The organism is Elstera sp., assembly GCF_044372965.1.
In the GTDB taxonomy this organism is placed as follows: domain Bacteria; phylum Pseudomonadota; class Alphaproteobacteria; order Elsterales; family Elsteraceae; genus Elstera.
In genome coordinates, this window is sequence record NZ_JBILQX010000008.1 from 1 (window position 1) to 47276 (window position 47276).

General features: G+C 60.1%; 45 protein-coding genes and 1 riboswitch. Of the genes, 23 read left to right on the forward strand and 22 right to left on the reverse strand.

Annotation, left to right across the window (positions count from 1 at the left end; genetic code table 11):
* The 3 genes from ACIQ36_RS02260 to ACIQ36_RS02270 all read right to left on the reverse strand — a co-directional run.
* A partial coding sequence (locus ACIQ36_RS02260) for a hypothetical protein (RefSeq protein ID WP_395825207.1) occupies window positions 1–428 on the reverse strand: 428 nt, incomplete at its 3' end.
* A 22-nt stretch (window positions 429–450) separates the two neighbouring features.
* Window positions 451–2055: an AAA family ATPase gene (locus tag ACIQ36_RS02265; RefSeq protein ID WP_395825210.1), complete on the reverse strand. Its 1605-nt coding sequence runs from the start codon at window positions 2053–2055 to the stop codon at window positions 451–453.
* Between the two features lie 419 nt (window positions 2056–2474).
* Complete coding sequence (locus ACIQ36_RS02270) at window positions 2475–2927, reverse strand: MarR family winged helix-turn-helix transcriptional regulator (protein WP_395825213.1); 453 nt, start codon at window positions 2925–2927, stop codon at window positions 2475–2477.
* A gap of 96 nt (window positions 2928–3023) precedes the next feature.
* Between ACIQ36_RS02270 and ACIQ36_RS02275 the strand changes: the two genes are divergently transcribed.
* The 3 genes from ACIQ36_RS02275 (at window position 3024) to ACIQ36_RS02285 (ending at window position 7408) form a co-directional block, all read left to right on the forward strand.
* A complete protein-coding gene (locus ACIQ36_RS02275) occupies window positions 3024–3701 on the forward strand; it encodes a glutathione S-transferase family protein (RefSeq protein ID WP_395825217.1) in 678 nt (225 codons plus the stop codon).
* Between the two features lie 78 nt (window positions 3702–3779).
* Window positions 3780–6182, forward strand: coding sequence for a penicillin acylase family protein (locus tag ACIQ36_RS02280; RefSeq protein WP_395825220.1), 2403 nt, complete (start codon window positions 3780–3782; stop codon window positions 6180–6182).
* Between the two features lie 17 nt (window positions 6183–6199).
* Complete coding sequence (locus tag ACIQ36_RS02285) at window positions 6200–7408, forward strand: threonine ammonia-lyase (RefSeq protein WP_395825223.1); 1209 nt, start codon at window positions 6200–6202, stop codon at window positions 7406–7408.
* Here ACIQ36_RS02285 and ACIQ36_RS02290 read toward each other — a convergent pair.
* Both ACIQ36_RS02290 and ACIQ36_RS02295 read right to left on the reverse strand, forming a co-directional pair.
* On the reverse strand, window positions 7405–7665 hold the full coding sequence (locus ACIQ36_RS02290; protein WP_395825227.1) for a hypothetical protein: 261 nt from the start codon (window positions 7663–7665) through the stop codon (window positions 7405–7407). The genes ACIQ36_RS02285 and ACIQ36_RS02290 overlap by 4 nt on opposite strands.
* An 82-nt stretch (window positions 7666–7747) precedes the next feature.
* A complete protein-coding gene (locus ACIQ36_RS02295) occupies window positions 7748–8305 on the reverse strand; it encodes a flavin reductase family protein (RefSeq protein WP_395825230.1) in 558 nt (185 codons plus the stop codon).
* A gap of 171 nt (window positions 8306–8476) precedes the next feature.
* On the opposite strand from ACIQ36_RS02295, the gene motA reads away from it, so the two are divergent.
* The 3 genes from motA (at window position 8477) to ACIQ36_RS02310 (ending at window position 11265) form a co-directional block, all read left to right on the forward strand.
* Window positions 8477–9337 carry a flagellar motor stator protein MotA gene (gene motA / locus ACIQ36_RS02300; RefSeq protein ID WP_395825233.1) on the forward strand — a complete coding sequence of 287 codons (861 nt, stop codon included), beginning with the start codon at window positions 8477–8479 and terminating at the stop codon, window positions 9335–9337.
* Window positions 9338–9387: 50 nt separating this feature from the next.
* A complete protein-coding gene (locus ACIQ36_RS02305) occupies window positions 9388–10386 on the forward strand; it encodes an OmpA family protein (RefSeq protein ID WP_395825237.1) in 999 nt (332 codons plus the stop codon).
* A gap of 129 nt (window positions 10387–10515) precedes the next feature.
* Window positions 10516–11265: an arginyltransferase gene (locus tag ACIQ36_RS02310; protein ID WP_395825240.1), complete on the forward strand. Its 750-nt coding sequence runs from the start codon at window positions 10516–10518 to the stop codon at window positions 11263–11265.
* A gap of 3 nt (window positions 11266–11268) precedes the next feature.
* Here ACIQ36_RS02310 and pssA read toward each other — a convergent pair whose 3' ends face one another.
* Both pssA and ACIQ36_RS02320 read right to left on the reverse strand, forming a co-directional pair.
* Window positions 11269–12084 carry a CDP-diacylglycerol--serine O-phosphatidyltransferase gene (pssA, locus tag ACIQ36_RS02315; RefSeq protein ID WP_395825243.1) on the reverse strand — a complete coding sequence of 272 codons (816 nt, stop codon included), beginning with the start codon at window positions 12082–12084 and terminating at the stop codon, window positions 11269–11271.
* A 2-nt stretch (window positions 12085–12086) separates the two neighbouring features.
* Complete coding sequence (locus tag ACIQ36_RS02320; RefSeq protein WP_395825246.1) at window positions 12087–12773, reverse strand: phosphatidylserine decarboxylase; 687 nt, start codon at window positions 12771–12773, stop codon at window positions 12087–12089.
* Window positions 12774–12920: 147 nt separating this feature from the next.
* Here ACIQ36_RS02320 and ACIQ36_RS02325 point away from each other — a divergent pair, with 147 nt between their 5' ends.
* Window positions 12921–13388: a hypothetical protein gene (locus ACIQ36_RS02325; RefSeq protein WP_395825250.1), complete on the forward strand. Its 468-nt coding sequence runs from the start codon at window positions 12921–12923 to the stop codon at window positions 13386–13388.
* Here the strand turns inward: ACIQ36_RS02325 and ACIQ36_RS02330 are convergent.
* Complete coding sequence (locus tag ACIQ36_RS02330; RefSeq protein WP_395825253.1) at window positions 13385–14596, reverse strand: LysM peptidoglycan-binding domain-containing protein; 1212 nt, start codon at window positions 14594–14596, stop codon at window positions 13385–13387. The genes ACIQ36_RS02325 and ACIQ36_RS02330 overlap by 4 nt on opposite strands.
* Window positions 14597–14864: 268 nt before the next feature.
* Between ACIQ36_RS02330 and ACIQ36_RS02335 the strand changes: the two genes are divergently transcribed.
* From ACIQ36_RS02335 to ACIQ36_RS02360, 6 genes are all read left to right on the forward strand, one after another.
* Window positions 14865–15464, forward strand: coding sequence for a TIGR00730 family Rossman fold protein (locus ACIQ36_RS02335; protein ID WP_395825256.1), 600 nt, complete (start codon window positions 14865–14867; stop codon window positions 15462–15464).
* 173 nt (window positions 15465–15637) lie between these two features.
* A complete protein-coding gene (locus ACIQ36_RS02340; RefSeq protein ID WP_395825259.1) occupies window positions 15638–16858 on the forward strand; it encodes an NADP-dependent isocitrate dehydrogenase in 1221 nt (406 codons plus the stop codon).
* A gap of 40 nt (window positions 16859–16898) precedes the next feature.
* On the forward strand, window positions 16899–17915 hold the full coding sequence (nagZ, locus tag ACIQ36_RS02345; RefSeq protein ID WP_395825262.1) for a beta-N-acetylhexosaminidase: 1017 nt from the start codon (window positions 16899–16901) through the stop codon (window positions 17913–17915).
* A gap of 185 nt (window positions 17916–18100) precedes the next feature.
* Window positions 18101–18856 (forward strand): VacJ family lipoprotein, encoded by a 756-nt coding sequence (locus ACIQ36_RS02350; protein WP_395825265.1) that lies wholly within the window; start codon window positions 18101–18103, stop codon window positions 18854–18856.
* 48 nt (window positions 18857–18904) lie between these two features.
* Window positions 18905–19516, forward strand: a complete 612-nt coding sequence (locus ACIQ36_RS02355) for a phospholipid-binding protein MlaC (protein ID WP_395825268.1) — start codon at window positions 18905–18907, stop codon at window positions 19514–19516.
* 34 nt (window positions 19517–19550) lie between these two features.
* On the forward strand, window positions 19551–21029 hold the full coding sequence (locus tag ACIQ36_RS02360) for a methyl-accepting chemotaxis protein (protein WP_395825272.1): 1479 nt from the start codon (window positions 19551–19553) through the stop codon (window positions 21027–21029).
* A 9-nt stretch (window positions 21030–21038) separates the two neighbouring features.
* Here the strand turns inward: ACIQ36_RS02360 and ACIQ36_RS02365 are convergent, their stop codons facing one another.
* Window positions 21039–21446 (reverse strand): hypothetical protein, encoded by a 408-nt coding sequence (locus ACIQ36_RS02365; RefSeq protein ID WP_395825275.1) that lies wholly within the window; start codon window positions 21444–21446, stop codon window positions 21039–21041.
* Window positions 21447–21703: 257 nt separating this feature from the next.
* A riboswitch (TPP riboswitch) is annotated at window positions 21704–21804 on the forward strand.
* Window positions 21805–21842: 38 nt separating this feature from the next.
* Here ACIQ36_RS02365 and thiB point away from each other — a divergent pair.
* From thiB to ACIQ36_RS02380, 3 genes are read left to right on the forward strand one after another with little or no spacing between them, the layout of a single operon-like run.
* Window positions 21843–22865 carry a thiamine ABC transporter substrate binding subunit gene (gene thiB, locus ACIQ36_RS02370; RefSeq protein WP_395825279.1) on the forward strand — a complete coding sequence of 341 codons (1023 nt, stop codon included), beginning with the start codon at window positions 21843–21845 and terminating at the stop codon, window positions 22863–22865.
* 10 nt (window positions 22866–22875) lie between these two features.
* Window positions 22876–24456 carry a thiamine/thiamine pyrophosphate ABC transporter permease gene (thiP, locus tag ACIQ36_RS02375; RefSeq protein WP_395825282.1) on the forward strand — a complete coding sequence of 527 codons (1581 nt, stop codon included), beginning with the start codon at window positions 22876–22878 and terminating at the stop codon, window positions 24454–24456.
* Window positions 24440–25156, forward strand: coding sequence for an ATP-binding cassette domain-containing protein (locus ACIQ36_RS02380; RefSeq protein ID WP_395825285.1), 717 nt, complete (start codon window positions 24440–24442; stop codon window positions 25154–25156). Before thiP ends, ACIQ36_RS02380 begins: the two co-directional genes overlap by 17 nt.
* Before the next feature lie 4 nt (window positions 25157–25160).
* On the opposite strand, the gene ACIQ36_RS02385 is transcribed toward ACIQ36_RS02380, so the two are convergent.
* The 6 genes from ACIQ36_RS02385 to ACIQ36_RS02410 form a co-directional block, all read right to left on the reverse strand.
* Entirely contained in the window at window positions 25161–26651 is a 1491-nt protein-coding gene (locus ACIQ36_RS02385; protein WP_395825287.1) for a Ppx/GppA family phosphatase, read from the reverse strand.
* Window positions 26652–26766: 115 nt separating this feature from the next.
* Entirely contained in the window at window positions 26767–28935 is a 2169-nt protein-coding gene (locus tag ACIQ36_RS02390; RefSeq protein WP_395825290.1) for an RNA degradosome polyphosphate kinase, read from the reverse strand.
* Between the two features lie 99 nt (window positions 28936–29034).
* Window positions 29035–29733, reverse strand: a complete 699-nt coding sequence (locus ACIQ36_RS02395) for a DNA replication protein (RefSeq protein ID WP_395825292.1) — start codon at window positions 29731–29733, stop codon at window positions 29035–29037.
* Window positions 29730–30812, reverse strand: a complete 1083-nt coding sequence (locus ACIQ36_RS02400) for an AI-2E family transporter (protein WP_395825294.1) — start codon at window positions 30810–30812, stop codon at window positions 29730–29732. The genes ACIQ36_RS02395 and ACIQ36_RS02400 overlap by 4 nt, the downstream gene beginning before the upstream one ends.
* Window positions 30809–31408, reverse strand: a complete 600-nt coding sequence (locus ACIQ36_RS02405) for a CDP-alcohol phosphatidyltransferase family protein (RefSeq protein WP_395825297.1) — start codon at window positions 31406–31408, stop codon at window positions 30809–30811. The genes ACIQ36_RS02400 and ACIQ36_RS02405 overlap by 4 nt, the downstream gene beginning before the upstream one ends.
* An 11-nt stretch (window positions 31409–31419) precedes the next feature.
* On the reverse strand, window positions 31420–32547 hold the full coding sequence (locus ACIQ36_RS02410; protein ID WP_395825300.1) for a DUF2066 domain-containing protein: 1128 nt from the start codon (window positions 32545–32547) through the stop codon (window positions 31420–31422).
* Window positions 32548–32701: 154 nt separating this feature from the next.
* On the opposite strand from ACIQ36_RS02410, the gene purM reads away from it, so the two are divergent.
* From purM to ACIQ36_RS02430, 4 genes are read left to right on the forward strand one after another with little or no spacing between them, the layout of a single operon-like run.
* The gene (purM, locus tag ACIQ36_RS02415) at window positions 32702–33784 is read left to right on the forward strand and encodes a phosphoribosylformylglycinamidine cyclo-ligase (RefSeq protein ID WP_395825343.1); all 1083 of its coding nucleotides are present in this window, start codon (window positions 32702–32704) and stop codon (window positions 33782–33784) included.
* On the forward strand, window positions 33772–34425 hold the full coding sequence (gene purN / locus ACIQ36_RS02420; protein WP_395825303.1) for a phosphoribosylglycinamide formyltransferase: 654 nt from the start codon (window positions 33772–33774) through the stop codon (window positions 34423–34425). The genes purM and purN overlap by 13 nt, the downstream gene beginning before the upstream one ends.
* A 10-nt stretch (window positions 34426–34435) precedes the next feature.
* The gene (locus tag ACIQ36_RS02425) at window positions 34436–35338 is read left to right on the forward strand and encodes an aldo/keto reductase family oxidoreductase (RefSeq protein WP_395825306.1); all 903 of its coding nucleotides are present in this window, start codon (window positions 34436–34438) and stop codon (window positions 35336–35338) included.
* 53 nt (window positions 35339–35391) lie between these two features.
* Window positions 35392–35520: a hypothetical protein gene (locus ACIQ36_RS02430; protein ID WP_395825309.1), complete on the forward strand. Its 129-nt coding sequence runs from the start codon at window positions 35392–35394 to the stop codon at window positions 35518–35520.
* A 76-nt stretch (window positions 35521–35596) separates the two neighbouring features.
* On the opposite strand, the gene ndk is transcribed toward ACIQ36_RS02430, so the two are convergent.
* The 5 genes from ndk to ACIQ36_RS02455 form a co-directional block, all read right to left on the reverse strand.
* Entirely contained in the window at window positions 35597–36019 is a 423-nt protein-coding gene (ndk, locus tag ACIQ36_RS02435; RefSeq protein ID WP_395825312.1) for a nucleoside-diphosphate kinase, read from the reverse strand.
* A gap of 123 nt (window positions 36020–36142) precedes the next feature.
* Entirely contained in the window at window positions 36143–39646 is a 3504-nt protein-coding gene (metH, locus tag ACIQ36_RS02440) for a methionine synthase (protein ID WP_395825315.1), read from the reverse strand.
* Window positions 39647–39670: 24 nt separating this feature from the next.
* A complete protein-coding gene (gene metF, locus ACIQ36_RS02445) occupies window positions 39671–40528 on the reverse strand; it encodes a methylenetetrahydrofolate reductase [NAD(P)H] (RefSeq protein ID WP_395825317.1) in 858 nt (285 codons plus the stop codon).
* Window positions 40525–41511, reverse strand: a complete 987-nt coding sequence (locus ACIQ36_RS02450) for an ArsR/SmtB family transcription factor (RefSeq protein WP_395825320.1) — start codon at window positions 41509–41511, stop codon at window positions 40525–40527. Before ACIQ36_RS02450 ends, metF begins: the two co-directional genes overlap by 4 nt.
* A 48-nt stretch (window positions 41512–41559) precedes the next feature.
* Window positions 41560–42816, reverse strand: coding sequence for an Hsp70 family protein (locus ACIQ36_RS02455; RefSeq protein ID WP_395825323.1), 1257 nt, complete (start codon window positions 42814–42816; stop codon window positions 41560–41562).
* A gap of 139 nt (window positions 42817–42955) precedes the next feature.
* Between ACIQ36_RS02455 and ACIQ36_RS02460 the strand changes: the two genes are divergently transcribed.
* From ACIQ36_RS02460 to ACIQ36_RS02470, 3 genes are read left to right on the forward strand one after another with little or no spacing between them, the layout of a single operon-like run.
* A complete protein-coding gene (locus ACIQ36_RS02460; RefSeq protein ID WP_395825327.1) occupies window positions 42956–43786 on the forward strand; it encodes a carbonic anhydrase in 831 nt (276 codons plus the stop codon).
* A gap of 52 nt (window positions 43787–43838) precedes the next feature.
* Window positions 43839–44093 carry a hypothetical protein gene (locus ACIQ36_RS02465; protein ID WP_395825331.1) on the forward strand — a complete coding sequence of 85 codons (255 nt, stop codon included), beginning with the start codon at window positions 43839–43841 and terminating at the stop codon, window positions 44091–44093.
* Window positions 44094–44096: 3 nt separating this feature from the next.
* Window positions 44097–44396 carry a type II toxin-antitoxin system RelE/ParE family toxin gene (locus tag ACIQ36_RS02470; RefSeq protein WP_395825334.1) on the forward strand — a complete coding sequence of 100 codons (300 nt, stop codon included), beginning with the start codon at window positions 44097–44099 and terminating at the stop codon, window positions 44394–44396.
* A gap of 40 nt (window positions 44397–44436) precedes the next feature.
* On the opposite strand, the gene ACIQ36_RS02475 is transcribed toward ACIQ36_RS02470, so the two are convergent.
* Window positions 44437–46632 carry a RelA/SpoT family protein gene (locus ACIQ36_RS02475; RefSeq protein WP_395825337.1) on the reverse strand — a complete coding sequence of 732 codons (2196 nt, stop codon included), beginning with the start codon at window positions 46630–46632 and terminating at the stop codon, window positions 44437–44439.
* A 140-nt stretch (window positions 46633–46772) separates the two neighbouring features.
* On the reverse strand, window positions 46773–47159 hold the full coding sequence (gene rpoZ, locus ACIQ36_RS02480; RefSeq protein WP_395825340.1) for a DNA-directed RNA polymerase subunit omega: 387 nt from the start codon (window positions 47157–47159) through the stop codon (window positions 46773–46775).
* Window positions 47160–47276 lie beyond the last annotated feature (117 nt).

Below are 47276 nucleotides of genomic sequence, written 5' to 3' on the forward strand. Positions count from 1 at the left end.
TTTAATTTTAGGATTGAATTAATAATTGCATCAAATACTATTCCATCACTCTTTGGACCTTCCAACAATAAAATTGGCTTATCAAGCAACCTAGAACCCAGTAATTCTTTATATCCAATTTGAAAATTTCTATCAGAAAGTTTTTCCAGTTTTCGATCTTGATCCCTGGTAACATTTAGAATGGGAAATCTATCACCTGTAACGTATGATCCGCGCTCAGCGTATTGCTCTTTTATTGTTCTTAAATTAGCTGAAACATACTCACCGAGGCTCAGCCGAGACAAAAAAGCCTCAGCTAGCCCGCGGGAAATAACAACTAGATTGTGCCCATATGCGTCAGATATTACAAGCCTCGTCAGGATTTCAACTAAGTTAATAGCTGGAATTGAATCGATCACATCATGAGGCCAGTCTATTTTAATTATCATTTTTTTTCCTTCTCAATTCATTCTATTGTTCTGAATTAAAAAAGCCATAGGGCCAGTCAAATAAAATACCATCTTTATTATATCCGGCTACTGTAATGGAACTAGCCCGATCAGAAACATTACTTTCAATTTCATTAAAAACAAGAATTTGAATATCACTAGGAGATATATCCCCGTTAGCGACGAGACTTCCTAATCTATTTATGATAGCCTCACTATGAGTCTCAATTAACAACCTAATATCCTGAGAGTTGCTTCTGGCAATATGCGAAAAAACCTCTGACAATTTACTTTGATATGCTGGATGTAAGTGAAGCTCAGGCTGCTCGACGAGAACGGGCCGAGAAGTTAAAAACTTAGGCGAGCTGACTTTTTCCGGATTGGCCGATAGCCACAGTTGGGCCACTACAGGTAGCATTTGCGAAAAACCGAAACCTGTATCAACCAAATTGATCCAGCTTGAATCTTTTTTCAATAATAGGCTGATATTACCTTTATTAACTTCAGCTTTAATATGATAGCCAAACAATGAATTGAAGAAGGATGAAAAATCATCTAAGCGCTTTCTATTAAGTGAATTTAACCAATTAGCTAAATTGCGGCCATCAGCTTCAATCTCCGATACCTGCAGCTCTTGAACACGGTAATAGCGCTCTGCGTTTGCGCGGGTTGGACCAATGTAGGCCGATGAGCTAAAAATATTTGTCAAATGAGCTGACACAGATACCATAACAATAAAACATACGTACAAAGCACAGAAATTCTTAATTTTATTGAGATTTTGGTTATTTTCATCCAAGAAGCTTTCATACAATTTCTTTAATGATTTACTTCTTGCGCTCCTGATTAAATTCGCAACACCAATCTTATTCAAAAAATTATTTTTGTACTGAATAAGTATTTTGCGCATCTCGCCATGAAAGTAGCTAATTCTCTTATCAGCATTTTCCGTCAAAACATCTACCGCCCCTAATATTAATGCATACCCAATATCACCCCACACAAACCCTTCATCTTGATTATTAATAAATTTGCAGAAAACGTCCGGAAACAGCCCATTTGACAAATCAGAAATTTCGGCTTCGTCAATAAAACTCTGAAGAATACTTTCCTGCTCTAGATATATCTCTGATATGCGACCATCAGCGCCGTAAACCATCGAGAATGAAAAATCGGCACCCATTAAGCGGAAGTCTAAATCAACTTTCCTCTTAACTGTCTTGCCGTTTGAAGAACCAACTCCAACCGTCAGCGCCACATCACTTACCTTCAATTCAGCCAAACCTGCCAAATAGTTAATAGATCGCATCGAGGATGTGCTCAAATTATCTATAACAATAGAGCTCAAACCAAATTTAAAACTAATTTTCTGATCAACAGAATTTTTAAATATAGAAGTCTCAAAATCACCGAAATCGATCTGGTCACCGGGACCGCCGTACCATAAGATAGGAGCACCTGCCTTCTGGGTGACAGATCTACGGAGTAACCATAGAGAGCGCAAGAAAGTACTTTTTCCAACGCTATTCTTTCCAATCAGAATATTTATTTTTTTTAACTCTATACTGTCCATTTTCTCAATTGAACGTAGATTCTTGACAGAGTAATATATTTTTTGTTCATCCATAAGCCAAACTCTCTTTCTAAGAAAAGGGCTATATCGTTAACAATTGTAGGGCCAAAATTAGCAGTACCACAAGATCATATAACGCCCCCACTCATCCATGAGTAACTTACGCCGCTCAAGATGATCCGTCCGAAGGTACGCCGCAACCGTCTTATCTTTCAGCGCGTGGGCCAGCGCAGCCTCTACAACGTGATGGGGCGTATCCGTGGTTTCCGCAGCCCAATCGCGGAAGCTCGACCGGCAACCATGCGCTGTGACGGACCGGGGCCATTTCAAGCGGCTGCAGCAATTGCGTAAAGGCCATATCCACCACTTCCCCGCCCTTTTTGGGCGACGGGAATGTAAGCTCGCGCTTCGCTAGAGTGCTTGACGGCGGCAACACCGCCCGTATCAGAATCTCCTTCGTCAACTTCTTCTTTTTAAGTCTGCGGTTTAGCCCTAATCACCCGCTCCAGCAGATCGGCCAGCCCGCCCGCGTCCGCCCCCAGCTTATCGCCGATATGCCGCTGGATTGCCGCGCCATAGACCGGCCACATGCGCGTGAGCAAATCCCGCCCCGCGTCGGTGATATGCACCCGATGCCCGCGCCCGTCTTCTGCGCACGGGCGGCGTTCGGCGTAGCCGGCGGCGGCCACGCGGTCGATGAGGCGGGAGACATTATGTTGGGCGAGCAGCAGGCGCGCTTCGATTTCATAGGGCCTTAGCCCGTCCGGCTCGCCGCGCCGCACTTCCAGCAACAGATCGTACCAGCCCAGGGGCGGAAACCCCCCGCGCTTTAACTCGGCTTCTATTACCGACAGCGCCAGGGATTGTGCCCGCATCAGGCGTGTCCAGGCGCGCACGGCGGCGTCGGAGGGGGGGAAGTTGCTCATGGGGATAGCTTAACAATTCCATGCAACTGCATCAACCTTGACAATGCCCATGCAAGTGCATTTATTTACATGCATCTGCATGAATTGGAGCCCGTTATGACCGCAGCCCCGCTAACCCTCGTTTCCTTCGATCTCTGCCCCTATGTGCAACGTGCCGCGATTGTGCTGGCGGAAAAAGGCGTGCCCTTCGCCCGCAAGACGATTGACCTCGCCAATAAGCCCGACTGGTTCAAAGCCCTCTCCCCCTTGGGAAAAGTGCCGCTGCTGCAGGTTGGTGAGGCGGTATTGTTTGAAAGTGCCGCGATTGTCGAATATCTCGACGAAACCCATGGGCCGCGCTTGCACCCCACCGATCCGCTCACCCGCGCCCAGCATCGCGGTTGGATGGAGCTTGGATCGTCCATTCTGGCCGATATTTGGGGGTTGGAGACCACAGCCGATGCCGCAGTTTTCGACACGAAAGCGGTGGCGATCCACGATAAACTCGCCCGCGTCGAGGATGTTTTGGGCGACGGGCCCTACTTTAGCGGAGCTGAGTTTTCGCTTGTCGATGCCGTCTTCGCGCCGATTTTCCGGTATTTCGATGTGTTTGATAAGATTGGAGATTTTGGCGTTTTTACCGATTTGACGAAGGTACAGGCGTGGCGCGGGGTGCTTGCGGCACGCCCGTCCGTTATTGGGGCGGTTGTGCCGGATTATCCGGAACGATTGCGGGCGTTTTTGCGTAAACACAAGGGGCAAATGGCCCAGAGAATGGTCCTTCAACCCACGTAATGCGGTTCTGCTCGCGATTCAGGCGAAGTTCCCGGCAGTTTCTGCTATAGGGAAAACGGCAAAGCGGGAGAGTGGAAGATGATGCGCCCGGGGTCTGGTCGAAACGTACCGCGCATGCGTCGGCGGCGCTGGCTTCGTGCCCTCGCTGCCGTCTTTCTTTTGCTTATTCTCAGCCTTCTCGGTCTTGCCGCCTATTTGCGCACGGGCCTGCCGGATCTTACCGGGCGCGTCGCTGTCGCCGGGCTTCAGCACGAGGTTGGGATTTACCGAGATGACGATGGCGTGCCGCATATTTTCGCGCGCACCGCCGCCGACGGCTATCGGGCGCTCGGTTATGTTCATGCCCAAGATCGATTATTCCAGATGGACTTGATGCGCCGCCTTGCCTCCGGGCGGTTGGCGGAGGCAATCGGCTCGATGGGGCTGGAGAATGATCGCTTCATGCGCACGCTCGGGCTGCGGTCGCTGGCGACGCGGGATTTTCTGGATTTGTCCGTCGAGACGCGCGCGGCGCTGATCGCTTATGCCGAGGGCGTCAACTCCTACCTTTATCAGCGCAGTGGCGCTCTGCCGCCCGAATATCTGGTGTTTCCCGCGCCCGACCCCTGGACGCCGACCGATAGTCTGCTGTGGGGCAAACTGATGGGCATGGCCTTGTCGGGCAATTGGCGCGACGAGGCGTTGCGGGTGCGGATGCTGGGGGCCGGGATGCCGCCGGAAACGGTCGATCTTTTGTTTGGGCGCGTCGCGCCACCGAAGAAACTTGCCCACGGCAGCGCCGATTTCTGGCGCAGTCTCGATCCCGCCATGGGCCGCGCGCTAGCGTCCCTGCCACCGATTGCCGAACCGCGCACGGCGTCCAACGCCTGGGCGCTGAGCGGCAGTCGCACGGAAAGCGGCAAGCCCTTGCTCGCGTCGGACCCGCATTTGAGCCTGACCATGCCATCGCTGTGGTATCTCGCGCGCATCGTAACGGGGGATGGGGTGCGGGTCGGCGCAACCGCCCCCGGTGTGCCGTTTCTCATCCTCGGCCATAACGGCCATATAGCGTGGGGCATGACCACCACGGGGGCGGATACGCAGGATCTGGTGATCGAACGGTTGAGCGAGGGCCGCGACGACGCGGTCGACCGGCCGCTCTACGGCCCCGACGTGCTGGAAAGCCAAACGGAAACGATCCGCGTGCGGTGGGCGTCGGACGAAACGATTAACGTCCGGCATAGCCGAAATGGGCCGATCCTGTCCGATCTTCCGGGCCTTACCGCCAATATTGCCAAAGACCGCCATTTGGTTGCGTTGAGGGCAACCTTTCTAATACCGGGGGATCGGTCGGCCGATGCGTTGATGGGGCTGAACAATGCCTCCGATTGGGGCGGGTTTACGGCGGCTCTCAGCCTGCTTTCGGCCCCTATGCAAAATTTCATTATGGCTAGCGAAGACGGCACGATTGGCATGCTGTCGGCGGCAAAAATTCCGCTGCGCCGCGACTATGACGGCTGGTTACCCGCCGCGGGTTGGTTGCGCGAGGGCGAGGCGGGCGGCTTTGCCCCCACCGCCCTGTTGCCGCAGTGGCGCGACCCCAAGCACGGATATATCGCCAATGCCAATAATCCCGTTGTTGCGCCTGACTATCCGGTCATGATCGCGCTCAATTGGGACGATTCCTTTCGCGGCGACCGGTTAGCCGAACAATTGGATACCGCGCAGCATCGGCGAGTAGAGGATGAGGCGGCGCTTCAGATGGATACGCTGTCGCCATTTGCCGTCAATCTCCTAAACGCCCTGGACGGGTGGGAGCCTTCCGACACAGACGCCGCGAAAGCGCTGCATGATTTGCGCGCTTGGGACAAACATATGCGCGCCCGCGACCGCGCCCCGCTGCTTTTTGCGCGCTTCGCACAAAATCTAACCGAAGCCTTGCTGGCCGACGATCTTACCGCCCTTAGCGCCGCCGATACCAGCCGCCGCCCCTGGCGCCCGCGACCGGGGGTTATTCTGGCGCTCATAAAAACCGACTCGCCCCTGTGCGATGATTCGCGCACGCCCGCCGTTGAAACCTGCCGCGATCAAATGGGCCTTGCCCTGCGCCAGGCGGGGCGCGCAACCGGTAGCGGCGAAACCTGGGGCGCGGTGCATATCGCGCGGCACGATCATCCGGTTTTCGGGCGCATTCCGCTGCTTGGCACCCTGTTCGGTCGCTCGTTCCCATCGGACGGGGGGAATGATACGCTGCTGCGCATGGCCTCGCGCGATGGCAGTTTTGTTGGCGTTCATGGGGCCGGGTTTCGCGCCGTCTATGATCTGGCCGATTTGGATCGGTCGGGCTTTGTAATCTCGACCGGCCAATCGGGCCACGTCCTCTCGCCTTATTATTCTTCTTTCCTTGACCGGGCGCGGGACGGCAAACTGCGCCCGATTACGGGGACCCCTGCCGTGCTGGCGCGGAACGGCGCGGCGCTGCTCACCCTTACCCCGCCCTAATCGGTATGAGTACTCGAATGCAGCTGACCTTTGATGCGATTTCCGCTGCGGCCGACCGGCTGCGCGGCGCTGTACTGCACACGCCGACGGTGGATGCTCTGGCCCTTTCGGCCAAACTCGGGCTGAAGGTCGCCCTCAAGCTCGAAACCTTACAGCGCACCGGCAGCTTCAAGGAACGCGGCGCGCTCAACCGCCTGCACCTGCTGACGGAAGCCGAGCGGCAGGTGGGCGTTATTGCCGCCTCCGCCGGAAACCACGCCCAAGGCTTGGCCTACCACGGCCAGCGTTTGGGCATTCCCGTGACAATCTGCATGCCCGCCCATACGCCCTTCGTGAAAGTCGCCAAAACCGCGCGCTATGGGGCGAATATCGTTCTGATTGGCGCGGATTTTTCCGAGTCGGAAGCCGCCGCGCACCGGCTCGCTAAGGAGCGCGGCCTGACGCTGGTCCACCCCTATGACGATCTTGGCGTTATGGCCGGGCAAGGCACCATCGGACTGGAAATGCTGACCGACCGCCCCGATCTCGATACGCTGGTTGTTCCTATCGGCGGCGGTGGGCTGCTGGCGGGTATTGCCTGCGCCGTCAAGCATCTCAACCCCAACTGCCGCTTGATTGGCGTGCAGGTTGAGGGGTTCGATGCCATGCGCCGCGTGCTGGCGCACGAGCCGCCCCCAATGGGGGGGATGACGCTCGCCGAGGGCATTGCCGTAAAAACGCCGGGACAACTCACCCGCGCCGTAATTGACGATCTGGTCGATGAAATCGTAACCGTCGACGAAGACCGGATTGAACAAGCGGTCCAAATCGTCGCCGAAACGCAGAATCTGATTGCAGAAGGCGCAGGCGCGGCGGGGGTTGCGGCGCTGCTAACCGAGCCGCAGCATTTCGTTGGCAAAAATGTTGGAACGCTGCTGTGTGGCGGCAATATCGACGCGCGCCTGCTCTCTTCAATCCTGATGCGCGGACTTGTGCGCGATGGGCGGCTCGTGCGCATTCGCTCCGAATTGGGCGACCTCCCCGGCACGCTCGCGCGCTATTCGGACGTGATCGGCAAGGCGGGCGGCAATATTGTCGAGGTTCATCACCAGCGCATGTTCCTCGACGTGCCGATCAAACAGACCGAAATCGACACGATGATGGAGGCGCGCGGGGCCGATCATGTACGCGATATTCTGGAAGGGCTGAACGAAGCGGGCTTCCCCTCGCGCCTTCTCACCGATTAATAGCAGGTCGTAATCTTCCGGCCCTTCTTATCCTTCTCTTCCCGGCAGGTTTGCCTGCGCGGGGCAGCGGCATCGCGGATCGCCTCTTGGTTCTGGGCATCGCGGTAGAGCCCTTCAACGCATTTTGTATTGTCGGGCGTTCCCATGCGGTGGCCGATTTTGGCGCAGGTGTAACGATACTGGTCCAATTCCTCATCCAGCGTTTGGCACGCCGGGAGAACAAGAAGCGGTAAACACAGCAGCCAACGGGTCAACATAATAGCCTCAAACGCGCGGGGGATGGTGGGCCCTTGTGTAGCGCAACGGTTGAGGGGAAACAGCTTAACTCTTGATGAAATTTTAGTCAGATTCGGGGGTGAGGTGCGCGTAACGCCCCCGGAAATAGAGAAGCGGCGGTAGATCCGATCCCGTTTGCAGTTTTTCCACCTGCCCGAGGATTAGGACATGATCGCCCGCATCAATCCGGTCGAACACGCTGCATTCGAAATGCGCAAGGCACCCGGGGAGAACCGGCACATCGCCCAGCCCCCGAATCGGCTGTAAATCGCCGAACCGATCCTCGCCCGCCTTCGCAAACCTGCGGCTCAACTCTTCCTGATTCGCTGCCAAAAAATGCAACGCGAAATGGCTATGGGTTTGAAAGGCCGTGAAAGTGCCCGCCTTGCGGTCCAGGCAAAAGGAGATCAACGGCGGCTCCAGCGACACCGAGGCGAAGGAGTTGATCGTACAGCCCACCGGCTGCCCATCGGCATCGCGGGTGGTGACAATCGCGATGCCTGTGGCAAAATTGCCTAGCGCATTTCTAAAGTCGCGCGCGCTAAAGTGAGGGGCGGCGGTTACGTCCATCGGTTTGGCCTCGGAGGTCGGGAGCGGATTGCGGTTTCCTGCTTCTAACATAATCTCATATCCTTTTGCCAAGCCATTGTAATACGTATGGATTTCATCGCTTGCCTTGACGAGCCTAACCTCGGCTGGTAAACCCTATAAACAGAATAATTGGGGCAAGAGCCGTTTGTTGCCCTTCATGTGTCGGTTTGGACAATCGGAACAGAACGTTGGAGTGAGTCCATGCTAAAGATCGCCGGTATCGCTATCATTCTTTTCGCGGTCTTTGGCAGCTTCGCCCTTCTCGGCGGCCGCTTTGACATTCTGATTCAGCCCGTTGAACTGGTCATCATCGGCGGCGTCGCGATCGGCTCCTATATGATCTCGAACCGCGGGCCGGTGCTCGGGCGGACGATCGGTTCGATTGCGAAGATTTTCGGGGGTCGCCGCTACAGCAAGGACAGCTATCTTGAACTGCTGAGCCTGCTCTACACCTCCTTCAAGCTCGCTAAAACCAAGGGCATGCTGGCGCTGGAACAGCATGTGGAAAACCCGCGCGAGAGCAATCTGTTCATGCGGTTTCCGACTTTCATGAACGATCAATCCTCGCTGGTGTTCCTGTGCGATTATCTGCGTCTTCTGACACTGGGGACGGATAACCCCCACGAAGTCGAAGCGCTGATGGATGAGGAAATCGAAACCCATCACCAAGAATCGATGCAGATTCCCGCCGCTTTGCAGGTGATGGCCGACGCATTGCCCGCCATCGGGATCGTCGCCGCCGTTCTCGGCGTTATCAAGACCATGGCGCTGATCGATCAGCCTGCGGCCGTCATCGGGGCGTCCATCGGCGGCGCGCTGGTCGGAACGCTGCTTGGGGTGTTGCTCTCTTATGGCTTCGTCGGCCCCATCGCGACCGCCCTGAAGAACGATGTTGAAGCCGAAATGAAGTTTATGCTGTGCATGAAAGCGGGTATTCTCGCCCACATGCAGGGCTATGCTCCGGCCGTCTCGGTGGAATTCGCGCGCAAAGCGCTGATGAGCGACGTTCGCCCCACCTTCTATGAAGTGGAAGCTACGGTTTCGTCGCTGCCGCCGGTTTAATCGGCGGCTAAGGCGGCAAGTTTCTGCGGAACGGGTAAGAGGATTCGATTATGGCAGCGCATAGCTCTAACCTTCCGCCGATCATTATTAAGAAGGTCAAGGGCGGTCGTCACGACTCTCACGGGTCCTCGACCTGGAAGATCGCGTTGGCGGACTTTATGACCGCCATGTTCATTATCTTTCTGATGCTGTGGATCATTAATCAGTCCACACCGGAACAGAAGGTAGCGATTGCCGAATATTTCGCCCCGGTCAGCGCCTCGCGCAACCCCTCGGGGTCCGGGCAGATGCTGAACGGCGAAACGATTAGCAAGGAAGGCGCGCTGCGCAATCCTTCGGCCCCGCTTGGCACGCCCGGCGGCGGCCCGTCGCTGCCAAAAGAGGGCGATGGCAATACCGATATTCCGGGTTTCCCTGGCGCTTTGCCCAAGCCCCTGGGGATTGAAGCCGAACCCGGTGCCCTCTCCGGTCAGAAAATCCCGGCCCCACCGGTGGCCGAGGTTGAACGGCAGGTTCGCCAAGCCTTGCAGGGCGTGGCTGAACTTCAAGGCTTCCAAGCCAATGTGCAGTTCGCCCAAACCCAAGAGGGTACGCGGATCGATCTGATCGACAATGAAAAGCAAGAACTGTTCCCCAAAGGCAGTTCGCGCATGCTGCCGCAGACCGAAAAGCTGATGGCGCAGGTTGCTAAGATCATTGCGTCGGTGCCGAATAAGGTTGCGATTTCCGGCCATACGGATGCGACCGGTTTCGGGCCGAGATCTCAGTATGATAACTGGGATCTATCGGCGGATCGCGCCAACTCCAGCCGCCGGGCGCTGACGAAAAACGGCATCGCCGACGATCGCATTGCCTCAGTCGAAGGCAAAGCCGACCGCGACCCCAAGGTTCCTGAAGATCCGAAAGCGGCCAGCAATCGCCGCATTTCAATCACGCTGCTGAACGAACCGGTTCCCCCAGCCCCTGCAGGTGGTGCCGCGTCAGCCGCCGCCGCGCCGGTACAACCGCCGCCGCCCGGCCCCGACGGTCGCCTGATCCCGCGGCAATAACCCGTCGGCACGCTTTTTTCTGATCTCCCGGCCTTTGCGCCGGGAGATTTGTTTTTGGGCTAAGCGATTGATTTTTAGCGCCGGGCTTGTCACGCTGCCTCATGAGGACCAACCGCAAGGGGGGACGCCATGAGGGATGAGCCGGAACGCGGAATTGCCGCGCTGGATCGGATCGTCGAGCCGATCTTCTACCGCACCCGCCCCTTCCCCTGTTCCTATCTGCCGGGCCGCGAAGAAACGCGGGTGCTGACCGAAATTTCAGCGGAGATGGCGGCGGGGGGATTTTTCGAGTTTCTGCAGCATTATGGCTTCCGCCGCAGCCAGCGCTATCTTTACCGCCCAGCGTGCAACGGCTGCACCGCCTGCATTCCCGTCCGCATCCCGGTGGCGCGCTTTACCCCCAGCCGAACCATGCGCAAACTGCATAAGCTGAACCACGACCTTCGCGTCAGCGTCGAGCCCGCCCGCGCTTCTGCCGAACTTTTTGATCTCTTCGAGCGCTATCAGCACCAGCGCCATAGCGACAGCGACATGGCCCTGATGTCCTATGAGGAGTTTCGGCAGCTTATCGAGGAGTCCCCCGTCAAAACGGTACTCCTGCACCTCAGGGACGATACGGGTCGTCTCTGGGCCTGCGGGCTCACCGATATCGGTCAGGATTCGCTGTCGGCCGTCTACAGCTTCTATGAGCCGGATGCGCCTGCACGCAGCCTAGGCACCTTTATCGTTCAATCCCTGGTCGCCGAGGCGGTTCAGCGCGGGCTCTCGTACCTCTACTTAGGGTATTGGATCGAAGACTGCCGTAAGATGACCTATAAATCCCGCTTTAGCCCGCTCGAACTCTTCGACGGGCACCGTTGGGTCGAACGCGCGCCCTAGCCCCTACTCGTCCTTAGGCCCTGCTGGGTCGGCAGAGACGGGGCTTTGGCTCCGGTCTAGCGCGCGCTGAAGCCGCCGGGCCGCGCGGATCGAAAGCGGAATAGAGGCGAGATAAAGCCCTTGGACTGCCATCAGCGTCATCCAGGGCTCGGTTGCCAAGCCCGCCGCCGTGCCGCCCGCCGCCAGCATGAAGGGCAACACGAGCCAATTGGGAATACGGACCTTTTTAAACGAAAAAGTCGGAATCCGGCTCACCATCAACCCGCCGACGATCAGCAGCCACGTGCCGAGGAACAGAGGCCGCTTCAGAAACTCCGCCTGAAACTCGAAATAGGCCAGGAGCGGCAGCAGCGCTAAAGCCGCCCCTGCCGGGGCTGGAACGCCGGTGAAGAAATTATAGGTCCAGGGGGGACGCGCACTATCCTCAAGGGATGTATTGAAGCGCGCAAGGCGCAAGGCCATGCAGACCGTATAGAACAGCGCCACGGCCCAGCCAACGCGCCCCCCGTCGTCGAGCCCCCACAAATAGAGCACGACCGGCGGCACGACCCCGAAACACACGAAATCCGACAGGCTATCGAGTTCGGCACCGAACTTGGAGGTCGCATTCATCAGGCGGGCAAGACGCCCGTCGAGCCCGTCGAAGATTGCCGCGAGAAAGATCGCAACAACGGTCGCCTGCCAGCGGCCTTCCAAGGCAAACCGAATCGCGGTCAGCCCCGAACAAAGGGCGAGCAATGTGACCATATTGGGGATCAGCCGATTGATCGACTGAGCCCGCATCCGGCGGGGAAGCCGGGAGGGGCGACGACGGAGCATGATTAGCTAGCGAACCCCGGACGCAAGGCTTCGCTGGACTGAAGATCGGCCAAGACGGTTTCACCCGCAACCATCCGCTGCCCGATGCACACCTGGGGCGTTACGCCCTGGGGCAGGTAAACGTCCACCCGGCTGCCAAAACGGATCATGCCGAAGCGGCTGCCCGCCGTCATTGCATCGCCAACCCCGACCCACCAGACGATCCGGCGCGCAACAAGCCCGGCAATCTGCACCGCGCCGACCGCGCGGCCATCGGGAAGTTCGAACACGACGCCATTGCGCTCGTTATGTTCGCTCGCCTTATCCAGCGAGGCATTGAAGAAGCGACCGGGGCGATAGGCCATATGGCGAATGCGGCCCGTTACCGGCGCACGGTTCACGTGAACGTCGAACACATTCATGAACACGGCAACGCAGGGCAGCGGTTGATCGCCAAGGCCGAGTTCGGACGGCGGAACGGTTGGCCCGAGGCTGACGACGATCCCATCCGCGGGGCTCACGACCAGGCCGCTGCGCATCGGCGTAACCCGCACGGGATCGCGGAAGAAATACACGCACCAGGCGGTCAGAAGAAGGCCGAGGAATCCTAGGCTCCCGTGAATCCACGATAGGATAATGGCTGCGACGATGAAGATCGCAATAAAGGGCCAGCCTTCGCGATGAATGGCGGGAAATACTGTGGGCCGCATACCGAAAAACCTCCAAACCTTCCTTAGGATACCGACGGACGCTCAGCGAGGAGTTGGACCCTATCCCGAACCATGGCACAATGCGCCAGCATAGTGCAGGGGGACAATGCCCCTTTGCGCCCGACCGTTAGCTTCATGGATCTCTTGATGCAACAGAATGAGAATATGAGCCTTTTGGCCAATCAGAAACTACCGCTGGCGATGCACAGTTTTGCGGTAGGGGCAGATGGCCGTTTGGTCAAGCAAGTTCTATCACGCATTGCCTTCCATTTCATCTTCGACGGTCTGACCTACCACGCGATTGCCTTGCAGGGGGAAGACGCCGGATTTGTGGAAATCTACACCGATCTCGGCGGAATTCCCTATTCGGCGGAAGGGGTTGCCCGCCGGGTTGATGTGGCGGAAATCATCTATTCCACCCGCGATTTACCCAGTATCCGCGTTAGTGTGACCGATAAGCAGCATGTGATTTTATCGGCCAGCGCTGCGGTGGATAACGCAACCGTGTCGCAAACCATTCTTGCGACGGTCTCGATGCTCGTTATCAAAGCGCGCCCCTGGCTGACCCTGCTCGCCCTCTACGGCCTGCCCAATCCCCGCCAGGCCGCCGCTTAGGGCTGTTTTCCGGCTTTTGCTGGCGGAAGGCTGAAGACCTGCCCTGGATAAATCAGGTCCGGGTCGCGGATTTGTTCGGCATTCGCGCGATAGATCACCGTGTATTGAACCCCGCCGCCATAAGCCCGGCGCGCGATACGCCATAGGCTATTGCCCGGCTGCACGATCACCCGGTTGCCCTCGGGGGCAAGGCTGATCTGCTCCGGTGTGGCACGCGAAAAGGGCAGTTCCAGCCGCTGGGTTACTTTTCCTTGCGGCGAGAGCTGATCGATCCGCAGGGTCGACGGGCCGCTGGGCATATCGGCTTCCGGGCGCAGCCGCCACAAGCCATTGCCGGCAACTTCGGTATCGCCAATGGGGGCATTGTTCACATAAGCGCGAATGCCGTTACCGGCCTCGGCCCGCCCGGCCAGCATCAAACCGCCGTCGGGGCCGTAATCGATGCTATCGACGGTTAAATGTCCCGCGCCGCCAACTCCTTCGGAGGGCGCTTGCAGCAGCGTGCTCCCAGCACTGCCGTCGCGGTTCACGACCACGGCGAGAGGGCGCTCGGGAACGGCGGCGGGTTTAGCGGGATTCGCGGTTGCGGTTTCCGGTAGCGACGGTGCGGCAGGCGCTTTTTGGCCCGGGATCGACAGCACCACCACCTGTTCCGACTCAACGGTACCCCCACTGGGTGCGGTCGCCGTCAGCGAAAGTTCCCGGTCGCCACTTGGCAAGGGGCGGTCGGGCAGAAGCACCCATTCGCCGCGCTTATCCGCCGTGACCGAGCCGATGGGCTTTTCGCCGTCGAGAACGGTCACGGACGCTTCAGGTAGGGCGCGCCCAGCGATAACGGCATCGCCCTGGGGATTCACCCGAACCATATCGAAGCTTGGCTTCACTTCGGTGCTGGGCGCGGGCGGTAGGGCCGGTGTGGGGGTGGGTGTCGATGCGGGCGGGCTAGCCTGAACCACCGGCGCGGGCGCAACGGGTTCAGGGGGCGGAGAGGTTGGTTCGGCGGGGCTTGCAACGGTGGGTGCAGGCTCGGCAACCGGCGGCACGGTCGCAACGGAGGGAGCCGGTTCGACGGGTTTGGCCGGGACAACAGGCGGCGCCAGGGCGCTTTCATCGCGCGAGGGCCGATTGAGGACCAGGGCGGCAATCACGAGAACAAGGCCGATAAGGCCGAGCACCATAGCCCGACGGCTGGAAAGGCGTTCCGACATGAGACTTATATTCCCTACCCTAAGACCGCGCCGCGCCCCTTTTTCGGGTGCGCCGCCCGCTCTAACGCTCTGATTGGCCATCTTCCGGTGACAGCATACGTCCAACCGTTCCGCCCGCTTGGGGCTGACACCCTACTATGGACCTCGGCCTGCTGCAATCTTGGCCGCTGGAAGGGCTTCGAGATGTGGCGGAAGGCTTGCACCGCCCGCCCCGCTCGCGCTATCCCTCGTGAGTAAGAGTGTGTGCAGGGTGCCGCTGGGAGGCAATATGACGTCGGTAAAAACGGTTTGTGTCTACTGTGGATCGGCCGGGGCCGTCGATCCGGCGTTCCGCGATGCGGCCACGGCCTTGGGAAAATTGATCGCCGATGCGGGCATGGATCTCGTTTACGGCGGCGGCCGGGTCGGGCTGATGGGGCTTGTGGCCGATGGGGTCATGGCCAACGGTGGCCGTGTCACCGGGATCATCCCCGAGTTCCTCGATAAATACGAAGTGGGTCACACCGGCCTGTCGGAACTTATCGTTGTCGATACCATGCACACGCGCAAAAAGCTGATGATGGATCGGGCGGATGCGTTCGTCGTGCTGCCCGGCGGTTTCGGCACGCTAGAAGAATTATTTGAAGTGCTGACCTGGAAGCAACTTCGCCTGCACGATAAGCCGATTCTGCTGCTCGATCTTCCTGGGACAGATGGTCGCGGGTTCTGGGAGCCGCTCACGGCGCTACTGGGGCATCTGATTGCCGAAAAATTCGCCAAACCGGAAATGGCGGCGCTCTGGCAGATTGTTACCAGCCTGGATGGGGTTTTACCCGCCTTTAGCGCTGCGCCGCAGCCCACAGTCGCGGTTGAAACCAAATGGCTCTAGCCTGCCGGGAACGATGCGCGCCCCCTTGCGCGCGCCGTTCGGTCTGCTAGTCTGCCGCGCGATTTCAGGGGTGTCGGCTCCGCCGGGACTTCACAGAACTGTCGGTCTTAGGCCGAAATTCCAAACTGTCGGCATTGTGCCGACCAGCACCGCCAAGCTGGAGAGTTAGTTCCATGAGCAAGATTAAGGTCAAAACCCCGCTGGTCGAATTGGATGGGGATGAAATGACGCGCATCATCTGGAAGATGATCCGCGAAGAACTCATTCTGCCGTTCCTCGACATCGACCTGAAGTATTATGACCTGGGCATGGAATACCGCGACCAGACCAACGATCAGGTCACGATTGACTCCGCTGAAGCGATCAAAACCTACGGTGTTGGCGTTAAATGCGCCACGATCACGCCGGACGAAGCCCGCGTGAAGGAATTCAACCTCAAGAAAATGTGGAAGTCGCCGAACGGCACTATCCGCAATATTCTGGGCGGCACTGTGTTCCGTGAACCGATCATCTGCAAAAACGTTCCCCGCCTCATTCCAGGCTGGACGCAGCCGATCGTTATCGGCCGTCATGCTTTCGGCGACCAATATAAGGCGACCGATTTCGTCGTTCCGGGTCCGGGTAAGCTGACGCTGACCTATACGCCCGACGATGGCGGCGCGCCGATTAGCCACGAAGTCTATCACTTCGAAGGCGGCGGCGTTGCTATGGGCATGTATAACGTCGACGAGTCGATCAAAGGCTTTGCCCGCGCGTGCTTGCACTACGGCCTGTCGCGCGGCTGGCCCGTGTATCTTTCGACCAAGAACACCATTCTGAAATATTACGATGGCCGCTTTAAGGACATCTTCCAGGCCGTGTTCGACGCCGAGTTCAAGGATGCTTTCGCCGCCAAGGGCATAGTTTACGAACATCGCCTGATCGATGATATGGTCGCCTCGGCCCTAAAGTGGTCCGGCGGTTTCGTTTGGGCCTGTAAGAATTACGACGGCGACGTGCAGTCGGATTCGGTCGCCCAAGGCTTTGGCTCGCTCGGGCTGATGACCTCGGTGCTGCTCACCCCGGACGGGCAGACGGTGGAAGCCGAAGCCGCGCACGGCACCGTGACCCGCCACTATCGCGAGCACCAAAAGGGCCGCGAAACCTCGACCAACCCAATCGCCTCGATCTTCGCCTGGACGCGCGGGTTGCAGTATCGGGGCGAGTTCGACGGCACGCCGGACGTGAAGGAATTCGCGCTGACGCTGGAACGCATTTGCGTGAAGACGGTCGAATCGGGTTTCATGACCAAGGATCTCGCCCTGCTGATCGGCCCGGATCAGCCTTGGCTGTCGACCACGCAGTTCTTCGCTAAACTGGCGGAGAATATGCACAAAGAAATGAAAACCGCCTAAGGACAAAGGCCCCGCCGAAGCTTCGGCGGGGCCGTTTTCTATGATGATGACGCATGATGTCGGCCTGCATTTTCTGATTGGCCTGCAACCGAGCCCGGCGCTGACCGAGCACGATAGGGCGCTTCTTGCCGACGTGCGCCCGGCAGGAATTACCCTCTTCAAAGGAAATTTTGACCGCGACCAGCCCGAAGCCGTCTGGCGCGCGCGCCTCGCCGACCTGCTAAAGCGGGCCCAGGATGCTATCGGGCGCGAGAAAATTCTCGTAGCCCTCGATCACGAAGGCGGGCGGGTTCACCGTACGCCAGCGGGCGTCACCCATTTTCCGGCTGCGCGCGCCTATGCCGACCGCGCCGAGGAGGTGGCCAAGATTATGGCCGCCGAACTTCACGCCATCGGCGTAAATTTTATCCTCGCCCCGGTCTGCGATATCGATTCGAACGCAGCGAACCCGGTAATTGGCGACCGTAGTTTTGGGGTCGACGTCGAAACCGTCACGCGCGCCGCCCTCGCCTTCCTGCACGGGCTCGACGCTTCGGGTGTAATCGGGTGTGCGAAGCATTTTCCGGGGCATGGCGATACCGACGTGGATAGCCACCACGCCCTTCCCCGCCTGCCCTTTAGCGCCGAAGACTTAGCCGCACGGGAATTGCTGCCGTTTAAAGTCCTTATCGATGCAGGGGTTCCGGCGGTCATGACGGCCCATATTCTGTTTCCGGCGCTAGCGGGCGATTTGCCCGCAACCCTATCGCCGGAAATCCTGACGGGGCTCCTGCGGAACCAACTCGGCTTTACCGGCGTTATCGTCAGCGACGATCTTGGCATGAAGGCGATTGCCCCCTGGTTCGAGGCACCGGAAGCCGCGGTTCAGGCGGTTTCGGCGGGGTGCGATCTTCTGTGCCTCTGCGCGGCCCAAGCCGATACGGGCAAAGCGCGGGGAATGCGCGATGCCCTCACCCGCGCATCTGAAGCTGCGTTACAAAACGGCACGGGATTTGCTGGGATTAGTTCAGAAAGCCAGGCGCGGATAACACTGTTGCTAAATCGTCTCAAGGTGTAACAAGCCTGTCTTACCAAGGCTGCGCCGACTCGCCATTTAGCGTTAAACTGTGGTACGAGAAGCGCAGTGTGGTTCATTCTTAGGTCTGGTCCTTGCCGTAGCATTGGAACAGGAACACCTAAATGGCAGACTGTAGTGAGATTAGCCGATGATCGGTCGGCTCTAGCCTAGTGGAAACGACGACCATGACACCCATGCCTGCGTCTCTGTCTCGCCTGTGCCGGGTTCTGCCCCTCGTGGCCGTGCTGGGGCTAGGGGCTTGCGCCTCGTCGCAAACGGCGGAGAATGACCCCATCGAGGGCTTCAATCGCGGCGTTTTTGCCGTCAATGACGCCTTGGATCAGGCGGTCATCCGCCCAGTCGCCTATGGCTACCGCGAAGCTGTTCCCGAACCGATCCGCGACCGGGTGCGCGATTTCGTCGCGAACCTCGCCTCGCCCGTCATTCTGCTGAACGATCTGCTGCAAGGCGAGTTCGACCGCGCCGGAACAACCTTCACGCGGTTCTGGATCAATACGATTGCGGGCGTCGGCGGTTTGGTCGATATCGCCTCCTCGGTCGGCATTCAGCGCCACACGGAAGATTTCGGGCAAACGATGGCAACTTGGGGCGCAGGCGAAGGCGCTTACCTTGTCTTGCCGCTGCTCGGCCCGTCTAACCCGCGCGATGCTATCGGTAAAGTTGTCGATATCTTCACCGATCCGATGACCTATATCTTCGGGGCGCACGGCCCGGAATGGGGCCCCTACGCCCTTACCGGAACCCGGATTATTGATGGCCGTTCGCGCATCATCCGGGAAACTGACGATCTGCGCCGGAACTCCTTCGATTATTACGCCACCATCCGCAGCATTTACCGCCAGCAGCGGGCAGATGAAATCGCCAACGGGCGTGCCAAGCCGGGGAATACCCCCAGCTATCCTGGGCAAAACGGGAATTGATTCCCATTTACCCTGGATTGTGTGACTTGGCGAAAGGGAGCTAGAACTATGGGTGTGTCGCGTCGGGCCGTTTTGTTGGCCGGTGTTAGCTTAGCCGTGTTGCCCAGCTTTGCCGTTCAGGCTGCCGATATTTCCAAAGAAGCCCGGGAGTTGATCGAAACTCTCGGCGTTCAGGCAATCGGCACCATCAACGATGATAAGTTGGCCGATGCCGACCGGCGCGAGAAGTTCAGTAAGCTTCTCGTGGATGGGTTCGATATTCCGGCAATTGCGCGCTTCTGTCTGGGGCGTTACTGGCGCGGGGCGACCGACGAGCAAAAAGCGGCCTATCAGGCGGCTTTCCAGCAGATGATTATCGCTGTGTATGCGACACGCTTCCGCGAATACCGGGGCGTCGCCTTCAGCGTGGTCAATAGCCGGAGCGAGGGCGACGATCATGCCATCGTGACCAGCAGCTTGCAGCCGCCAACCTCCAGTCAGGCCGCAAAAGTCGAATGGCGGGTTCTGCGCCCCCAAGGCAAGCCGAAGGTTGTTGACGTGATCGTAGAAGGTGTCAGCATGTCTTTAACGCAGCAGCAGGATTTTGCAGCGGCGATGCAGAGCAATGGCGGCGATCTTGATCGCTTTATTGCCGAATTGAAAAAGCGAGCCGTCGCTTAATCTCTGACGCTCCACCCAACGAAAGGAAAGCGCGATGCTAGATTGGTTCGCCTGTCTTGGTGCCGCGTTTTTCGCGCTGCTGAGCCTGTTTTACCCAACGCGCACTTGGATGCGGGTCACTTTTGCTGTGATCGGCATTCTTGGTGCAGGCTATGGGGCGTGGGCGCAGAATGGCGGCGTGGTTGTGGCCTACGGCATTATCGTCGCCATTCAAATCGCCAGGACCTTCGTACTCGCCAAGCTGGTGGAAAGCGCCAAGCAAAGCGGCGAAACCGATGTGTCGCTGGATTGGCTCGTGTCCTCAATGACGCCGCAGCAATTTAGTGCGGGTGAAACCCTGTTTCGGTCGGGCGACCGGTCGGACGCGATGTTCGTTATCAAAACCGGCACGATTCGTCTGGTAGAGTTTAACGCCGCCCTCGGGCCGGGGCAGATGCTGGGTGAAATCGGCATTTTCTCGCCGGAAGGCAAGCGCACCGCTTCCGCAGTTTGCGAAACCAATGTCGAGCTATTGCATCTCTCTGCCCAACGGGTTTTCGAGCTATTTGCGCAGCAGCCCGCGTTCGGGTTTCAGTTGATGCAACTTATTATCCGGCGGATGAATGAGCGCGTTCAGGCCCATATGGCCGAACAGCGGGAAATCGAGCGCCGGGCTGAGATCGAAAAACAATCTAGCCGCTTGGCGCTCGCCGATACCTTCGAAGTCAGCGTGCAGCGGGTGCTTTCGGGCGTGACCAACTCGGTCGGCCAAATGCAGTTCTGCGCCCAAGCCATGTCGAGCGCCTCCGATCAAACCCAAGAGCGCAGCCAATTGGTGTCGCGCGCGCTGCAATCGGCGCGCACCTCTACCGCCCATATGGCCAATGCTGCCGAGGGGCTGAGCATGGCCATCGCCGGTATTCATCGCCATGTTGAAACCTCCGCCGATATCGCCCGGAAGGCGTCGAATCAGGCCCAAACCGCGAATAGCACGATCGAAAGCCTCAGCCAGGCCGCAACCCGCATCGGCGATGTCGTGGCGCTGATTACGGAGATTGCTGAGCAGACCAATCTTCTCGCTCTCAATGCCACCATCGAAGCCGCGCGCGCGGGCGAAGCCGGCCGGGGCTTTGCGGTGGTTGCGACGGAGGTGAAGAACCTCGCCGATCAAACCGCCAAGGCGACGGAAGAAATCACCACCCAGATCGAAAGCATGCAAAGCGCAACCGGCGCGGCGGTGACGGAAATCCAGTCGATCAGTTCGACGATTTCAACGATCAATGAAATTACGACGACTATCGTTAGCGCCATTCAAGAGCAACGTGGCGCTTCGGCAAAGATCTCGCAGAATGTGACGCAAGCCAGTGCCGACGCCGACGAAGTGGCGCGGCATATCGCACAGATTAATAATTCGGTGGGTGAGTCGAGCCAAGTCGCCGCTCAGGTCCTGCTAACGGCATCAGATCTAGTCCGCGATTCGGACGTTCTACGCTCGGAAGTAAATGGCTTCTCCAGCCAGGTCCGCACCAGCTAAGGATTATTCTTAGGCGGCTTTTTCCGGCGCGGCTTGATCGATCCATACCAGCAGCGCTTCCACCGTGGTTTCACCGACGCTAACCAATTCCCGGGCCTGGACGGAGAGCTGCGGGCCTTGCCCAGTTTTGGCCGTGCTCACAACGCGCTCGGCGGCGGAGGCCAGAGGCATTAAACCAAAGCTGGCCGCGGTCCCGTAGAGATTATAGGCATTGCGCAGCGTATCATCGGTTGCCCGACCGCGCGTGGAGCGAATGGCGCGCGTGCACTGCTGCACAACGCCAATCACATCGGCAATCAGTTTGCGCAGATCTCGCGGGGGGAGAATATCACGCAGAGCCATCAACTGCGTCGTATCGACCAGCGTCCGCCGCCCGAGCGACCGTTGCTCGCGTGCCTCTAACGTCGCTGCCTGCATGTCGATTCTCCTTCGTCAGTTCTCGATTCCCGTATCGATAACGATCCAGGGACCGGTTTAGATGCACTCGGTATCGCTACTCGCTATTTCATTAAGGCATTCTTACCAAACTTGTAAGACAATGACCAGAAGTAATTATAAACATTAACAATTTTAAATCATTGACCGGCTCTCGTACCCGTATGACAGAGTCCGGCACCTTTTCCCTAAGAGCGGCATTCCGCCTGGACAGGGGGGCGGAACGGCGCTAGGACTAACACTTCTCAACGGGGTGCCCCAATCGGGGCTGAGAGGCTAGCGCCAACCCGCCGAACCTGATCCGGATTATGCCGGCGGAGGGATTGAGTGACGGTGTCATTACCGCTCCTCCCTTAACGCGCTGGCGAGGGAGACTCGATGACCGCTACCCCCTTACGCATACGCCTCGTTCAATCGCTGCTGGCCCTTACTCTGCTGGGAACCGCCCTGCCCGCCGCCGCGCAAAATAAGCCCGAGTTGACCGTCTACACCTATTCAGGCTTTGCGGCGAAATGGGGGCCGGGACCGGCGCTGAAAGCGGGGTTTGAAGAAACCTGCGGCTGCACCCTTACCTATGTCGCCGTTGATGACGGCGTGGCCCTGCTCACCCGCCTGCGCCTGGAAGGCAAAGCCACCAAGGCCGATGTGGTTGTTGGGCTCGACCAGAATCTCACCGTGGAAGCGGGCGCGACCGGGCTGTTCACGCCGCACGGTGCCGATGTCAAAACCCTCGCCCTGCCGGTCGCCTGGAGCGACGACACCTTCCTGCCTTTCGATCACGGCGCCTTCGCAGTGATCTACGACACGAAGGCACTGCCGCAACCGCCGAAAAGCCTGAAGGAATTGGTCGAGGGTGACCCCAAGCAAAAAATCATCCTGCAAGATCCGCGCACTTCCACGCCTGGCCTCGGCATGCTCCTATGGGTGAAAGCCGTTTACGGCGATCAGGCCCCTGCTGCCTGGGCCAAACTGCGTGGGCGCATCCTCACCACGACAAAAAGTTGGGGCGACGCTTATAGTCTCTTCACCAAGGGCGAAGCGCCAATGGTGCTCTCCTACACCACCTCGCCCGCCTATCATTTGATCGAAGAAAAAACCGACCGTTACGCGGCGGCAATCTTCAGCGAAGGCCATTATCCGCAAATCGAAGTGGCGGCCGCAGTGAAGGGCAGCAAGCATCTGGCGCTGAGCAAACAGTTCCTCGCCTTTCTGCTGACCGACAAGGCACAGAGCATCATCCCGACGACCAATTGGATGTTCCCGGTCACGGCGACCGCGCCGCAGCCGGATGAATTCAAAAATCTGCCGAAACCAAGCCAAATGCTGCTGCTCCCCGGCGATCAGGTGGCGAAGAACCGCAAGGCCTGGACGAACGAATGGCTGAAGGCCATGGCGAAATAAGGGTTTATCAGTGCCCGCTCTCGCCTGTGCGCTGCTGTTACTCGCAGCGCTCGCCGCCGGTCTCGGCCCGGTTCTCGCCTTGGGGATCGGGTCCGAGACGGGTTTAGGCGATAGTTTTGCCGCGCTCCGCGACGATAGCTATCTTCGGCAAGTCGTGTGGTTCACGGTGGGGCAAGCGGCGGTCTCGACGCTTTTAGCGGTGATTGGAGCAATTCCCATTGCCCGCGCGCTGGCTCGTCGACCCGCGTTTCCAGGGCGCGCCTTGCTGGTGCACCTGCTGGCGGTTCCCCTGCTGCTGCCTGCTTTGGTCGGCGTGCTGGCCCTCGTCACGCTGTATGGACAGCAGGGGTGGGCGGCGATGCTAGTGCGCGCTTTCGGGGGCGAGATGCCGCCGCTCTATGGGCTCGGCGGAATTCTGCTCGCCCATGTGTTTTTTAATCTGCCGTTGGCGGTCCGCCTCCTCCTGCGCACGCTCGAAACCGTGCCGGGCGAAAGCTGGCGGCTCGCGGCGCAACTGGGGTTCGCCCCCCGCCACGTTTGGCGCTTTATCGACCGGCCCCTTATTTTCAGGGCGGTTCCTGCGATTGGGGCGCTGATTTTTCTGCTCTGTGCGGGTAGTTTTACGATTGTGCTGGCCCTCGGCGGCGGCCCGCGCGCGACGACGCTGGAAGTCGCGCTGTACGAGGCCCTCCGTTTAGATTTCGACCCCAGCCGCGCCGCTCTGCTTGCCTTGCTGCAAACCGGCCTTTGCGTTGGCGTTGGCGCGCTGGTGTTTATTTTGACCCCGCCCGCCGTCCCCCTCAGCCTCGGCCCCGGACGGCAGGTGACGCGGCCCGATGCGGCCCGGTTTACGACACGCCTGCACGATAGCCTTGTGATCGGGATGGCGGCGCTGTTCGTCGGCTTGCCATTGCTGGGGATGGTGGTTTCGGGATTCCGTGGTCCCGTTGCGCAGGTTCTCGGCGAGGCGGATCTTTGGGAAGCTTTGGCCAATTCCCTGCGCTTGGTAGGTCTTGCGACGCCCCTGACCTTGGCGCTCGCGGGCGGCTTGCTGATGGGCGCCCGGCATTTGCCCAGCCCCGCCCGCCGCTTGCTCGCCGGGCTCGGGGTTCTGCCGCTGGCGCTGCCGCCCATCGTGATCGGCACCGGCTGGTTTATTCTGTTCCGTCCGATGGTGCTTGATGCCTGGGTTGCCGTCGCCCTCACGATTGCCCTGAATGTGCTGATGGCCCTGCCCTATGCCCTGCGCGCCCTTGCGCCTGCCGTAAGCGATGCCGCCGCCCGGCATGATCGCCTGTGCGCGGCCCTGGGACTTTCCGGCTGGCAACGCTTCACGCTGATCGATTTCCCGGCCCTGCGCCGCCCGCTCGCGACCGCCGCCGCGCTGACCGCGGCCTTGAGCTTGGGCGACCTTGGCGCGGTCGCCCTGTTCGGGGCGAGCGAGACCGCCGCCCTGCCCGCGCTGCTGTTTAGCCGCATGGGCAGTTACCGTTTCGATGAAGCCGCCGTGATTGCGCTGTTCTTCCTGCTCGTTGGACTGGCGCTCTTTTTTGGAATCGATAAAGGATTGAACCGTGACCGTCGCGCTTGAGGTCCAAAACCTAAGCTTTACCTACGAAACGATGAAGATGCACTTCGACCTCACCGTCGAACGCGGCGCGTTTCTGGCGCTGATCGGGCCGAGTGGTGCGGGAAAATCGACCCTGCTCAACCTGATTGCCGGGTTTGAGCGGCCCGAAGCGGGGTCGATCCGGCTATTCGGGCAGGAGGTAACGGGGCTCCCGCCCGCGCGTCGCCCGGTCACGACGGTCTTTCAGGATAATAATCTGTTTGATCATTTGGATTGCGGAACGAATGTGCGGCTGGGGTTGCTGCCCGGCTCGATCAAGAGCGCCTCGGCCCATGTCGCCGCTACACAGGCGCTTGCCCAGGTTGATCTTGAAGGCTTCGGAACCCGCCCGGTCCGCGATCTTTCCGGCGGGCAGCGCCAGCGCGTTGCCCTTGCCCGGGCGCTGGTCCGCGCGCCGACCTGCCCGCTGCTGCTGCTGGATGAGCCGTTCGCAGCCCTCGGCCCCGCCCAACGCCGCGAGATGCTCGATCTGATCGAAGGCTTGCGCCAAACCCATGGGCTGACCGTCATTCTGGTCAGCCATCACCCGGACGAAGCCCGCCACGCCGCCCAAAACTGCGCGTTCCTGGAGGCCGGGCAAATCGTGGCGCTGGCGGAAACGGCAAAGCTGCTCGCGCGCACCGATCTGCCGGGGCTCACGGCCTATTTGGGCGAGGTTTAGGGCGCTATTTCGCGGGAACCACGCCCGCTTCCGGCACGACGCGTGTGGTGACATCGAGGATTTTCCCCAAAGCTTCCAAGCGCCGGTAAACGGCATCGCCCAAGACAACCGATCCATCGGTCGGGAGCGTCAGGGTGAGCAGCGTTCCATCCGCCGTGAGCGATACGTTATCGAGCACGCCGGGCGCGCCGCCCGACAGAAGATACCCCAACCGCAACGCCACGCCGACCGCACTCGCCATACGCAATTGCGCGGGGAGAAGTAATTGGGTGGGCACGCTATCCGGCAAAGCATCGCGGCTGGCCCCATAGCGCATGGCAATGGTCGTCGCCAAGAAGGCCCGACCGGGATGATCGATCCCCGTAAGCTGCGCTTGTAAAACCCGGCGATAGGCTTGCACCACGCGATAATCGGGGTGCTCGGTCCAGGCGATATCGGACAGACGGCAGGCGGCCTCCGCCAATCGACGCGTTTCGGTATCCTCGACGGGAAGCAGCGGTTCGACGAACCGCATTAATTCGGTGTGGGAAAGCGCGAAGCGGCTATCGCTGACCAACGTTTCACAACTCGCCATCAGCGGGTCCTGGGTGCGCACCCCTGGCAAAAGCCGGTCGAACAAAGCGCCTTCGCGTAAACCCGCTGCCGAAAAAATGATGTTCGACGGATTGGCGACCGCGAAAAGCTGCTCATAGACCATTGCCGCCCAGGGCAAGGTATCGGCCCGGCGGCGTGACACATCGGGGCGGCGGCGAATGGTATCGCGATCCATGCGGTGAATGCGCTGGAAAAAGCTCGCAGCAGTGCTCGCCGGAAGCGAGTAATGGTGAATGATGTGCAAGGGATAATGGCGCTGTTCCATCATCATCCGCGCCAACGTGCGCCATGCGCCGCCGACGGCGTAAAAATTCCGACCATTGAGGCTAGAAAGCCACGGCACATCTTGCAACGCGCGCTTAATCATCGCCGCGCCGCGACGAACCGAATTATCCGCAGCATCCATGAGCCGGAGCGGGCCGATGGGAAGCGAAATACGCTCACCGAGCTTGCCCCCGGCGACATCGATCAACTCCAAGCTCCCGCCGCCGAGATCGCCCACCACGCCATCGGCGTCCGGAATGGCGGACAGCACACCGAGGGCGGAAAGCCGCGCTTCTTCGGTTCCCGGAATGACCTGGACCGGCTGGCCCATCACCCGTTCGGCTTCAGAAACGAAGCTTGCCCCGTCTTCGGCATCGCGCACCGCCGCCGTGGCATAGATCAGCGTTTCGCACACATTCATCGCGTGGGTGAGCGCACGAAACCGCCCGAGGTTGGCAATCGCGCTGCGCCGCCCTTCGGGGTTGAGGCGGCCCGTGGCGGTAATGCCCCGCCCCAAGCCGCACATAACCTTTTCGTTAAAGAGAGTCAGCGGCGCGCGCGAACTATCCCGATAGACCACAAGTCGGCACGAGTTCGAGCCGATGTCGATAATGGCAATGCGTTTAGAGGTAGGCATCGACAGCTATTCCCAAGCAAATGACATCGTTGACAACGACGCATTTGCCTTAAAAAACAATAAACTAGAGAGTTTTCAAGAACACTCGGAACCAAAAAACTCTATAGCGCGAACCTCAGTCCTTGGGCTTATGCCGGGCGCGCGGTTGGGCGGCTCGGCGTTGCCCCGAGCCACGCCCCGACAGGCTTGGATTGGTCATAAAGAAGGTATGGGCTGAGAATCCATCCAAAGCTTCCGGCGGCCGCACATAGCTGCCATCGGGCTGCAAGAACCAGGTTTGGGCTTGATCTTTCAGATTCCCGGCCATGATCTGATCAAGGATCTGCTGATGCACGGTCGGCGTTTCAATCGGCACCAGGGTTTCAACCCGCCAATCGAGATTGCGCGGCATCCAATCGGCGGACGAGACAAAGACCTTGGCATAGCGCGACGGCAGATCATGGCCATTACCGAAGCAGACGACGCGACTATGCTCCAAGAACCGCCCGACGATGGAGCGAACGCGGATATTCTCCGACAGCCCAGGAACGCCAGGGCGCAGGCAGCAAATGCCGCGAATGACGAGTTCGACCTTAACCCCCGCCTCGCTGGCACGGTAGAGCGCATCGATAATCTCGGGATCGACGAGCGCGTTCATCTTCGCCCAAATCGCCGCCGGGCGACCGGCCTGAGCGCAGTCGATTTCATGCTGAATATGCTTCAGCAGCGCCGGTCGGATCGTCAGCGGCGCAATCGCGATTTTTTCGAGGCGGTCGGGATTAGCGTAACCGGTCATATAGTTGAATATCCGCGTCGCATCGCGGCACAGCACTGGATCGCAGGTAAAGAACGACAGATCAGTATAAACCTTCGCCGTGATCGGATGGTAGTTGCCCGTGCCGAAATGCACGTAGGAGCGCAGCTCGCCGCCCTCGCGCCGCACCGCGAGCGATACTTTGGCGTGGGTTTTAAGGTCGATAAACCCGTATACGACCTGCGCGCCTGCGCGCTCCAAATCGCGCGCCCAGCGGATATTCGCTTCTTCGTCAAAACGGGCTTTCAGTTCCACCAGCGCCGTGACCGACTTGCCCGCTTCCGCCGCTTCCACGAGGGCGCGGACGATGGGGCTATTGTCGGAGGTGCGATAGAGCGTCTGCTTAATCGCAATCACCGCCGGGTCGCGCGCGGCTTGCAGCAGAAACTGCACGACCACGTCGAAACTTTCGTAGGGGTGATGAACGACGATATCCTTCTGCCGGATCGCGGCAAAGCAATCCCCGCCGAAATCGCGGATTCGCTCGGGGAAGCGGGCGTTATAGGGCGGGAATAGGAGATCGTGCCGCTCATCGACAATCATCTGCCGCACGTCGGCAAGCCCAACGATAGCCGACGTGTCGAACACATCCGCAGGAGCAACGTGCAGTTGGTCGATCACAAAGGCGCGCAAATCTTCCGGCATGCCCGCATTGACGACGAGGCGAATAACCAGCCCGCGACGGCGACGCTTCAGGGCCGATTCGAATAGGCGAACGAGATCTTCCGCCTCTTCGTCGATTTCCATTTCGCTGTCGCGGTTAATGCGGAACAGGCCCTTCGCCAAAATCTCGAAGCCCGGAAACAGCCGGTCGAGGAACTGGCCAATCAAATCCTCAACCGCGAGGAAGCGAATTCCGTCGCTGGACGGCACGCGGATAAAGCGGCGAATTTGCGCCGGTTGCGGCAGCAGCGCGCGCATCACTTTACCGTCGGTCGGGCGCACCATCTGCACCACCATCGCCGAGCCGCGATTGGGGATGAAGGGAAACGGGTGCGCCGGGTCGATCGCCATTGGCGTCATGACCGGAAAAATCTGTTCGTCAAAGAACGTCGAAGCCCAGGCGCGCTCTTCGGCACTCAGCGCCTCGGGATCGGCTAGGCTGATGCCCGCCGCCACCATTTCGGTGCGCAAGGTCTGCCAGGTGGCCTCTTGAAGATCGGTGAGGACGCGCACGGCTTCGCGCAGGTCGACCAATTGTTGCGTCGGGGTCAGCCCGTCTTGGCTAACGCCCGAAACCCCCGCCGCGACTTGGCCTTCGAGCCCGGCGACGCGGACCATGAAGAACTCATCAAGGTTCGCTTCGGAGATCGAGAGGAAGCGCAGCCGCTCCAGCAACGGATGCCGCGCATTGCCGGCCTCTTCCAAAACGCGGCGATTAAACGCCAACCACGAAAGCTCCCGGTTGATGAAGCGTTGCGGCGCGGTTTTCGAGATCGTTGCGACGGGGGCAACATCGGGCTGAGCTTGGACGGGAAGAGCCGTGGTCATATGAGTCCTCTTAGCATCACGAAGCCGGATGGGCGGCTATAGCACAGTCATCGCACCGGGAGCATGACAGAGTGATGACGATACTCAAGAGCCCGTCGCTTATTCCGGTGCGCCCGCGCCGTCAGGCTCACTCAGGATGGTCCGCGCGAGCGCAACGGTGATCGGCTTTTGCGCGGCAAGCGCCGCCCGATTGAGCGCTTTGGCGAGATCGGAAACGGCCAAAAAACTACGCTCTATCCGCGGCACCAGATATCGGATAACCGGCGGATCGACCAGCGCGCCAAGATCGGCCAAATGCTTCACCAACAGCGCCGCGAGCAGGGTTTCATCGGGCGCCAAAATATCGACTTGCGGTAAGGCCGCGAGGCGCGAGGCGAGATCGGGAAGACGCACCGGCCAGCGCGCAGCGGGCTCCCGCGCTACGATCAGGGCGTGCGCCCGGCGTTCCTTCAAAAGATTGAGCAGATGAAACCAGGGCGCTTCCGCATCGGGTTCCGGGTGAAGCATGGTCTGAAGATCGATCAGCAGGCACGCGCCGGGCGGCACCGCGCGGTCAAGATCGACCTTAGCGCCCGGCATCACGGGTTTAGCCCCCGTTCGCCCCGCCCAAATCGCCGCCAGATGCGATTTTCCCGCGCCCGCCGGTCCGGTCAACACGAGTGCCGGGGCAGGCCAATCCGGCCAGCGGTTCAGCCAAGCCACGGCCAGCTCGTTGCACGGCGTCACCAGAAAATCTTCGGCCGCCAACGCCGGTTGAAATCCCAGCGCGAGCGGGAGTTGCCGGGGCGGCCCCCTCATGGCACCTCGGCGGGCGGCGGCGGCGGCGGATCATAAAGGTCCGAGGCGAGATACTGCGCGACGCCAAAACGAACCAGCACACCCAGCACGGCCATCACGGGCACCGCCATCAACACGCCGAGGAAACCGAACATCGTGCCGCCCGCAAGCAGGGCAAAGATGATCCAGACCGGATGAAGCCGCACCCGGTCGCCCACCAACCACGGCTGAAGCACATAACCTTCCAAAATTTGCCCGACCCCGAACACGCCCGCAACCAGGATCACGGGCAGCCACGAATCGAACTGAAGCAAGGCCAGCCCAACCGCCGTAACGCCGCCGACGAAGACGCCGACAAACGGAATGAAGGACAAAAGCCCCGCGAGCAGGCCAATGATAATGCCAAAATCGAGCCCAACCGTGCGCAGGCTAATTGCATAAAGTACACCGAGGCTAAGGCACAGCAGCGCTTGCCCACGCGCAAAGCCCGACAGAATCGCATCGATCTCGCGGGCTTGCTCCCGAACCGTCTCCGCCCCGCTCAGCGGCAACCACGAGTCGATCTTGCTCACGATCAGATCCCAATCGCGCAGCAGATAGAAAGCGACCACCGGCGTCACGAAGACGAGCGAGAGGATATTCACCACCGCCAGCCCGCCGACAAGCAGATTGCCAACAAACTGCGCCACATACCCCAGCGCCTTGCCGGCATCCGCCCCAGCGGCGGCGCGCAGGTTGATGACATCAGCGTCGGACACGCCAAAATCGCGCTGGGCTTGAACCAGCCAAAGATTGGCCCGCTCCTGGATCGTCGTGAGCAGCGTGGGGAGCCGCTGCGCCAATTCCACCGCCTGTACCTGCAAAATCGGCACGAACAGTAGCAGGATCAGCAGGCAAGCCAGAAAGAAGCTAACGATGGTCAACAGGCTGCCGAGCCCGCGCCCCAGGCCGCGCCGCTCCAACCAATCGACCGTCGGATCAAGAAAATAGGCGATCCCCGCTCCGGCCACGAAGGGCAACAGCACCGGCGTAATCTGCCAAACGATCAAGAGCCCCAGGAGACCGAAACCGATCATCCAGCGCCACCTGTGCACACTCATGCTCGCTCCCCTTTCGCCCCTTGGATCAGCCGATGCCAGCGCCCGGCATAGATCAGCCCGCTAACCGCCGTCGTTACAATCATGACGATTTCCACGATGAGCGTGATGGCGTCGGTCGTGGCGGGTGCAAGGCCTGTAACCCGCGCCACCATCCCCGATTCGAGTGATAAAATCCAGGCAATCACAAAGACTTGCAAAAACGTATTCACCTTAGACACGAAAATCGGGCGAATATCGGCGGGAAACTTGCGCCAGAGGCACCAAGCGAGCCCGCCCAAGATCATCAGGTCGCGCGCCAAAACCAGCACCGTTACGGCCCAACTCAGTCCGCCCTGAACCGAGAGAGCCACATACATGGTGACGAGCAACAGTTTATCGGCGGCGGGATCAAGGTAGGTGCCGAGCGTCGATTGGGCCCGAAACAGGCGGGCAATCGCCCCATCGACCGCGTCCGAAACTCCGGCAATCACGAAAAGCCAGAACCCGGTTTCGAAATCCCCGCGCACGAAGGCCATAACCGTGAACGGCACCAGCAGAATGCGGGCGACCGAAATTAGGTTCGGCAGATGGCGCAGCACCGGGCCTGGACCGGGCAAATCTGCCTCCGTTACGGCGCTTTCGCGGGGGCGGGAGCCGCGGCTGCGCCGCCGCCCGTGAAGCGCAGAACATAGCCGTCCGATTCTTGGCTCAGCTTCAACTCGCGCTGAGCGAGATTGCGCGCGGCTTGGTCGGGCGCGGCGGTCAGCGCAAGATCGATCTGGGCATCGGTCCGGGTCATCGCTTTCAACTCGGCCCCGCGCACGCCGGGAACCGCTTCCAGGCGTTTCTTCACCTCGATCCAATCGGCAAGGGTGCGTAGCGGCACTTTGACCGAGAGTGTTTCAAGAACCGCCCCAGCATCGCCGCCCGTCGCCGTCATCGGCTGCGCCGCGCGATCCTTACGCCACAGGGCTTCAAGCTCGGCCTGCAACCGCGTTACGATGCGCTCATAATAGGCGTCGCGGGTTTCGCCAACGTTGATCGGGAAGCGTTCATTGAAAATCGCTTGGCCCGAGCGGCGCAGAGTAACGCTGCCGCCATCGGCGGCATTAACGAACTCGGCGACGAGCCCTTCATAGGCATCATATTTGCGCAGCAATGGATCGAGCTTGAGCGGCGTCGCATCATAGGCGGCGGCGGGGTCGAGCGCGGCAACGTCGCCCTCATCCCCCTTGGGAAGCACCAGCGGCACGAGGCCCGTTTTGAGCGGCCGGGCTGCGAAGGCTTGCCGCCAGGGGTTTGTTGGTTCCCAGAGCAGGCTCTTATCCCCGTCGCGGAACAGGGGGAGCAGCAGCAGCGGTTTCGGCGCGGCGCGCAGTTCTTCGGCGCCAACCTGGCGCAGCAGCGCGCGGACCGACGAGGGGCGGAAACGGTAGGTGAGCGTTCCGAGGTAGCGAACGGCGGAGCTGGTTTCCTTCTCCACCTCAAACCCTTCGAGCAGCGGCGCGATTTCTTTATCGGTGAAGCCCGTCAGGCGGCTGGTATCGCCGCCGATAGCGACGCGCTCGATCAGCTTGCGCCATGCCCGCGTTTGCCCGTCGGCAATCCCGGCGTCGCGCGCTTGGGCGGCGGTCGCGGCGGTTTTATCGATGGCGATGCCCGCAACGCTAAAGCTTTCGTCGGCGGCAAAGCCCATGCTGGAGCCAAGCAACGCTGCCGTTAAAGCCAGACCCGAAAGAAACCGACGAGCGCGCATCCCTGAACATCCTCTTATCGCTGCGAAAACCACCAATCGCCGCCCTGTTGTATCTCAGCCGACGTCAGGAAGTCATCCGCTGTGATGAGGTTCGCCCACATTGCAATCGCGCACCGTTTCGCTATTGTCCGAGCAAATTCTGACTAAGACCGCCATTGGGCGACAGAGGTGCGCTATTTCCAACGAACGGACCTACCGGCAAGCCGGTGTTGATATCGATGCGGGCAATGCGCTCGTCGATGCCATTAAGCCCTTGGCGAAATCGACCGCCCGGCGTGGGGCCGACGCCTCCTTGGGCGGTTTCGGCGCTTTGTTCGATCTCAAGGCGGCAGGGTTCACCGATCCGCTGCTGGTCGCCACCACCGATGGGGTCGGCACCAAGCTGAAGCTCGCCATCGACACGGGCTATCACGATACGGTCGGGATTGATCTGGTCGCCATGTGCGTCAATGATCTCGTGGTGCAGGGGGCCGAACCGCTGCTGTTCCTCGATTATTACGCCACGGGCAAGCTGGACGTTGAGGCCGGGCGCGCTATCGTCGCCGGGATCGCCGAGGGTTGCCGTCAGGCGGGCTGCGCGCTGATCGGTGGTGAGACGGCGGAAATGCCGGGGCTTTATTCCGATGGCGACTATGATCTTGCCGGTTTCTCGGTCGGTGCGGTCGAGCGCAGCCAAGTCGTGACCGGGCGCGAGGTTGCGGTGGGTGATGTGGTGATCGGCCTCAAATCCAGCGGCGTACATTCTAACGGTTTCTCGCTGGTCCGGCGGATTCTGGCGGAAGACGGCGTGAAGCTTTCGGACGATGCTCCCTTCGCCCCCGGCACCCGCGTGGGCCAAGCCCTGCTAACGCCGACGCGAATCTATGTTAAATCCTGCCTCGCCGCCCTCAAAGCCGTGAAGGTGAAAGCCTTCGCCCATATCACCGGCGGCGGGTTAACCGAGAATATTCCGCGCGTGCTGCCCGACGGGTTGGGCGTGACCCTTGATGGTACCCAATGGCAAGCCCCCGCCGTGATGGGGTGGCTATTCAGCCGGGGGGTTGCCCTCACCGAAATGGCGCGCGTCTTCAACTGCGGCCTTGGTATGGTGCTGGTGGTGACGGAGGCCGACGCACCCGCCGCCCTCGCCGCGCTCACCGACGCCGGGGAAACCGCCACCATCGTCGGTCGGGTCGAGACGCTGAGCGGCGATGAGCGGGTTCACGTTAAGAATCTTGAGGCGGCATGGCGCGCGTAAAGCTCGGCTGCCTGATTTCGGGGCGCGGCTCCAATCTGCAAGCCCTGATCGATACCTGCGCCACCCCCGATTTCCCGGCGGAAATCGGGTTGGTGATCTCCAATAAGCCCGGCGTTCTGGGGTTGGAGCGGGCGGCGAAAGCCGGGATTCCGACGCAGGTGATCCGCCATCCGGAGTTTCCCGACCGGGCCGCGTTCGATGCGGCACTGGACGCCGCTTTGCGCGCGGCTGGGGTGGAAATCGTCTGCCTTGCCGGGTTCATGCGCCTGCTAACGCCCGAATTCGTGACCGGCTGGGGCGATAAGATTTTGAATATCCACCCCTCGCTCCTCCCCGCCTTCAAGGGTCTCGATACCCACCAGCGCGCGCTGGAGAGCGGGGCGCGCTTTGCGGGCTGCACAGTGCATATCGTCCGCCCGGCGATGGACGAAGGCCCGATTCTGGTGCAGGCCGCCGTGCCAATTATGGATGGCGATACGGAAGACAGTCTCGCCGCCCGCATTCTCACTGCCGAGCATCGCGCCTATCCCGAGGCCGTGCGGCTGCTTGCGGAAGGCCGCGTTCGGGTGGAAGGCTTGCGCTGCCATATCGATGCGCCTGCCGACCCCGCCCCCCGTTTCAATCCCTCTTTCAGCCAATAGGGTTTTTCAGATGGAAAAGATTCCGCTGACCGCCGCCGGTCCCAGCCTTTCGCGCCTTGTGTGGGGCACCTGGCGCCTGTTGGAGCAGCCGGATATCCGCGACCCGAAACCGCTGGCAGCGTTTATCGATCAGTGTTTACACCTCGGCATTACCTCCTTCGATCTCGCCGACCTCTATGGCGGGTTCGGGGTCGAGGAAGCCTTTGGGCACGGGCTTCAGGCTTGGGCGGGGGATCGGTCGGCGATCCAATTGGTCAGCAAATGCGGCATTCGCCCGGTCACGGCGGCGCGTCCCGACAATCGCGTGAAGCATTACGACACATCGCGCGATCATATTCTGCGGTCGGTCACGAACAGCCTGCGCGCGCTGCACACCGACTATCTTGATCTGCTGCTCATCCATCGCCCGGACCCGCTGATGGATGCCGATGAAACCGCCGATGCGCTGCAAGAGGTGATGGCCAAGGGCTGGGTGCGACACGTCGGCGTCTCCAACCATTCGCCCCGGCAATTCTCCTTGCTGCAATCGCGCTTGCCGGTTCCGCTGGCGACCAACCAAGTGGAATATTCCATCCTTCGCCCGGATGCGTTGGAGAATGGCAGCTTCGATCAAATGCAGAAGCTGCGGCGCGCACCCATGCTGTGGTCGCCTTTGGGCGGCGGGGCTTTGTTCACCGACCCGGCCTATGCGCCCCTGCGGGCAGCGCTCGAAACGGTCGGGAAAAAACTCGGACACGCCGATATCGGCACCACCGCCCTTGCCTGGGCGCTCACGCACCCGTCGCGCCCGGTCGCGGTCGTTGGCACCGGCCAGATCGACCGGCTCGCCGGGTATCGCGCTGCATTAACCGGGCTTGAGCGGCAAGATTGGTTCACTCTTCTGGAAGCTGCACGCGGCCAACCTGTTGCTTGAACGGCGTATTTTCGGTATCAACGTCGCAGAACATTCTTAACGAGGACCGCAGAATGGCCAATATCGCTGAAATGGAAAAACGTCACGCTGCCTTTTATAGCGGAGTCCTAAAAGCCATGACCGGCACGGGGATTGCAATTATTGTATTGCTGGCGGTGATGGCAGCCACGCTGATTCACTAGAATTTTCGAACGGTTTCCGTCGAATAAAAAACCCCGGTAGTCGCCTACCGGGGTTTCTTTTTACGCGCGAAAGGCCTTAGCCGACGATTTCGGTCCCGGCGAAGAAGTACGCAATTTCAATCGCGGCATTTTCCGGCGAATCCGAACCATGGACCGAATTGGCTTCGATCGATTCGGCGAATTCGCGGCGGATGGTGCCGGGTTCGGCCTTCGACGGATCGGTCGCGCCCATGATTTCGCGGTTGCGGGTTACGGCGTTTTCGCCTTCCAGCACCTGAAGGACGACCGGACCCGAGATCATGAAGGACACGAGTTCGCCGAAGAACGGACGGGCCTTATGGACTTCGTAGAATTTTTCGGCCTGAGCCTGGGACAGCCAAGCGCGCTTCTGGGCGACGATCTTAAGGCCGGCTTCTTCAAAGCGGGCATTGATCTTGCCGGTCAGGTCGCGGCGGGTGGCATCGGGCTTCAGGATCGAGAGGGTACGTTCCAACGCCATGTCGGCATAACTCCAGTGGTGAGCGACTGAAAGGGCGGCCCGCGACCTGCGGCCCGCCCTTCTTCAGACTTAAATAGCGAGCGGGTTATACCCGTCTCCCCCCTCCACAGGCAAGGCCCAAAGCTAAACCGAGAAATACTTTGCCTGCGGGTGTAGTACGACAATGGCAGAGGTTGACTGTTCGGGATGAAGTTGATCTTCGTCCGATAGGTTCACGCCAATCTGCTCGCCGCCCAAGAGTTTCATCAACAAATGTTGATCCGCAAGATTGGGACAGGCGGGATAACCGAAGGAATAACGGCTACCGCGATAGCCCTGCTTTAGCATTTTCTCAATGTCCCGATCATCCTCGGCGGCAAAACCAAGCTCGCCGCGAATGCGCTTATGGACGTATTCGGCCATCGCTTCGGCCATTTCGACGCCGAGCCCATGCAGATAGAGGTAATCCTGATAGCGGTTTTCGGCGAACCAATCGCGCGCCACATCTGCCACCTTCTGCCCCATCGTCACGACCTGGAGGCCGATCACGTCGCGCTGCGGATCGTGAAGATCGCGGAAGAAATCGGCGATGCACAGGCCCTGGTCGCCCGCTTGGCGCGGCAGGGTGAAACGCCCGACTTCCGTTGTGCCGTCTTCCTCGAACAGCACCACATCATTGCCATCGCCCGCGCATTTCCAATAGCCGTAGACGGCTTGGGGCAACAGAATATCGTCGGTCTGGCAGAGGTCGAGCATGCGCTTTAGGATCGGCTTCACTTCCTGGGCGGCCCAGGCTTTGAACTCGTCCAGGGATTTACCCATTTTGCGGAAACCCCATTGGAACTGAAACAGCATGGTTTCGTTCAAATAGGGCACCAGCGTCGGCACCGGCACCCGGGCCAGCACGCGCGGCCCCCAGAAGGGCGGCACCGGCGGCGTCACGTCGCGGTGAAGCTCCTGGCGGCGCAGGCGGATTTCTTCGGCATCGACCGGGCGGCGTTCGGCATTGGCGGCTTGCCCGAGAATGCGCTTGGTATGGGTCGGGCGGCTCGCGCGCTTTTCCTGCGTATCGGCGACATAGGTATCGAAACTGCCGCCGACGACCTTATCCATCAGCGAGAGCCCATCGAAGGCATCGCGGGCATAGGCGACGCGCTGGCCGCCATAGGCGGTAACGCAATCCTCTTCAACGAATTTGCGCGTCAGCGCCGCGCCGCCGAGCAGCACCGGCACGTCGATCCCCTCCCGGCGCAACTCTTCGAGATTATCCTTCATGATAACCGTCGATTTCACCAACAGGCCCGACATGCCGATGGCATCGGCCTTATGCTCTTTCGCTGCCGTCAGAATGCTTGCAATCGGCTGTTTAATGCCGAGGTTCACCACCCGGTAACCGTTATTGGTGAGGATAATATCAACCAGATTCTTGCCGATATCATGCACATCGCCCTTCACGGTCGCGAGAACGATAGTGCCTTTCTCCTGGCCCTCGATCTTTTCCATAAAGGGTTCGAGAAAAGCGACCGCCGTTTTCATGGTTTCGGCGGATTGCAGCACGAAGGGAAGCTGCATTTTGCCCGCACCGAACAGCTCGCCCACCACTTTCATGCCGTCGAGCAGGAAGCTGTTGATGATGGTGAGCGGCGGATGGGTTTTCATCGCCTCGGTCAGCTCGTCTTCAAGCCCCAAACGGTCGCCGTCGACAATCCGATCTTTCAGGCGCTCTTCAACGCTCTCCGCGCGCTTGCGCACGACTTTCGCGGCGGCTTGTCGGCCTTCAAACAGACCAAGGAAGACCTGGAGCGGGTCATAGCCCTCGCGGCGACGGTCGAAGATCAGATCTTCGGCAACCTTCACTTCTTCTTCGGGAATCTTATGCAGCGGCGTGATTTTCGACAGATGCACAATCGCGCCCGTCATCCCGCGCCGCACGGCATGATCCAGGAACACCGAGTTCAGCACGTGACGCGCGGCAGGATTGAGCCCGAAGGAGATGTTCGACAGGCCCAGGACGATCTGGCACTCGGGCAATTCCTTGGAAATCCGCTCGATAGCCTCCAGCGTCCACAGGCCGAGCTTACGGTCGTCCTCATTGCCGGTGCAAATGGTAAAAGTCAGCGGATCGAACATTAGATCCGACGCGGGCAAACCGTAACGGTTCACCGCGAAATCATAGAGCCGATGGGCGATTTCAAGCTTGCGATCAACGTCTTTCGCCATGCCCTCTTCGTCGATGGTCAGCGCGATTACCGCCGACCCGAAGCGTTTGGCGAGTTCCATGCGCTTATCGGCGGGCACTTCGCCGTCTTCAAAGTTGATCGAGTTCAGAATCGCCTTGCCGCCATACAGCTTCAGCGCGGCTTCCAAGACGGGTAGTTCGGTGGAATCGATCACCAGCGGCGCATTGACCGAACCGCGCATGCGCGTGACGGCCTGGGTCATATCGTCGATCTCGTCGCGCCCAACGAAGGCTGTGCAGAGGTCGAGCGTATGCGAGCCTTCTTTAACTTGCTCGCGCGCCATCGCAACGCAGCCGTCCCAATCGCCCGCTTCTTGCAACTCGCGGAATTTCTTCGAGCCATTGGCGTTGCAGCGCTCGCCGATGGAGAGATAGGCGTTTTCCTGGCGCAACGGCACCGCCGTATAAAGCGAGGCGACGGAAGGCACCCATTCGGGCTTGCGTTCCACCGGCACCGGACGGCCCAGGGAGTTGCCGGTTTGCGTATCGAGCCGGCGCAGCATTTGATCGAGCGCGCGAATATGGTCCGGGCGCGTGCCGCAGCAGCCGCCGACCATATTGATGCCGTCTTCGCGGATGAAGCGTTCGAGCCAGGTCGCCAGTTCCTGCGGGCTCAGCGGGTAATGGGTTTTACCGTCCACCAGTTCCGGCAAGCCCGCATTTGGCTGCACCGAAATCAGCCCCGGCCAGCTTTCGCCCAACCATTTTACATGCTCGGCCATTTCCTGCGGACCGGTAGCGCAGTTGAGCCCCATAACATCCACATCGAGCGAATGAATGACCGTCGCCGCCGCCGAAATATCGGCCCCCACCAGCAGCGTGCCGGTAGTTTCGACCGTCACCTGAACCATCAAACCGATGGATTTTCCGGCCTCTTTGCGGGCGCGCTTGGTGCCATTGACGGCGGCTTTGATCTGAAGCGGGTCCTGGCAAGTTTCGATAAGGATGGAATCCACACCGCCCGCAATCAGGCCCGCCGCCTGAATGTAGAACGAATCCTCAAGGCTCTGATAATCGATATGCCCGAGGCTGGGCAGGCGCGTGCCCGGCCCGATGGACCCCAGGATGAAACGCTGGCGTCCATCGGCCTTGAACTGCTCGCGCGTCTCATTCGCGTGCTGGCCCGCGAGGCGGTTCAGCTCGAAGGCTTCATCCTGCAAGCCGAACTCCGCCAGCGTGATCGGCGAGCCGCCGAAGCTGTTGGTCTGGACCACGTCCGACCCGGCCCCATAGTAATTGCCGTGAATTTCGCGGACGATATCGGGGCGCGACTTATTCAGAATCTCGGTGCAGTTTTCCTGCCCCAGATAATCGCGGTCCACGTCCAAATCCATCGCCTGCACCAGCGCGCCGGTGCCGCCGTCGCAAAGCAGAACCCGCTGTTTGAGGGCGGTCAGAAAATCACTCATGGCGCATCTCTCTCCAGCAATAGCTTAGGCGGCAGCGGGGGCACGAACGCCGAGGCGACGGCACAAGGCGAGGGTCAATTCGGCCCGGTTCAGCGTGTAGAAGTGAAAGTCGGAAATGCCTTCGGCCTTGAGCTTCAAGACCTGTTCCGCCGCGACCGAGGCCGCGACCAGCTTGCGCGTTTCGGGGTCAGCATCGAGCCCGTCGAAAGTATCCGCCAACCATTGCGGGACCGAGGTTCCGCAGGCTTTGGAGAATTTCAACACCTGCGCCACGTTCGTTACCGGCAGAATGCCCGGCACGATGGGAATGGAAATCCCGGCGTTGCGGGCACGCTCCAAGAAGCGCACAAACAGGTCGGTATCAAAGAAATATTGCGTGATCGCCCGCGTCGCCCCGGCGTCCACCTTGCGCTTCAACACATCGAGATCCGCGTCCAGCGACGGCGATTCAGGATGGCCTTCGGGATAGGCCGCAACCGAAATTTCAAACGGCGCGATGCGCTTTAGCCCGGCGACGAGATCGGTCGAATAGCCATAACCGCCGGGGGTGGGCTCATACGCGCCGCCCGTTGGCGTGTCGCCGCGCAAGGCAACGATATGGCGGACCCCCGAGTCCCAATAGTCGCGGGCAATCGCATCGATCTCCTCGCGCGTCGCCGCCACGCAGGTGAGATGCGCTGCGGGCTCAAGCTTGGTTTCCTGGCGCAGGCGCCGCACGGTGGCATGGGTCCGTTCGCGCGTCGAGCCGCCCGCGCCATAGGTGACGGAGACGAAGCTGGGATTAAGCGGCGCGAGCTTTTCCACCGCCGACCAGAGCGAGGCTTCCATCTCCGGGGTTTTCGGCGGAAAAAACTCGAAGGAAATGGCGAGAGCGTCGCTCATCGGGATAACTCCACAGCAGAAGAACGGATGGGTGCGGCCCCCACGTGGCGGGCCGACCAGAGAATGACGGTAAGGGGTTTGCCCGGCAGAACTTGCGAGCCATCCGCCTCAAGCCCTGCCGCCTCGCACCAGGTATCGATATCGCTTTGGGGAAAGCCTAAACGGCGATGGGCGTGGCGGTCGCGCAGTTCTTCAAGGTCATGCGGGGCGAAATCAACGATGACGAGCCGCCCACCGGGGCGCAGGACGCGGGCAGCTTCCGCAACCGCGCCCGCCGGATCTTCAAGATAATGCAAAACCTGATGCAGCGTGACCGCATCAAAACTCTGCGCCGGAAACGGGAGCGCATAAAGATCGCCCTGCCGAACCGAGCAATTCTTGAGCCCGGCCTTATCGAGATTGGCCCGCGCCAGCGCCAGCATTTCGCGGGAGAGATCAAGGCCGATAGCGCGTTCGGCTTTCGGGGCGAGAAGTTCCAGCAGCCGCCCGGTGCCCGTGCCAATATCCAGAATATCGCCGAACGGCCCATCCCCGAGCCGCCCGAGCACCGCCGCTTCAACCTCGTTGTCCGCGACATGCAAGGTGCGGATACGGTCCCAGTCGGCGGCATTCTCATCGAAATACCGCGCGGCGCATTCCGCCCGCGCCTGCTTCACCGTGTGCAACCGCCCCAGATCGAGCTGGATTTGCGCATCTTGCAGCGACAGGCGCTCGACCAACCCGCGCGCGAGCGTCGCCCCGAGCCCGCGCTGACTAAGGCGGAAGAAGGCCCAGGAGCCCTCGCGGAACCGCTCCAGCAGTCCAGCATCGCACAGAACCTTCAAATGACGCGAGACACGCGGCTGGCTTTGCCCCAGAATCGCGGTGAGATCGCTCACCGTCAGTTCCGAATCGGCGCACAGCACCAAAAGGCGCAGGCGTGTTTCTTCCGCCGCCGCGCGCAAGCGTTCCAGAAGCAGGTCGAGAGGCTCTAAATCCGTCATAGGGACATATAAATATATCCTTATGTGTTTTGGAAGCCCTTTTCGATGTTACCCCGCGTTAAAGAGTCGCTCGGCCTGCCAGGCGAGACCCGACGCGACACCGCCAAACGCATCAAACGGCGTTAGCCGCGCATCCGGCACCGCCGCCGCAATCGCGCGCTGCACCAAGGGCATCAGCGACGAGCCCCCCGTGAGAATGACCGCGTCGATGTCGCCCGGTGCGACCCGTGCAGCTTTCAGGCAAGCGTGAACCTCTGCCGTCAACTGCCGCCCCGCCCCGGCCAGGGCCGCTTCCAGCGCCTCGACTTTCAACATCAGGTTAAGCGCTTCTTCCAGATAGAACAGCGGCATCGTATAATCAGCTTGGCCCGATAGGGCGATCTTCGCGGCTTCCACCGAAGCGGCCAGCCGGTGCCCGTCGCGCTGCTCCAGAACCCGATGCAGGCGATTGAGCGGCTTTGTATCGCGCGCTTCGGCCCCCATCCGCACGACCTCCCGGTTCAGCGCGGGATCGTAGAGAAAGGCAATCTCCGCCCAGGTGGCGAGCTTGGTATAGATCCAGTTCGGCGGCGTCAGATCGTTGCGCAGCAAAGGTTGCTGATAGCCCAGCAGCGGCATGACTTCGGCGAGCGACAGGAAGCGATCAAGATCGGTCCCGCCCAAGCGCAAGCCGCCATTCGCCAGAATATCCTCGGCCTGATCCTCGTCCGAAGCACGGTTGGGGCGGGCGCGAATGATCGAGAAATCGGACGTACCCCCGCCGATATCGGCCACGAGCACCAGGGTTTCCCGCTCAATCTGCCGCTCGAAGGCCAGCGCCGCCGCAATCGGTTCGTACTGAAACACCACCTCCCGAAAGCCGACGTGCTGGGCGATATCTTCCAGCACATTCTGCGCTTCCCGGTCGGCGGTCTCATCGCCATTGACGAAATGCACCGGGCGACCGTGGACGAGTTGGGTGATTTCTTCGCCCAAGGCTTCTTCCGCCCGCGTTTTCACCGTGCGCAAGTAGAGCGCGATAATATCGGTAAAGCGCCAGCGCCGCCCCAGCGCGACCGTCTCTTCCTCAATCAGCTTGGTGCCGAGCGCCGATTTCAGCGAGCGCATCAGCCGCCCCGGCTCGCCATCCAGATAGGCGCTCATGGCGGCGCTGCCGATTTCCACCGTTTTATCTTCCGACTGGAAAAACAGCGCGCTGGGAATGGTACGCGCGCCCGGCTCCAGCGGCAGCAGGTCGGCTTTGCCGTTGCGCACAATCGCCAAGGCCGAGTTGGAGGTTCCGAAATCTAGCCCGCCCGCTGCCATAATCGCTGCCTTTCTCCAAGGGAGTGCCAAAGGGGCGCGGACCCTAACGGCGGATGGCGGGCGTGTCCAGGGGTTTCCGTATGCTGCCCCTTGACCCCGCGCCCGATTCGCTGAAATCTGCCACCCTATGAATGATGCAGTGCAAAAATACCTCCGCGATAAGGTGCTCACCCGGCTTGTGACAGGCTTCAAGGAGTTCCGCCGCGACTATTTCGAGCGCGACCGCGAGCTTTACGCCGACCTCAGCCATAAGGGCCAATCGCCGGAAGTGATGATCGTCGCCTGCTCCGATGCGCGCGTCGATCCTGCCATCGTGACGCGGACCGAGCCGGGCGATCTCTTCGTCATCCGCAACGTCGCCGCCATCGTGCCGCCGCGCGAGGCCGACCGGCACTATCACGGCACCTCCGCCGCGCTGGAATTCGGCGTGAAGGGGCTCGGCGTCGGCCATATCGTTATTCTCGGCCACGCCCTTTGCGGCGGTCTGCGGCATCTGCGCGACCGGGCACAGGGCCAGCGGGCGGCGGTGAAAGCCGGGGAAGCCCAGGAAGACAGCGCCTACGAATTTCTCTCCGACTGGGTGAAAATCGCCCTGCCCGCTTTCGACGCGGTAGAGCCCCTGCTCGCCACCCTGCCGCCCGATGAAGCCCGGCGGACGCTGGAACAGGCCGCCGTGCTGGTGTCGCTGTCGAACCTGCTGAGTTTTCCGTGGATTAGGGAGCCCGTCGCCGCCGGAACCTTGCGCCTGCACGGTTGGTACTTCGATCTCACCTCGGGCGAGCTTTCGGCCTTCGATCACGCAACCGCGAGCTTCCGCCCCGTCCGCGAACTGCCCGACGCGCTCCCCTCCGACATCGCCGCCGTCGCCGCCCGCATGATCGCCGAATGCGGTTCGTGCGCGCCGACACTGGGGCTTAACCGCTTCGTTGCGGAAAAGGCGAAGTTCTGGTGCGAGACGGTGAAGGGGTAGGGCTCGCGGCTTCAGATAGACAGGGTCGCCGCTTGTAATTACACTTGGCCCTATGACGCAGCGCATCGACATACAAGACTCCACCGCTGAGCGGCTGGCGCGGCTGCAAGCCCTGACCGGACAGGATGTGGATAGCGTTCTGAATGCGGCGCTACAGGCGCAATTGATCGAACTAGAAGCCGGAGCGTTGCGTGCGGTCGTGCAAAGCGGCGTGGACGAAGCGGATGCCGGTATTTTCTCGTCCCGAAGCATTGATGAGATATTCGCCCAGGGCATCCTACAGGCACGCCAGCCCCGGCAGGATTGATCTATGCGGTTTCGCCTTACCCGGCTCGCAGATGCGGATTTGGTCGAGATATCCGAGTATACAGCCCGGCAATGGGGCGAAGAACAGGCGCGTAAATATGCCGCGACCTTTGTGGAAGCCTTCCAGCAGCTCGGCGATAACCCAATGACACCGACGAGCCGGGCTAGGGATGACCTTCTACCAGGGTGCCGCGTCCTCGCCATAGAAAGCCATTTCATTATCTATCGTCGGCGGGATGGTACGACGGAAATTCTGCGCGTGCTTCACCACCGTATGAACCTTCCGTTACACAGACTCTCCTAACACCCTGCCCCCCTTTACTCTTAAACGAAATCCGCTAAACCTACCCCCGCGACCGATCCACCGAGTTAATAGCAGGTGTTGCCCGCAGCGCCGCGATGATATTCGTCAGGTGGCGCACGTCGGTCACTTCCACATCGACCAAGATCTCGAAGAAATCGGTCGAACGGGCGATAAACTTCAGGTTGGTGATATTCCCCTGGTTCTTGCCGATGACGGTGCCGAGCGTACCGATAGTGCCGGGCTCGTTGGAGGCGATCATATGCAGCCGACCGATATGGTGCTCCGGCATAGCGGTATCGGTTTCCCACGATACATCGATCCAGCGCTCGGGCGTGTCGGAGAAGGCTTCGAGGTTCACGCAGTCGATGGTGTGGACGGTCACGCCCTTGCCGGTGGTGACGATGCCGACGATGCGGTCGCCGGGCAGCGGGTGGCAGCAGCGCGCATAATGAACCGCCATACCGGGAATGAGGCCGCGCAGAGGCACCCCGCCGCCCTCTTTGCGCGGCTTCGGCTTGCCAATCGGCGAGGGCGGGTTTTTTGCGGTCGGTTTGGTGCCGGGGAAGACGGTGTGGATGACTTCCCGGCCCGTTACCAGCCCCTCGCCGACCATCGCATAGAGATCGTCGATGGTGGGGGCTTGCAGGGTTTTTAGCACGCCTTCCAGGGCTTTTTCGGTGAAGGCATAGCCTTCGTGCCGGAATTCCTTTTCGATCACCGTGCGCCCGAGGGTCATATACTGCGCGCGGCGCTGGATGCGCACATAGCGGCGAATCCGGGCTTTCGCCTTGCCGGTGACGACGAAATCTTCCCAATCCGCCGAAGGGGTTTGCCCCTTGGAGGTGATGATTTCCACCTGGTCGCCATTTTGCAAAATCGAGCGCAACTGCACGATACGGCTGTTGATTTTCGCCCCGACGCAGGTATCGCCGATCTGGCTATGGACGGCATAGGCGAAATCGACCGGGGTTGCCCCGCGCGGCAGTTGGATCAACTCGCCCTTGGGCGTGAAGCAGAAGACCTGATCTTGGAACATTTCCAGCTTGGTATGTTCCAAAAACTCCTCGGGGCCGGAGGCGTGTTCGAGAATATCGAGCAATTCGCGCAGCCAACGGTACTGCGCGCCTTCGGACTTGGCCCCGCCCATCGTGGGGGCCGGGATGATCGCCTTATCGGCCCCGTCCAAGGCTTGATCGGACCCTTGGCGCTTGTAGTGCCAATGGGCGGCCACGCCGTATTCGGCCACCTCGTCCATCGCGTCGGTGCGAATTTGCACTTCGATGCGCTGGCGCTGCGGGCCGATCACACTGGTATGGATCGAGCGATAGCCGTTGGGCTTCGGGGTCGAGATATAATCTTTGAACCGCCCCGGCACGCTGGGGTAGAGCGCGTGGAGCACGCCCAGGGTTTCGTAACATTTATCGGCGGTCGGCACGACGACGCGGAAGGCGATAATGTCGGAAAGCTGCTCGAAGGCAATATTCTTATGCTGCATCTTGCGCCAGATGGAATAGGGCGCTTTCTCCCGCCCCTTCACCTTGGCTTGGATGCCCGATTCGGTCAGCTTGGCGTGCAGTTCGGTGATGATCTTCTGAATGAGATCCTGCCCGCCGCCGCGCAAATATTCGAGCCGTTTGACGATAGAGGCGCGCGCTTCGGTATTGAGCTGCGCGAACGCGAGATCTTCAAGCTCGTCTTTCATCGCCTGCATACCGATTCGGTCGGCGAGCGGCGCATAGATTTCCAAGGTTTCGGCGGCGATGCGCGAGCGTTTTTCCGGCTTAGGAATGAAGTTCAGCGTGCGCATATTGTGCAGCCGGTCCGCCAGCTTCACCAGCAACACGCGGATATCTTCGGACATGGCCAGCACGAACTTCCGGAAGTTTTCCGCCTGTTTCGTTTGGTCCGACTGCAACTCGATGCGCGTTAGCTTGGTGACGCCATTCACCAGCCGCCCGATTTCCTTGCCAAAGGCCTTTTCGATATCGGGGAGCTTAACCTCCGTATCCTCAATCACGTCATGCAGCAGCGCTGTGACGATGGAGGCGGTATCGAGCCTAAGGTTCGTAAGGATGCCCGCAACTTCAAGCGGGTGAGAGAAATAGGGGTCGCCATTGGCGCGGGTTTGCGCCCCATGGGCTTTGAGCGCAAACACATAGGCGCGATTCAGCACGTCCTCGTCCACATCGGGATCATAGGCCCGAACTCGGTCAACCAATTCGTACTGACGGATCATCGGCGCTGTGCGGCCTCCCACCTTCTCTTCAATCTATGTTGACACGCTAAACTGCTGCGGCAACTGACATTCTTCCCGTGACCAATAAAAAACGGCAGCCCCGCAGGACTGCCGTTAAAAAACCAAACCCGCTTAGGGGGTTAGATTTCGGCGTCTTCGTCCGCAACCACGGGCTCGTCACCCTCGGCTTCGTCCAATTCGGTATCGTCCGACGCCAGCACGTCGTTGACGGCCATATTGCGGGCGAGTTCCTGTTCGGACTGGATGAAATCGACGATTTCTTCTTCCGGCTCGTCGGCTTCGAAGGTCTTCTGATGGCCACGCACCAGCGAGTTCCGCAGAACTTCGTTATCCAGCTTTTCTTCGGCAATCTCACGCAAGGCAATGACGGGGTTCTTGTCATTATCGCGCTCGACGGAAATCGGCATGCCGCTGGAAATATCCCGCGCGCGCTGGGCGGCGAGCATCACCAGTTCAAACCGATTGGGAACCCTTTGAACGCAATCTTCAACGGTAACGCGGGCCATGATCATCCTTCGCGTAAAGCAAGCCACCCGGTAAGCCGAGGGGCGAAGTCAAGCGCGCACTATAAAAACCCCTCTTGACAAAGGCAAGAATAGGTTTGCGTTGCGGGATCGATTCTC

Bases quoted from the DNA above. Each gene is read 5' to 3' on its own strand.
- ACIQ36_RS02320 (WP_395825246.1), bottom strand. From the start codon at position 12,773: ATGCGGCCCACAGTATTTCCCGCCATTCATCGCGAAGGCTGGCCCTTT.
- nagZ (WP_395825262.1), top strand. From the start codon at position 16,899: ATGATGATGACGCATGATGTCGGCCTGCATTTTCTGATTGGCCTGCAA.
- ACIQ36_RS02360 (WP_395825272.1), top strand. From the start codon at position 19,551: ATGCTAGATTGGTTCGCCTGTCTTGGTGCCGCGTTTTTCGCGCTGCTG.
- ACIQ36_RS02350 (WP_395825265.1), top strand. From the start codon at position 18,101: ATGACACCCATGCCTGCGTCTCTGTCTCGCCTGTGCCGGGTTCTGCCC.
- purN (WP_395825303.1), top strand. From the start codon at position 33,772: ATGGCGCGCGTAAAGCTCGGCTGCCTGATTTCGGGGCGCGGCTCCAAT.
- ACIQ36_RS02285 (WP_395825223.1), top strand. From the start codon at position 6,200: ATGCAGCTGACCTTTGATGCGATTTCCGCTGCGGCCGACCGGCTGCGC.
- ACIQ36_RS02385 (WP_395825287.1), bottom strand. From the start codon at position 26,651: ATGCCTACCTCTAAACGCATTGCCATTATCGACATCGGCTCGAACTCG.
- ACIQ36_RS02335 (WP_395825256.1), top strand. From the start codon at position 14,865: ATGACGTCGGTAAAAACGGTTTGTGTCTACTGTGGATCGGCCGGGGCC.
- ACIQ36_RS02270 (WP_395825213.1), bottom strand. From the start codon at position 2,927: ATGAGCAACTTCCCCCCCTCCGACGCCGCCGTGCGCGCCTGGACACGC.
- ACIQ36_RS02430 (WP_395825309.1), top strand. From the start codon at position 35,392: ATGGCCAATATCGCTGAAATGGAAAAACGTCACGCTGCCTTTTATAGC.
- ACIQ36_RS02475 (WP_395825337.1), bottom strand. From the start codon at position 46,632: ATGATCCGTCAGTACGAATTGGTTGACCGAGTTCGGGCCTATGATCCC.
- ACIQ36_RS02265 (WP_395825210.1), bottom strand. From the start codon at position 2,055: ATGGATGAACAAAAAATATATTACTCTGTCAAGAATCTACGTTCAATT.
- ACIQ36_RS02325 (WP_395825250.1), top strand. From the start codon at position 12,921: ATGCAACAGAATGAGAATATGAGCCTTTTGGCCAATCAGAAACTACCG.
- rpoZ (WP_395825340.1), bottom strand. From the start codon at position 47,159: ATGGCCCGCGTTACCGTTGAAGATTGCGTTCAAAGGGTTCCCAATCGG.
- ACIQ36_RS02465 (WP_395825331.1), top strand. From the start codon at position 43,839: ATGACGCAGCGCATCGACATACAAGACTCCACCGCTGAGCGGCTGGCG.
- ACIQ36_RS02340 (WP_395825259.1), top strand. From the start codon at position 15,638: ATGAGCAAGATTAAGGTCAAAACCCCGCTGGTCGAATTGGATGGGGAT.
- ACIQ36_RS02400 (WP_395825294.1), bottom strand. From the start codon at position 30,812: ATGAGTGTGCACAGGTGGCGCTGGATGATCGGTTTCGGTCTCCTGGGG.
- ACIQ36_RS02425 (WP_395825306.1), top strand. From the start codon at position 34,436: ATGGAAAAGATTCCGCTGACCGCCGCCGGTCCCAGCCTTTCGCGCCTT.
- ACIQ36_RS02395 (WP_395825292.1), bottom strand. From the start codon at position 29,733: ATGAGGGGGCCGCCCCGGCAACTCCCGCTCGCGCTGGGATTTCAACCG.
- ACIQ36_RS02310 (WP_395825240.1), top strand. From the start codon at position 10,516: ATGAGGGATGAGCCGGAACGCGGAATTGCCGCGCTGGATCGGATCGTC.
- motA (WP_395825233.1), top strand. From the start codon at position 8,477: ATGCTAAAGATCGCCGGTATCGCTATCATTCTTTTCGCGGTCTTTGGC.
- ACIQ36_RS02390 (WP_395825290.1), bottom strand. From the start codon at position 28,935: ATGACCACGGCTCTTCCCGTCCAAGCTCAGCCCGATGTTGCCCCCGTC.
- ACIQ36_RS02470 (WP_395825334.1), top strand. From the start codon at position 44,097: ATGCGGTTTCGCCTTACCCGGCTCGCAGATGCGGATTTGGTCGAGATA.
- ACIQ36_RS02275 (WP_395825217.1), top strand. From the start codon at position 3,024: ATGACCGCAGCCCCGCTAACCCTCGTTTCCTTCGATCTCTGCCCCTAT.
- ACIQ36_RS02280 (WP_395825220.1), top strand. From the start codon at position 3,780: ATGATGCGCCCGGGGTCTGGTCGAAACGTACCGCGCATGCGTCGGCGG.
- metF (WP_395825317.1), bottom strand. From the start codon at position 40,528: ATGAGCGACGCTCTCGCCATTTCCTTCGAGTTTTTTCCGCCGAAAACC.
- ACIQ36_RS02455 (WP_395825323.1), bottom strand. From the start codon at position 42,816: ATGGCAGCGGGCGGGCTAGATTTCGGAACCTCCAACTCGGCCTTGGCG.
- ACIQ36_RS02365 (WP_395825275.1), bottom strand. From the start codon at position 21,446: ATGCAGGCAGCGACGTTAGAGGCACGCGAGCAACGGTCGCTCGGGCGG.
- ACIQ36_RS02305 (WP_395825237.1), top strand. From the start codon at position 9,388: ATGGCAGCGCATAGCTCTAACCTTCCGCCGATCATTATTAAGAAGGTC.
- metH (WP_395825315.1), bottom strand. From the start codon at position 39,646: ATGAGTGATTTTCTGACCGCCCTCAAACAGCGGGTTCTGCTTTGCGAC.
- ndk (WP_395825312.1), bottom strand. From the start codon at position 36,019: ATGGCGTTGGAACGTACCCTCTCGATCCTGAAGCCCGATGCCACCCGC.
- ACIQ36_RS02290 (WP_395825227.1), bottom strand. From the start codon at position 7,665: ATGTTGACCCGTTGGCTGCTGTGTTTACCGCTTCTTGTTCTCCCGGCG.
- ACIQ36_RS02355 (WP_395825268.1), top strand. From the start codon at position 18,905: ATGGGTGTGTCGCGTCGGGCCGTTTTGTTGGCCGGTGTTAGCTTAGCC.
- ACIQ36_RS02330 (WP_395825253.1), bottom strand. From the start codon at position 14,596: ATGTCGGAACGCCTTTCCAGCCGTCGGGCTATGGTGCTCGGCCTTATC.
- pssA (WP_395825243.1), bottom strand. From the start codon at position 12,084: ATGCTCCGTCGTCGCCCCTCCCGGCTTCCCCGCCGGATGCGGGCTCAG.
- ACIQ36_RS02410 (WP_395825300.1), bottom strand. From the start codon at position 32,547: ATGCGCGCTCGTCGGTTTCTTTCGGGTCTGGCTTTAACGGCAGCGTTG.
- ACIQ36_RS02295 (WP_395825230.1), bottom strand. From the start codon at position 8,305: ATGTTAGAAGCAGGAAACCGCAATCCGCTCCCGACCTCCGAGGCCAAA.
- thiB (WP_395825279.1), top strand. From the start codon at position 21,843: ATGACCGCTACCCCCTTACGCATACGCCTCGTTCAATCGCTGCTGGCC.
- ACIQ36_RS02450 (WP_395825320.1), bottom strand. From the start codon at position 41,511: ATGACGGATTTAGAGCCTCTCGACCTGCTTCTGGAACGCTTGCGCGCG.